The 55,939-nt window shown below is 73.8% G+C and carries 51 protein-coding genes and 1 pseudogene (1 of these 52 cut by a window edge); 29 read left to right on the forward strand and 23 right to left on the reverse strand.

Features of this window, described 5'->3' with window-relative positions:
• Positions 1-107: 107 nt before the first annotated feature.
• Positions 108-1,613: an SCO1417 family PLP biosynthesis transcription factor gene (locus ABD361_RS07310; protein ID WP_344433985.1), complete on the reverse strand. Its 1,506-nt coding sequence runs from the start codon at positions 1,611-1,613 to the stop codon at positions 108-110.
• A gap of 224 nt (positions 1,614-1,837) precedes the next feature.
• On the opposite strand from ABD361_RS07310, the gene yczE reads away from it, so the two are divergent.
• Together yczE and ABD361_RS07320 are read left to right on the forward strand one after the other, a co-directional pair.
• Positions 1,838-2,473: a membrane protein YczE gene (gene yczE / locus ABD361_RS07315; protein WP_344434276.1), complete on the forward strand. Its 636-nt coding sequence runs from the start codon at positions 1,838-1,840 to the stop codon at positions 2,471-2,473.
• Positions 2,474-2,730: 257 nt separating this feature from the next.
• The gene (locus ABD361_RS07320; RefSeq protein WP_004948858.1) at positions 2,731-3,105 is read left to right on the forward strand and encodes an RNA polymerase-binding protein RbpA; all 375 of its coding nucleotides are present in this window, start codon (positions 2,731-2,733) and stop codon (positions 3,103-3,105) included.
• A 113-nt stretch (positions 3,106-3,218) separates the two neighbouring features.
• On the opposite strand, the gene fxsA is transcribed toward ABD361_RS07320, so the two are convergent.
• From fxsA to ABD361_RS07345, 5 genes are all read right to left on the reverse strand, one after another.
• Positions 3,219-3,782 carry an FxsA family membrane protein gene (gene fxsA / locus ABD361_RS07325; protein ID WP_344433986.1) on the reverse strand — a complete coding sequence of 188 codons (564 nt, stop codon included), beginning with the start codon at positions 3,780-3,782 and terminating at the stop codon, positions 3,219-3,221.
• Between the two features lie 43 nt (positions 3,783-3,825).
• Positions 3,826-4,632: a polyprenol monophosphomannose synthase gene (locus ABD361_RS07330; RefSeq protein ID WP_344433987.1), complete on the reverse strand. Its 807-nt coding sequence runs from the start codon at positions 4,630-4,632 to the stop codon at positions 3,826-3,828.
• Positions 4,629-6,308: an apolipoprotein N-acyltransferase gene (gene lnt, locus ABD361_RS07335; protein ID WP_425583177.1), complete on the reverse strand. Its 1,680-nt coding sequence runs from the start codon at positions 6,306-6,308 to the stop codon at positions 4,629-4,631. Before lnt ends, ABD361_RS07330 begins: the two co-directional genes overlap by 4 nt.
• Before the next feature lie 478 nt (positions 6,309-6,786).
• Positions 6,787-8,415, reverse strand: a complete 1,629-nt coding sequence (locus tag ABD361_RS07340) for an amidohydrolase (protein ID WP_344433989.1) — start codon at positions 8,413-8,415, stop codon at positions 6,787-6,789.
• 248 nt (positions 8,416-8,663) lie between these two features.
• Positions 8,664-9,107 (reverse strand): Lrp/AsnC family transcriptional regulator, encoded by a 444-nt coding sequence (locus ABD361_RS07345; RefSeq protein ID WP_344433990.1) that lies wholly within the window; start codon positions 9,105-9,107, stop codon positions 8,664-8,666.
• Positions 9,108-9,302: 195 nt separating this feature from the next.
• Between ABD361_RS07345 and ABD361_RS07350 the strand changes: the two genes are divergently transcribed.
• Positions 9,303-9,680, forward strand: a complete 378-nt coding sequence (locus ABD361_RS07350; protein ID WP_344433991.1) for a hypothetical protein — start codon at positions 9,303-9,305, stop codon at positions 9,678-9,680.
• 59 nt (positions 9,681-9,739) lie between these two features.
• On the opposite strand, the gene ABD361_RS07355 is transcribed toward ABD361_RS07350, so the two are convergent.
• Positions 9,740-10,912 carry an acyl-CoA dehydrogenase family protein gene (locus ABD361_RS07355; protein ID WP_344433992.1) on the reverse strand — a complete coding sequence of 391 codons (1,173 nt, stop codon included), beginning with the start codon at positions 10,910-10,912 and terminating at the stop codon, positions 9,740-9,742.
• Positions 10,913-11,270: 358 nt separating this feature from the next.
• Between ABD361_RS07355 and ABD361_RS07360 the strand changes: the two genes are divergently transcribed.
• Positions 11,271-12,539, forward strand: a complete 1,269-nt coding sequence (locus tag ABD361_RS07360) for a glycoside hydrolase family 18 protein (RefSeq protein WP_344433993.1) — start codon at positions 11,271-11,273, stop codon at positions 12,537-12,539.
• A gap of 97 nt (positions 12,540-12,636) precedes the next feature.
• On the opposite strand, the gene ABD361_RS07365 is transcribed toward ABD361_RS07360, so the two are convergent.
• Positions 12,637-13,509: a polysaccharide deacetylase family protein gene (locus ABD361_RS07365; RefSeq protein WP_344433995.1), complete on the reverse strand. Its 873-nt coding sequence runs from the start codon at positions 13,507-13,509 to the stop codon at positions 12,637-12,639.
• Positions 13,510-13,776: 267 nt separating this feature from the next.
• On the opposite strand from ABD361_RS07365, the gene ABD361_RS07370 reads away from it, so the two are divergent.
• Positions 13,777-14,301 (forward strand): flavin reductase family protein, encoded by a 525-nt coding sequence (locus ABD361_RS07370; protein ID WP_344433996.1) that lies wholly within the window; start codon positions 13,777-13,779, stop codon positions 14,299-14,301.
• A gap of 388 nt (positions 14,302-14,689) precedes the next feature.
• Here the strand turns inward: ABD361_RS07370 and ABD361_RS07375 are convergent, their stop codons facing one another.
• Positions 14,690-15,907, reverse strand: coding sequence for an MFS transporter (locus ABD361_RS07375; RefSeq protein ID WP_344433997.1), 1,218 nt, complete (start codon positions 15,905-15,907; stop codon positions 14,690-14,692).
• Between the two features lie 180 nt (positions 15,908-16,087).
• On the opposite strand from ABD361_RS07375, the gene ABD361_RS07380 reads away from it, so the two are divergent.
• The 4 genes and pseudogenes from ABD361_RS07380 to ABD361_RS07395 all read left to right on the forward strand — a co-directional run bounded on the left by ABD361_RS07380 (position 16,088) and on the right by ABD361_RS07395 (position 20,350).
• Positions 16,088-17,707, forward strand: coding sequence for a PucR family transcriptional regulator (locus tag ABD361_RS07380; protein ID WP_344433998.1), 1,620 nt, complete (start codon positions 16,088-16,090; stop codon positions 17,705-17,707).
• Between the two features lie 298 nt (positions 17,708-18,005).
• A pseudogene (gene dhaL / locus ABD361_RS07385) lies at positions 18,006-18,635 on the forward strand (dihydroxyacetone kinase subunit DhaL); the annotation flags it as partial.
• Positions 18,609-19,097, forward strand: coding sequence for a dihydroxyacetone kinase phosphoryl donor subunit DhaM (gene dhaM, locus ABD361_RS07390; protein ID WP_344434278.1), 489 nt, complete (start codon positions 18,609-18,611; stop codon positions 19,095-19,097). The pseudogene dhaL and the gene dhaM, both read left to right, overlap by 27 nt.
• A gap of 125 nt (positions 19,098-19,222) precedes the next feature.
• Positions 19,223-20,350: a PP2C family protein-serine/threonine phosphatase gene (locus ABD361_RS07395; RefSeq protein WP_344433999.1), complete on the forward strand. Its 1,128-nt coding sequence runs from the start codon at positions 19,223-19,225 to the stop codon at positions 20,348-20,350.
• Here ABD361_RS07395 and ABD361_RS07400 read toward each other — a convergent pair.
• Positions 20,340-21,071, reverse strand: coding sequence for a PIG-L deacetylase family protein (locus ABD361_RS07400; protein ID WP_344434000.1), 732 nt, complete (start codon positions 21,069-21,071; stop codon positions 20,340-20,342). The genes ABD361_RS07395 and ABD361_RS07400 overlap by 11 nt on opposite strands.
• Positions 21,072-21,234: 163 nt before the next feature.
• Here ABD361_RS07400 and ABD361_RS07405 point away from each other — a divergent pair, with 163 nt between their 5' ends.
• The 4 genes from ABD361_RS07405 (at position 21,235) to ABD361_RS07420 (ending at position 24,674) form a co-directional block, all read left to right on the forward strand.
• Complete coding sequence (locus ABD361_RS07405) at positions 21,235-22,296, forward strand: ABC transporter substrate-binding protein (protein WP_344434001.1); 1,062 nt, start codon at positions 21,235-21,237, stop codon at positions 22,294-22,296.
• Positions 22,297-23,373 carry a FecCD family ABC transporter permease gene (locus tag ABD361_RS07410; RefSeq protein WP_344434003.1) on the forward strand — a complete coding sequence of 359 codons (1,077 nt, stop codon included), beginning with the start codon at positions 22,297-22,299 and terminating at the stop codon, positions 23,371-23,373. It begins immediately after the preceding gene.
• Complete coding sequence (locus ABD361_RS07415) at positions 23,370-24,176, forward strand: ABC transporter ATP-binding protein (protein WP_344434004.1); 807 nt, start codon at positions 23,370-23,372, stop codon at positions 24,174-24,176. Before ABD361_RS07410 ends, ABD361_RS07415 begins: the two co-directional genes overlap by 4 nt.
• 123 nt (positions 24,177-24,299) lie before the next feature.
• On the forward strand, positions 24,300-24,674 hold the full coding sequence (locus tag ABD361_RS07420) for a hypothetical protein (protein ID WP_344434005.1): 375 nt from the start codon (positions 24,300-24,302) through the stop codon (positions 24,672-24,674).
• A gap of 443 nt (positions 24,675-25,117) precedes the next feature.
• On the opposite strand, the gene ABD361_RS07425 is transcribed toward ABD361_RS07420, so the two are convergent.
• On the reverse strand, positions 25,118-26,053 hold the full coding sequence (locus tag ABD361_RS07425) for an L-tyrosine/L-tryptophan isonitrile synthase family protein (RefSeq protein WP_344434006.1): 936 nt from the start codon (positions 26,051-26,053) through the stop codon (positions 25,118-25,120).
• Positions 26,054-26,060: 7 nt separating this feature from the next.
• On the reverse strand, positions 26,061-27,314 hold the full coding sequence (locus ABD361_RS07430; protein WP_344434007.1) for a cytochrome P450 family protein: 1,254 nt from the start codon (positions 27,312-27,314) through the stop codon (positions 26,061-26,063).
• A gap of 230 nt (positions 27,315-27,544) precedes the next feature.
• On the opposite strand from ABD361_RS07430, the gene ABD361_RS07435 reads away from it, so the two are divergent.
• From ABD361_RS07435 to ABD361_RS07445, 3 genes are read left to right on the forward strand one after another with little or no spacing between them, the layout of a single operon-like run.
• Entirely contained in the window at positions 27,545-27,742 is a 198-nt protein-coding gene (locus tag ABD361_RS07435; RefSeq protein ID WP_344434008.1) for a hypothetical protein, read from the forward strand.
• Positions 27,742-30,267, forward strand: coding sequence for a heavy metal translocating P-type ATPase (locus ABD361_RS07440; RefSeq protein ID WP_344434009.1), 2,526 nt, complete (start codon positions 27,742-27,744; stop codon positions 30,265-30,267). Before ABD361_RS07435 ends, ABD361_RS07440 begins: the two co-directional genes overlap by 1 nt.
• Complete coding sequence (locus ABD361_RS07445) at positions 30,264-30,740, forward strand: copper chaperone PCu(A)C (protein ID WP_344434010.1); 477 nt, start codon at positions 30,264-30,266, stop codon at positions 30,738-30,740. The genes ABD361_RS07440 and ABD361_RS07445 overlap by 4 nt, the downstream gene beginning before the upstream one ends.
• A 79-nt stretch (positions 30,741-30,819) precedes the next feature.
• Here ABD361_RS07445 and ABD361_RS07450 read toward each other — a convergent pair whose 3' ends face one another.
• Positions 30,820-31,419 carry a sigma-70 family RNA polymerase sigma factor gene (locus tag ABD361_RS07450; RefSeq protein ID WP_344434011.1) on the reverse strand — a complete coding sequence of 200 codons (600 nt, stop codon included), beginning with the start codon at positions 31,417-31,419 and terminating at the stop codon, positions 30,820-30,822.
• Positions 31,420-31,468: 49 nt separating this feature from the next.
• On the opposite strand from ABD361_RS07450, the gene ABD361_RS07455 reads away from it, so the two are divergent.
• Positions 31,469-31,645, forward strand: a complete 177-nt coding sequence (locus tag ABD361_RS07455; RefSeq protein WP_344434012.1) for a zf-HC2 domain-containing protein — start codon at positions 31,469-31,471, stop codon at positions 31,643-31,645.
• 137 nt (positions 31,646-31,782) lie between these two features.
• Here ABD361_RS07455 and ABD361_RS07460 read toward each other — a convergent pair whose 3' ends face one another.
• Both ABD361_RS07460 and ABD361_RS07465 read right to left on the reverse strand, forming a co-directional pair.
• The gene (locus ABD361_RS07460) at positions 31,783-32,523 is read right to left on the reverse strand and encodes a hypothetical protein (RefSeq protein ID WP_344434013.1); all 741 of its coding nucleotides are present in this window, start codon (positions 32,521-32,523) and stop codon (positions 31,783-31,785) included.
• Between the two features lie 302 nt (positions 32,524-32,825).
• Positions 32,826-33,113, reverse strand: a complete 288-nt coding sequence (locus ABD361_RS07465) for a hypothetical protein (protein WP_344434014.1) — start codon at positions 33,111-33,113, stop codon at positions 32,826-32,828.
• Between the two features lie 195 nt (positions 33,114-33,308).
• Between ABD361_RS07465 and ABD361_RS07470 the strand changes: the two genes are divergently transcribed.
• A complete protein-coding gene (locus ABD361_RS07470; protein ID WP_344434016.1) occupies positions 33,309-34,478 on the forward strand; it encodes a GAF domain-containing protein in 1,170 nt (389 codons plus the stop codon).
• 89 nt (positions 34,479-34,567) lie between these two features.
• Positions 34,568-36,091, forward strand: a complete 1,524-nt coding sequence (gene exaC, locus ABD361_RS07475; protein ID WP_344434017.1) for an acetaldehyde dehydrogenase ExaC — start codon at positions 34,568-34,570, stop codon at positions 36,089-36,091.
• Positions 36,092-36,107: 16 nt separating this feature from the next.
• On the opposite strand, the gene ABD361_RS07480 is transcribed toward exaC, so the two are convergent.
• Positions 36,108-36,920 (reverse strand): helix-turn-helix transcriptional regulator, encoded by an 813-nt coding sequence (locus ABD361_RS07480; RefSeq protein WP_344434018.1) that lies wholly within the window; start codon positions 36,918-36,920, stop codon positions 36,108-36,110.
• 105 nt (positions 36,921-37,025) lie between these two features.
• Between ABD361_RS07480 and ABD361_RS07485 the strand changes: the two genes are divergently transcribed.
• The 3 genes from ABD361_RS07485 to ABD361_RS07495 all read left to right on the forward strand — a co-directional run bounded on the left by ABD361_RS07485 (position 37,026) and on the right by ABD361_RS07495 (position 39,796).
• Positions 37,026-37,763 carry an SDR family oxidoreductase gene (locus tag ABD361_RS07485; protein ID WP_344434019.1) on the forward strand — a complete coding sequence of 246 codons (738 nt, stop codon included), beginning with the start codon at positions 37,026-37,028 and terminating at the stop codon, positions 37,761-37,763.
• Positions 37,764-37,983: 220 nt separating this feature from the next.
• Complete coding sequence (locus tag ABD361_RS07490) at positions 37,984-38,910, forward strand: VOC family protein (RefSeq protein ID WP_344434020.1); 927 nt, start codon at positions 37,984-37,986, stop codon at positions 38,908-38,910.
• Positions 38,911-38,974: 64 nt separating this feature from the next.
• On the forward strand, positions 38,975-39,796 hold the full coding sequence (locus ABD361_RS07495) for an alpha/beta fold hydrolase (protein WP_344434021.1): 822 nt from the start codon (positions 38,975-38,977) through the stop codon (positions 39,794-39,796).
• 74 nt (positions 39,797-39,870) lie between these two features.
• Here the strand turns inward: ABD361_RS07495 and ABD361_RS07500 are convergent, their stop codons facing one another.
• The 3 genes from ABD361_RS07500 to ABD361_RS07510 form a co-directional block, all read right to left on the reverse strand.
• Entirely contained in the window at positions 39,871-40,470 is a 600-nt protein-coding gene (locus ABD361_RS07500; protein WP_425583182.1) for a hydrolase, read from the reverse strand.
• 272 nt (positions 40,471-40,742) lie between these two features.
• Entirely contained in the window at positions 40,743-42,644 is a 1,902-nt protein-coding gene (locus ABD361_RS07505; protein WP_344434024.1) for an amidohydrolase, read from the reverse strand.
• 69 nt (positions 42,645-42,713) lie between these two features.
• Entirely contained in the window at positions 42,714-43,487 is a 774-nt protein-coding gene (locus ABD361_RS07510; RefSeq protein WP_344434025.1) for a GPR1/FUN34/YaaH family transporter, read from the reverse strand.
• 282 nt (positions 43,488-43,769) lie between these two features.
• On the opposite strand from ABD361_RS07510, the gene ABD361_RS07515 reads away from it, so the two are divergent.
• On the forward strand, positions 43,770-44,765 hold the full coding sequence (locus ABD361_RS07515) for a helix-turn-helix domain-containing protein (RefSeq protein WP_344434026.1): 996 nt from the start codon (positions 43,770-43,772) through the stop codon (positions 44,763-44,765).
• On the opposite strand, the gene ABD361_RS07520 is transcribed toward ABD361_RS07515, so the two are convergent.
• Complete coding sequence (locus tag ABD361_RS07520) at positions 44,659-45,564, reverse strand: helix-turn-helix domain-containing protein (RefSeq protein WP_344434027.1); 906 nt, start codon at positions 45,562-45,564, stop codon at positions 44,659-44,661. The genes ABD361_RS07515 and ABD361_RS07520 overlap by 107 nt on opposite strands.
• Before the next feature lie 448 nt (positions 45,565-46,012).
• On the opposite strand from ABD361_RS07520, the gene ABD361_RS07525 reads away from it, so the two are divergent.
• The 4 genes from ABD361_RS07525 (at position 46,013) to ABD361_RS07540 (ending at position 50,389) form a co-directional block, all read left to right on the forward strand.
• Positions 46,013-48,754 carry an ATP-binding protein gene (locus ABD361_RS07525; RefSeq protein ID WP_344434028.1) on the forward strand — a complete coding sequence of 914 codons (2,742 nt, stop codon included), beginning with the start codon at positions 46,013-46,015 and terminating at the stop codon, positions 48,752-48,754.
• Positions 48,755-49,136: 382 nt separating this feature from the next.
• On the forward strand, positions 49,137-49,298 hold the full coding sequence (locus tag ABD361_RS07530; protein WP_344434029.1) for a hypothetical protein: 162 nt from the start codon (positions 49,137-49,139) through the stop codon (positions 49,296-49,298).
• A gap of 146 nt (positions 49,299-49,444) precedes the next feature.
• Positions 49,445-49,846 (forward strand): hypothetical protein, encoded by a 402-nt coding sequence (locus tag ABD361_RS07535; RefSeq protein WP_344434030.1) that lies wholly within the window; start codon positions 49,445-49,447, stop codon positions 49,844-49,846.
• A gap of 90 nt (positions 49,847-49,936) precedes the next feature.
• Positions 49,937-50,389, forward strand: coding sequence for a VOC family protein (locus tag ABD361_RS07540; RefSeq protein ID WP_344434031.1), 453 nt, complete (start codon positions 49,937-49,939; stop codon positions 50,387-50,389).
• 19 nt (positions 50,390-50,408) lie between these two features.
• On the opposite strand, the gene ABD361_RS07545 is transcribed toward ABD361_RS07540, so the two are convergent.
• Positions 50,409-51,611, reverse strand: a complete 1,203-nt coding sequence (locus ABD361_RS07545; protein ID WP_344434032.1) for a serine hydrolase domain-containing protein — start codon at positions 51,609-51,611, stop codon at positions 50,409-50,411.
• A 181-nt stretch (positions 51,612-51,792) separates the two neighbouring features.
• Between ABD361_RS07545 and ABD361_RS07550 the strand changes: the two genes are divergently transcribed.
• The gene (locus ABD361_RS07550) at positions 51,793-53,028 is read left to right on the forward strand and encodes an alpha-hydroxy acid oxidase (protein ID WP_344434033.1); all 1,236 of its coding nucleotides are present in this window, start codon (positions 51,793-51,795) and stop codon (positions 53,026-53,028) included.
• On the opposite strand, the gene ABD361_RS07555 is transcribed toward ABD361_RS07550, so the two are convergent.
• Positions 52,979-54,163 carry a TetR/AcrR family transcriptional regulator gene (locus ABD361_RS07555; protein WP_344434034.1) on the reverse strand — a complete coding sequence of 395 codons (1,185 nt, stop codon included), beginning with the start codon at positions 54,161-54,163 and terminating at the stop codon, positions 52,979-52,981. The genes ABD361_RS07550 and ABD361_RS07555 overlap by 50 nt on opposite strands.
• Before the next feature lie 162 nt (positions 54,164-54,325).
• Here ABD361_RS07555 and clpX point away from each other — a divergent pair, with 162 nt between their 5' ends.
• A complete protein-coding gene (gene clpX, locus ABD361_RS07560) occupies positions 54,326-55,597 on the forward strand; it encodes an ATP-dependent Clp protease ATP-binding subunit ClpX (RefSeq protein ID WP_344434035.1) in 1,272 nt (423 codons plus the stop codon).
• 98 nt (positions 55,598-55,695) lie between these two features.
• Here the strand turns inward: clpX and ABD361_RS07565 are convergent, their stop codons facing one another.
• A protein-coding gene (locus ABD361_RS07565; protein WP_344434036.1) for a non-ribosomal peptide synthetase crosses the window boundary here: on the reverse strand, positions 55,696-55,939 show its 3' portion. Its footprint extends 23,573 nt past the window's final position; 244 of the gene's 23,817 nt are visible here — the last part of the coding sequence; its start codon lies off the right edge, out of view; its stop codon occupies positions 55,696-55,698.

Genomic DNA, 55,939 nt, shown 5'->3' on the forward strand with positions numbered 1-55,939 from the left:
CCCCAACGGGCTGATTTCAGCCCGTCCGGCGTTTGAGGACCGGGGTCCGGGGCGGAGCCCCGGGAGACGGGGAGAGGGCGGGGCTGGGGAACGGCCCGCCGCAGGCGTCACGCCACGTACGTGCGCGGCATCTCCGCCGCCGCCACGGCGCCGCTCGCGACCAGGCGGGTGGCCTCCGCCAGGCGCGTGGCCGCCTGTTCGGCCACCGCGCCGGCGACCGTGAAGGGCAGGCGTACGTAGCCCTCGAACGCGCCGTCGACGCCGAAGCGGGGGCCCGAGGGGACGCGGACGCCCAGTCGCTCGGCCGCCTCGGCGATGCGCGAGCCGGACAGGCCGCCGGTGCGGGCCCACAGGGTCAGGCCGCCCCGGGGCACGGTGAACTCCCACTCGGGCAGGTGGTGGCGCACGGCGGCCACGAGCGCGTCGCGGTTCTCGCGTGTTTGTTCGCGCCGCTGGGCGATGGCCTGCTCCCAGCCGCCGGAGCTCAGCAGCCAGGTGACGGCGAGCTGGTCGAGGACGGGCGTGCCGAGGTCGGCGTAGGCGCGGGCGGCGACCAGGCCGCGGATGACGTCGGGGGCGGCGCGTACCCAGCCGATGCGCAGGCCGGCCCAGAAGGACTTGCTGGCCGAGCCGACGGTGATGACGGCGCTGCCGGCGGGGTCGAAGGCGCACACGGGCCGCGGGAGGTGCAGGTCGGGGTCGAGGACGAGCTCGGACATGGTCTCGTCGGCGACCAGGAGCGTGCCGGCGGCCCGGGCGGCCTCGACGAGCTCGCGGCGCTGTTCCTCGGGGGCGAGGGCGCCGGTGGGGTTGTGGAAGTCGGCGATGACGTAGGCCATGCGGGGGGCGGCGTCGCGCAGCACCTGGCGCCAGGCGGCGAGGTCCCAGCCGGTGAGCCCGTCGGCCATGGCGACGGGCACCAGGCGGGCCCCGGCCTCGCGCATGAGCTGCAGGACGTTGGCGTAGGAGGGGGATTCGACGGCGACGCGCTCGCCGCGTCCGGCCATCAGGCGGCAGATGGCGGCGACGGCGCCCATGGCACCGGTGGTGACCATGATCTGTTCGGGCATGGTCGGTATGCCGCGGGCGGTGTAGCGGTCGGCGATGGCGCTGCGCAGGGCGGGCAGGCCGGCGGGGTAGTCGCCGTGGGTGTGGGCGTAGGGCGGCAGCTCCTCCAGGGCGCCCTGGACGGCGCGGGTGAGCCAGGGTTCGGGGGCGGTCAGGGCGGCGCAGCCGAGGTCGATGACGGAGCCGGCGGCCTCGGGGGGCAGCGGGTCCAGGGCCCGGGTGGGCAGGGGGCTGCCGGCGGGGACGGCGGTCCAGCTGCCGGCGCCGCGGCGGGATTCGAGGAAGCCCTCGCCGCGCAGGGCCTCGTAGGCGGCGGCCACGGTGGTGCGGCTGACGGCGAGGGCGGCGGCGAGCTCGCGTTCGGCGGGGAGGCGGGCGGCGACGGGGACCCGGCCTTCGAGCACGAGGGTGCGCACCCCGTCGGCCAGGGAGCGGTAGGCGGGGGTGCGGCGGCCGGCGAGGGGCGTGACGGAGCCGCGTCCGTTCTGGGAGCCGAGGAGGCGCGCCAGCTGGGGCGCCCCCACCGAAGAGGTCCACGGGCTCATTGTTTCCGGTCCACCTTTCGGGGATTGGCCATGGATCTGTGCTCGACCCGGTCCACAGACTGTCATGCCTCAGGCCACTGATACCACCGCAGGGGGGATTTCTCATGTCCGCGTCCGATGCCGGGCCGTCCGGTGCCGAGCCGTCGTCCGCTTCCCGTCCCGGACCCGTGCCGCCGCCGGCCGGCTCCGGCCGCACGGGCCCGGGGCTGCTGCGCCGGCTGGTCATGCTGTATGCCGGCCTGGTGCTGTACGGGGTGAGCGAGGGGCTCCAGCTGCGGGCCGGGCTCGGTCTGGGGCCGTGGACCGTGCTCAACCAGGGTGTCGCGCGGCACATGGGCCTGTCGATCGGCGAGGCGGCCATCGGCGTGGGTGCGCTGGTGCTGCTGCTGTGGATCCCGCTGCGGCAGCGCCCGGGGCTGGGGACGGTGTCCAACGTGCTGGTGATCGGTCTGGTGGTCGATGCCACTTTGGCCCTGACGCCGGCGCCGGGTTCGCTGTGGGTGCGCGTACCGCTGCTGGTCCTGGCCGTGGTGCTGTGCGCGGTGGCGACGGGGCTGTACATTTCGCCGCGCTTCGGCCCGGGCCCGCGGGACGGGCTGATGACCGGGCTGCACCGGCGCACCGGCCGCTCGGTGCGGCTGGTGCGTACGGCGATCGAGCTGTCGGTGCTGGTGACCGGCTTCGCGCTGGGCGGTTCGATCGGCGTGGGCACGGTGGTCTTCGCCGTCGGGATCGGGCCGCTGGCCCAGTTCTTCCTGCGCCTGTTCGCACCGGCTCCGGCGGGGGCGGCCGGGACCGGCCAGAAGGCGGACGCGGCGAATCCGGTCATGTCGGACCGGTCGGTTCCGGACCCGGTTTAGGTGGTGACCGGGCAGGGCCGGTAGTGTACGCCTTCGACCCACCAGGCGGATCGTTACTGCGCGTTCACAGCGTCGCAGCACAGGGTGACAACCATTGCCAGATGTGACAAAACGGGCGCCGATGGGTACAACAAGGGGCGGCACGACGGGCGACGCATGTCCCTCAACGGGGAATCTTCACCGCCGACCGGACGTTGACCGGATGACGACGACAGCGACACCTGTCCTGTGGGCGACAAGCCCGGGAGGCACGATTCATGAGTGAGCGAGCTCTCCGCGGCACGCGACTTGTGGTTACCAGCTACGAGACCGACCGCGGCATCGATCTGGCCCCGCGCCAGGCGGTGGAGTACGCATGCCCGAATGGCCATCGATTTGAGATGCCGTTCTCGGTGGAGGCGGAAATTCCGCCGGAGTGGGAGTGCAAGGCGTGCGGCGCCGTGGCACTCCTGGTGGACGGCGACGGTCCTGAGGAGAAGAAGGGCAAGCCCGCGCGTACGCACTGGGACATGCTCATGGAGCGACGCACCCGCGAGGAGCTGGAGGAGGTGCTGGCCGAGCGGCTGGCCGTCCTGCGCTCCGGCGCCATGAACATCGCGGTGCATCCGCGGGACACGCGCAAGTCCGCGTAAAGCGGTCGGCGCGCGCCACCGGCGTACGACGAAGGGCCCGGGCCACTGCCTCACGCAGTGGCCCGGGCCCTTTCGCATACCCGTTCCCGTTCCTCGTGTCCCGTTCCCCGCCGCTACCGCGGCAGCTGCGGGCCCGCGGGGCCCTGCCCCGGGCCGGGGCGTTCGTCCTCGCGGATCACCTCGCCCTGGACGACCTTGCCGTCCGGCTGGTGCATGCGCACCTGCTGGAACGCCCCGCCGAGGGTGCCCGGACGGCTCAGCCACCGCTCCCCCGCGCGCCGCAGCAGCGCCCGCGTCGGGGGGAACAGGCACAGCAGGCCCGCCACGTCCGAGACGACGCCCGGCACGATCAGCAGCAGGCCGCCCAGCATCGTCAGGGCGTTGCCGCCGCTCTCACCGGGGGCCGGTGCGGCCCCGCCGGCACCGGGCGCCTGCAGGGAACCCGTCAGGCGCTGCCAGGCCCGCCGGCCCGCCCGCTTGATCACGTACGATCCGGCGACCACGCCGGCCACCAGCAGGGCGAGCACCGCGAGGCCGCCGGCCAGGTCGGCCACCAGGGTCAGCAGCCACACCTCCAGGACCACCCAGGCGGCCACGCCGAGCGGGACCAGCCTGCGGGCCCGGCTGCGGCGCGGCGGCCGGCTGTGCAACGTCTCCTGCTGTGCTCCGAACGTCATGCCTCAAGTGTGCCCGCAGTGCGCGCAAACGGCCGGGGCGTCCTTATCCGTCCTTGACGGACCGTCCGCGCTCCTTCGCCGGCGGCTGGGTGAGCGCCTTGCCCACCTTCGCCACGCGGGAGCCGATGCCCCAGGAGGTGACGCGCCACAGCGCCTCGGCGACGATGTCCCGGCTCATCTTGCTGTCGCCCAGCTCGCGCTCGACGAAGGTGATGGGCACCTCCACGACGTGGAAGCCGGCCTTGACGGCGCGCCAGGCGAGGTCGACCTGGAAGCAGTAGCCCTGCGAGGCGACCTCCTCCATGCCCAGCCCCTCCAGCGTCTCCCGGCGGAAGGCCCGGTAGCCGCCGGTGACGTCCCGGATGGGCACGTCCAGCATCAGGCGGGAGTAGGTGGAGCCGCCGCGGGAGAGGAACTCGCGCGACTTCGGCCAGTTCACCACCCGGCCGCCGGGCACCCAGCGCGAGCCGAGCACCAGGTCGGCGCCCTTGAGGGCGGTGAGCAGCCGGGGCAGCTCCTCGGGCTGGTGGGAGCCGTCGGCGTCCATCTCCACGAGCACGCCGTAGCCGTTCTCCAGGCCCCAGCGGAACCCGGCGAGGTAGGCGGCGCCGAGGCCCTCCTTGCCCTGCCGGTGCAGCACCTTGACGTGGTCGTCCTCGGCCGCCATCTCGTCGGCGAGCTTGCCGGTGCCGTCGGGGCTGTTGTCGTCGGCGACGAGGACGTGCGCCTCCGGTACGGCCGCGCGCACCCGGGCGACGATGGGCTTGATGTTCTCCGCCTCGTTGTAGGTCGGAATGATCACCAAGGTCGTGCCGAGCGGACCGAATCTCCGCTGACCGCCGTCGTTCACTGCTGGCCCTTCTTGTCCATGTTCTCTACGGGTCCCTCCGGCCGGATCCGACGGCCCATCAGGAGAGCGGCCGCCCAGGACAGAAGTCCCACGATAGCGAGCGCCCATTCGGGCGCCGCACCGACGCGGTCGGCGACCGTCGTGCCGTCCCGCAGGGGGATGCGCGCACTGATCACATCACGCGTGAACTCCTCGCTGCGCTGCAGCACCCTCCCGTCGGGCGCGACGACCGCGCTGATGCCGCTGGTGGCCGCCGTGACCACGGCCCGGCCGTGCTCGATCGCCCGCAGCCTGGACATCGCCAGCTGCTGCTCGGGCTGCCCGGTGCGGCCGTAGGTGGCGTTGTTGGTCTGCACGACCAGGGCGCGGGCGCCGGCGCGGACGGTGTCGTGGACGATCCCGTCGTAGGCGACCTCGAAGCAGATGACGTCGCCCAGCCGCGCCGGGCCCACCTGCAGCACGCCGGTGCGGTCGCCGGGGTAGAAGTCGCGGGGGACGCGCTGGAGCCGGGAGATCACCGTGCTCAGCTGCTCGCGGAAGGGCACGTACTCGCCGAACGGCACGGGGTGCTGCTTGGCGTACCAGGCGCCCGGCCCGGTCACCGGGTCCCAGACGATGCCCTTGTTGTCGATGAAGCCGGGCTTGCCGGGGTGGTCGACCAGCGCGCCGACCAGCACCGGCACGCCCACGGCCTGCACGGCCCGCTGGATGCGCTCGTAGGCCTGGGAGTACTGGAAGGGGTCGAGGTCGGAGGAGTTCTCCGGCCAGATGACCAGGTCGGGCTTGCGGACCTTGCCCGCCCGCACGTCCCGGGCCAGCTGCAGCGTGGCCTCCACGTGGTTGTCGAGCACCATCAGCGGGCGGCCGAGGAAGTCCATGCCGGGCTTTTCGACGTTGCCCTGGACGATCGCGACGTCCACGGTGTCGTCGGCCCGCGTGGGCACGGGCACGGCGTAGCCGGCGCCGATCAGGCAGCCGGTGAGCACCAGCGCCCCGGCGCCCGGCAGCGCGGCCCGCAGCCGTCCGCCGCCGGCGCCCAGCGCGCGGCGGGCGGCGAGCGCCGCGTACGCCAGCGTGCCGCCCGCCAGGGCCACGGCGAAGGTCACCAGCGGCGCGCCGCCGAGTGCGGCGAGCGGGGTGAAGGCGGAGCCGGTGTTGGCGAAGGCGAGCCGCCCCCAGGGGAAGCCGCCGAAGGGCAGCCGGTCGCGCGCCCACTCCTGGGCCACCCACAGGCAGGCGCCCCACAGCGGCCAGGCCGGCAGCCGGGAGGTGCGCGCGAGGCCGGCGCCCAGGACGGCCAGGAACGCCGCCTCCACGATCGACAGGCCCACGACCGCGTCGTAGCCCACCACGTGCAGCCAGCGCAGCAGGAAGAAGAAGAACGGCAGCCCGAGGGCGAAGCCCGTCCAGGCGCCCTGCCGGGCGGTGCGGCCGCGGGTGAGCAGGGCCAGGGCGGCCACGGCCACGAGCGAGAGCGGCCACAGGTCGTACGGCGGGAAGGCCGCGGCGAGACAGCCGCCGGCGAGGGCCGCCAGCGCCGTGCGCGGGGCCTCGCGGCGGGCGAGCCGGGCCAGGCGCACGGCCCGGCGCGGGCGCGCGTCGGCGGCCGGGGGCGCGTCGGTGACCGGCCGGGCGCTCGCGGCGGGTTCCTCAGTGGTTTCGGGACCGGGGGGCACGGTGCTTCTTCCTGGAGCGTGTCAGGGGTATCAGCTGACCGTACCTCGAACGGCGCAGGCGGTGGACCGCCGGGGAGAGGGCGGGCGGAATGGGGACCCGGCGTCCTTCGGGCCGGCCCCGGAACCGCCGGCTGCGGTTGCCGGGAGCCGTTGTCTACTGAACGTCCGGGCCCCACCCGGGTCGCACCTGCCGGTCCGGCGGAACCTCCCCCGCCCCCGTGCGCTGGACCTGGCTCCCAGTGGCGGCGCGCGTCCCGGCGCACCGCCCCGTGGCCCAGCGGCGTTCGACGACTGTGCGAAGGCACCGCGACCGGACGTCCTGTGGTGGACAGCGAGAACCTACCGGCCGCCGCCCGCATCGTGTCAACACCCTCGCCACCAGCGCGCCTTGGCCAAATCAGCAGGTCAGTGCGCGGGGGCGGGGCGCCGTACGACGGGGTGCGGGATCATCGTTCGGCGGTACGCGGATCGGGGGGCGTCACTCGTTAAGCCCCGCGTACACGGTGTGCCCGGCCACCACGGTGCGCAGGCAGACCGGCAGCGGGGTGCCGGGGGTGAGGTCCGGCAGGCCCGGTGTGCCGGAGCGGGGGTCGGTGGACCAGTTGGCGACGCGGTCGTCGGGGACCTGCACCACGAGGTCGCCGGTGCGCCAGATCGCGTAGTCGGCGGGGGCGCCGGGCACCAGCACGCCGGCGTCGTCCCGGCCGGTGGCCCGCCAGCCGCCGCGGGTGTGCGCGGTGAAGGCGGCGCGCACCGAGATGCGGTGCTCGGGCGTGCGGTGGAAGGCTGCGGCGCGGACGGTGCCCCAGGGGTCGAGCGGGGTGACGGGGCTGTCGGAGCCGAGCGCGAGCGGCACGCCGGCGCGCAGCAGGGCCGCGTACGGGTTGAGGGTGCGGGCGCGCTCGGCGCCCAGGCGCCGGGCGTACAGCGCGTCCTCGCCGCCCCAGGCGGCGTCGAAGGCGGGCTGCACGGAGGCGGTCAGGGCCAGTTCGGCGAAGGCCGCGATGTGCTCGGGGGTCATCATCTCGGCGTGTTCGACGCGGTGCCGGGCCGCGCGGATGCGGGCCAGGCCGAGCCGGTCGGCGGCGGCGCGCACGCCGTCGACGACGGCGGTCAGGGCGGCGTCGCCGATGGCGTGGAAGCCCGCCTGCAGGCCGGCCTCGGTGCAGGCGGTGACGTGGGCGGCGACGGCGGCGGCGTCCAGCTGGGCGGTGCCGGTGTGGCCGGGCCGGTCGGCGTAGGGCTCGTGCAGGCAGGCGGTGTGCGAGCCGAGGGAGCCGTCGGCGAACAGGTCGCCGGCGGCGCCGACCGCGCCGAGGGCGCGGATGCGGGCCGCGTCCTCGGCGGAGGTGACGGCCTCGGCCCAGTAGCCGGTGACGCGCGGGCCGGGCTCCTCGGCGGCCAGGCGCAGCAGCCCGGTCAGGTCGTCCTCGCCGGAGATGTCCGGGCCCGCGCACTCGTGCAGCGAGCCGATGCCGAGGGCGGCGGCGCGGGTGCGGGCGGCGCGCTGGGCCTCGGTGCGCTGCGCGGGGGTCAGGGCGCCGTACGCCGCGGCGCGCACGGCGTGGTGGGCGGCGCCGGTCAGGGGCGCGTCGGGGGCGTACCCGGGCAGCTCGCGCACGCCGGGGACGAGGTCGAGCAGGGCGGTGGTGGCGACGGCGGAGTGGACGTCGGCGCGGGTGAGGTACAGCGGCCGGCCGCCGGTGGCCTCGTCCAGCTCCCGGCGGGACGGGGGCCGCTGCTCGGGCCAGGCGCTGGCGTCCCAGCCGTGGCCGAGCAGCACCCGGTCCGCGGGCCGGGCGGCGGCGTGGGCGCGGATGCGCTCCAGGGCGGGTGCCAGCCCCGCCACGCCGGTCAGGTCCAGGCCGGTCAGGGCCAGCCCGGTGGCGGTGGTGTGCACGTGGGCGTCGGTGAAGGCGGGGGTGACGAGGGCGCCTTCGAGGTGGACGACCTCGTCGACGCCGTCGGCGAAGGAGTCCGCGGCGCCCTCGGAGCCGACCCAGGCGATGGAGTCGCCCTGGACCACCATCGCGGTGGCGAAGGGGTCGGCGGGGCTGTGGACGTCACCGCCGCGCAGGAGCACGGTCTTTTCGGAGCGCGAGGTCATGGCACCAGTGTGACGTGGCGGGTGAGGCGCTCCCCCACCCGCCCCCACGACGGTGCCCCGAAGGGGCGCGGGGCAGTGTCGATCTGCGGCTCCGCCGCGTGGGCGCGACAAGCCACGGCGCGCCTGCAGACGAAGGCCGTCCTTCCGACTGCGGGCCGTTGGTGACCGATCGCGCCCACGCGGCGGAGCCGCAGATCGACACTGCCCCGCGCCCCTTCGGGGCACCGCATGATCGGCCGGAAACGGCGCTAGCCCACGCGCGGAGGCCGGGCCTCGTACGGTGTGGACAGGACGATCGTCGTGCGCGTGGAGACCCCGGCCAGCGACCGGATGCGCGCCAGCAGGTGTTCGAGCTCCAGCGGGGTGGCGACGCGGACCTTGAGGATGTAGTTCTCGTCGCCGGCGACGCTGTGGCAGGCCTCGATCTCGGGCACTTCCGCGAGCCGGTCGGCGATGTCGTCGGGAGCGCTGGGGTCGAAGGGCTTCACCGAGATGAAGGCGGTCAGCGGCAGGCCGACGGCCTCGGGGTCGACGACGGCCGCGTAGCCGCGGATGACGCCCCGCTGTTCGAGCCGGCGCACCCGCTGGTGCACCGCCGAGGTGGACAGGCCGGTGGCCTTGCCCAGGTCGGTGTAGCTCATCCGCCCGTCCTTGACGAGCAGTTCCACGATCTCTTTGTCCAGCTCCTCCACGCGGATCAACCTACTGTGTCGTGGCGCGCCCGGCACAGTCGGCGGCACCGCAGGCGCACAGGGTATGTGACCAACGCCACAGGTATGCACCCGTGTCCTCCCGGACGCGGCGATTACGCCACTCGCCCGGCGGGAAGTGCTTCGTGTGGCCGGGGCCGGGGTGCCCCGCCGGTTCATCCGAGGGGGAAGACCACTATGCCCAGCAGCCTGGACCACGCCGGTCACGACGGCGAAGGCGACTTCGGCTCGTACGACGAGACCTACGAGATGTTCCGGGTCCTCTGCCCGGACTGCGCCCGGCCCATTGCGCTCCTCGCGGACGAGGAGGTGCTCCCGGAGCACGCCCGGTGCCCCTCCCCGTGGAACCCGTTCGGCCTGACCGTGTGCGCCGGCTCGGGCCGCTCGGTGGAGGAGGCCGCGCCGGCCGACGAGTCGCTGGACTCGCAGGAGCTGGACGCGGCGATGCTGCTGACGCTGCCGGAGGGGCTGGACTGGCGGACGCAGCCCTTCTCGCACATCGGCGGTCCGGGCTCGCGCCCGCTGCGCGTGCCCGAGCCGCACGGCCGCCGCTGACGGGCGGCCCCCGGGGCCAGGGCCGGCCGCTTCGGCGGTGGCCGGCCCGGGCCGCTTCGTCAGCGGGTCTCGGGGCCGGCCAGGTGGCGGGCGACGACCATCCGCTGGATCTGGTTGGTGCCCTCGACGATCTGCAGGACCTTCGCCTCGCGCATGTAGCGCTCGGCGGGGAAGTCGGCGGTGTAGCCGTAGCCGCCCATGAGCTGGACGGCGTCGGTGGTCACCCGCATCGCGGCGTCGGTGCAGAAGAGCTTGGCCATGGCGGCCTGCTTGGCGAAGGGCCGGCCCGCGTCCCGCAGCCGGGCCGCCGCGAGGTACAGGGAGCGGCCGGCCTCGATCTGGGTGGCCATGTCGGCGAGCATGAAGCGCAGGCCCTGGAAGTCGGCGACGGGCCGGCCGAACTGCCGCCGCTCGGCGGTGAAGGCGAGCGCTTCGTCGAGGGCGGCCTGGGCGACGCCGACGGCGCAGGCGGCGATCCCCAGGCGGCCGGAGTCCAGCGCGGACAGCGCGATGGCGAAGCCCTGTCCCTCCTCGCCGATGCGCCGGGCGTCGGGGACCTCGACGCCGTCGAAGTGCAGTTGGGCGGTGGGCGAGCCCTTCATTCCCATCTTCCGCTCGGGCGCGGCGGCGCTCAGGCCGGGTGCGTCGCCGGGCACGAGGAAGGCGGTGATGCCGTGGGATCCGGGGCCGCCGGTGCGGGCGAGGACGGTGTAGAAGTCGGCGACGCCGCCGTGGGTGATCCAGGCCTTGGTGCCTTCGAGGGTCCAGGTGTCGCCGTTGCGGGTGGCGCGCGTGCGCAGGGAGGCGGCGTCGGAGCCGGCGGCCGGTTCGGACAGGCAGTAGGCGCCCAGCAGCCCGCCGCCGAGCATGGCGGGCAGGTGTTCCCGCTGCTGTTCCGCGGTGCCGTAGCCGGCGAGGGCGTGGCAGGCGAGGGTGTGGACGCTCACCCCGAGGCCGACGGTGAGCCGGGCGGCCGCCAGCTCCTCGAGGACCTGCAGGTAGACCTCGTACGGCTGGTCGCCGCCGCCGAACTCCTCGGCGTAGGGCAGGGCGAGCAGGCCCGAGGCGGACAGCAGGCCGAAGACCTCGCGCGGGAAGCGGCCGGCTTCCTCCTCCTCGGCCGCACCGGGCCTGATCTCCCGCTGCACCAGCTCGCGGACGAGTGAGATCAGGTCGCGTGCCTCCTCGGTGGGCAGCTGACGCTCCACCGGCTGTGGGCCGTGATCGGTCATGAGGCGGCTCTCCTCCCTGTCGGGCGCGGCGGCGGCCGGCGCGCCGGGGTGTCGGCGCCGTCACCGTTGATGCCCCAGTCCATGGTCGCGCTCCGGGTCTCGGAGGGGCGTGACCTGCGGCTGTGGCGGGTTGGAGTATGCCCGATCGCGGGCGTGGCGTCACGGGTTGACTGATCATGAAAAACCGTTCATGGGGAACCGTTCATGACACGCCGTTCATGACACACCGTGCCGGCGGCGCGGGCCCCGGCGGATTTGGTACGAACCATTGACCGTATTGGTCTAGTCCTCCTACGGTTTCCCCACCGTTCAACGCGTCCATGCCAAGAGCACGTCCCTCCCCCACCGAGGAGACCTCATGCCCAGACCGTACGGACAACGCGCCCGCGCCTGGCTCGCGGCACTGGCCGCCGGCGCCACCCTGCTGGCGGGCGGCCTCACCACGGGCTCCGCCACCGCCGCGACCACCACCCCCGCCACCGGCGCGGCCGACGACACCTCCGACACCACGGACACCACCGCCGGCCGGCGCGTCGTCGGCTACTTCACCAACTGGGGTGTTTACCAGCGCAATTACCACGTCAAGAACATCGAGACCTCCGGCGCCGCCGCCCGGCTCACCCACATCAACTACGCCTTCGGCAACGTCAGCGGCGGCAGGTGCACGATCGGCGACCCCTACGCCGACTACGACAAGTACTACGACGCCGCCGGCAGCGTCGACGGCAAGGCCGACACCTGGGACGACGGCGCCCTGCGCGGCAACTTCAACCAGCTGCGCAAGCTCAAGAAGCTGCACCCGGGCCTGAAGGTGGTCTGGTCCTTCGGCGGCTGGACCTGGTCCGGCGGCTTCGGCGAGGCCGCGAAGGACCCCGCCGCCTTCGCCGAGTCGTGCTACGGGCTGGTGAAGGACCCGCGCTGGGCCGACGTCTTCGACGGCATCGACATCGACTGGGAGTACCCCAACGCCTGCGGCCTGACCTGCGACACCAGCGGCCGTGACGCCTTCCGCGAGGTGCTGGCGGCGCTGCGCGCGAAGTTCGGCCGGAGCAGCCTGGTCACCGCGGCCATCACCGCCGACGCCTCGGCCGGCGGCAAGATCGACGCGGTGGACTACGCGGGCGCCGCCCGGTACGTCGACTGGTACAACCCCATGACGTACGACTACTTCGGCGCCTGGGACGCCAAGGGCCCCACGGCCCCGCACTCACCGCTGACGTCCTACCCCGGCATCCCCAAGGCCGGCTTCGACACCGACTCCACCATCGGCAAGCTCACGTCGCTCGGCATACCCGCGGGCAAGCTGCTGCTGGGCATCGGCTTCTACGGCCGCGGCTGGAGCGGCGTGACCCAGGCGGCGCCGGGCGGCACCGCCACCGGCCCGGCCAAGGGCACCTCCGAGGCCGGCTTCGAGGACTACCGCATCCTCAAGACCCGCTGTCCGGCCACCGGTACGGTCGGCGGCACGGCGTACGCCAAGTGCGGCGACGAGTGGTGGAGCTACGACACCCCCGCGACGATCGCCGGGAAGGTCGCCTACAAGAACCGCCGGGGCCTGGGCGGCACGTTCTTCTGGGAGCTGGGGGGCGACACCCCCGACGGCGAGCTGATCAGGGCCATCGGCTGAGCCGCACCCGCAAGCCGAAGGCGCCTCCCGCCCGCCGGCCCCGCCAGGGGCCGCGCGGGCGGGAGGCGCCCTGCGTCCTGCGCTCGTACCCTGCGCCCTACCCGGCCGGGAAGAGGCCCGGTTCGATCTCCGGCTGCTCCAGCGGCCGGGTGGCCAGCGAGGTGTCGGCCTTGGCCCGCTCGGCGATCTCCCGGCAGGTCAGGAACTCCACGTCCCCGTGCGAGAGGCCGTAGGCGATCAGGGAGCGCAGCGCCTCGGCGCGGCCCGGACGGCCGCTGAGGAAGGGGTGGTTGGTGAGCATGAACAGCGAGTGGTAACGGCGCATCGCGTCCAGCTCGTACTTCCACATCGACAGCACCTTCTGCGGGTCCTCCATGACGGACCCGATCTGCGGCGCCGGCAGGAACGCGTACTGCTCCCAGTCGTCCAGCGACCAGTGCGGGGGCAGCTCCACCACACTGCCCCGGTCGGTGGGCACGTGGTAGGGACGGTCGTCGTTCATCATCGACGAGTCGTAGGCCAGGCCGTACTCCGCCACCAGCGACGCCGTCTGCCAGCTCGCCTCCCACAGGCCGGCGCGGTGGCCGTACACCGGCACGTCCTGCTTCCGGAAGACCTCCAGGGCCCGTTCGAAGTCGCGCCGCTCCTCGGCCGCCGTCATCGAGGTCGCCGGCACATGGCTGTAGGAGTGGTGCGCCACCTCGTGGCCCGCCTCCACCACTTGCGCCACCAGATTCGGGCGGCGTTCGGCGACCCAGCCCGGGAAGAAGAAGGTGGCCGGCACGCCGAGATCCCGGAGAATTCCCAGGATGCGCGGCACGCCGACGTCGGGGCCGAAAGCCTGGTGGGTCATGGCCATGGCGTGCCGTGCGTACTTCTCGCCCATGGAAAGAACACCGGTCTCCGCGTCCACGTCGAAAGTGAGCGCCACCGCTGCGGCCTTTCCGGGGCTCAGCCAGGATGCAGTCATGAAAGGGACTCTAAACAGGGGCGCAATCCTTCACAATGGAGATTCGCACATGATCACTGCCGGTTGCGTGGAGAAGTGCACAACACCCCCGCCCCACCCCCCTCAAGGCGGCCATGACCTGCGCGGTTACGGTCGCTTGAGGACGTCTCACCACGTGCGGGTAGCCGCGCTCCGCTACCCGAAGAGGTAGTGGAGGTGCCCGGCCGGCACCTCGTAGAGTCGGGGTCGTCCCCGAGAAAAGCCCTCACGGAAATGGCAGTGACAGTGATGGCATTATCCCCGACGTGCCCGGAGCGGGAATTCCGCGCGGCTGCCGGAAAATTCGCGTCCGGCGTCACGGTGGTGACGACGAGGAACGGCGGCGAGGTGTTCGCCAAGACCGTCTCGGCATTCGGATCGCTTTCCCTCGAACCCCGGATGGTGACGGTCTTCATCGGGCGAATGAGCCCGCTGGTGACGGCGGTCCTCGCGACCGAGGTCTTCGCCGTCAGCGTGCTGCGCGACGACCAGGAGCGCGTCTCCCGGCACTTCGCCATCCACGGCAACGGCAGGGCGATCGGCGCCTTCCCCTCCGTGGACACCGAGCGCTTCGTCACCGGCGCCCCCGTCGTCCGCGGCTGCCTCAGCTACTTCGACTGCCGCCTGGAGAGCGTGGTGGGCGGCGGTGACCACGCGATCCTGATCGGCCGGGTGGTCGCCGCCGGCAGCGAGAAGGGCCGCCCCCTGGTGTACTACGACGGCGGCTACCGCGAGATCGGCATCCTCGGCGCCACCACGGGCGTACCGGCATGACCCCGATGACCGCGGCCTTCGACGAGCGCGCCCGGAAGGACCCCGGCGCCTGCGCCCTCGTCCTGCGCGGTGACCACCTCACGTACGGCGAACTGGACGCGCTGGCACAGGACTTCCGCACCGAGCTGGACCGGCTGGGCGGCGAGCGCGGGGCACCGGTGTGCGTGCCCGCCCGCACGGTGATTCTTTCGACTTCGGCCTCCCGTCCCCGCAGGGGAGCATCGGCCACCGCTCCCAGCATGTCGTTTTCCCTCCTCCGCCCCCGATGGCCACGCACGTCCGGAGGGGACGTCGACGTTCCGATGCGCCGATGCCGGCACGTGACGATTCAGTATGCAATCAGTTCACGGGGCGGCGGCGGGTGGAGGTTCGAGTTCCGGCCGTTTGCCTACGGCATGTTTTGCGGCCGCACCGCCGTGTCGACGTCGTGCGCGGCGTGCGCGCGGGCGTCGGCGAGGGCGACGGCGGCCAGCGCCGCGAGCACGGCGGCGACCAGGACGAAGCCGGTGGCGTAGCCCGTGTATTGGGCGACGAGACCGACGCAGAAGCCGCCGAGTCCCAGGCCCGCGTCGAAGGCGAGGTTCCACTGGGCGCTGGCGACGCCGGCGTCCCCGGCACGCTGCAGGGCCAGGACGAGGGTGGCGTTCTGCAGGGTGCCGAAGCCGGCGCCGAAGACCACCATGAGGGCGAGCAGGACGCCGGTGTGCGCGGTCGCGGTGCCGCCGAGGACGCCCACGGCCGCGAGCACGGTCGCCGGCAGCAGCAGGACGTGGTGGCCGTGGCGGTCGCCCAGGCGGCCGGCCGCCCAGCGGCTGCCCGCGGCGGACAGTTGCAGGCACAAAAGGGCCAGCGGCGTCAGCCACACCGGGTCGCGGGGCGCGGCCGGCGGCAGGAAGGTCACGACGGTGCCGGAGGCCATGGTGCCGGCGGTCAGCAGGGCGAGCGGGCGCAGGATCGCCGGCCGGGCGATGCCCGCGACGACCCGGGCGCGCCCGGCGGACCGGGGCCGGGGCACGCCGACGAACAGCGCGGCCACCAGGCCGCACGCCGGGGCCAGGGTGCCGGCGGCGAACAGCGGCCCGTAGCCGTACTGGTGGGCCAGCAGTACCCCGAGGGGCGTGCCCACGGCTCCGCCGAGCCCGGCGGCCAGCCCGTACCAGCCGGTCGCCGCCCCGCGGCGGGCGGGCGGTGCCAGCTCGGCCACGGCCGCGCTGCCGACCACCACGAAGATGCCGAACCCGGCGCCGCGCAGCACGGCGCATCCCAGCGTCACGGCGAGGTCGTCGGTGGCCAGTGGCACGGCGGCCGGGGCGCCGAGCAGGAGCATGGCGGCCAGCAGGGCCGCCCGGTGGCCGACGGCGGCGATGAGGCGGGGCATGGCGGGCTGCACGGCCACGGTGGCGCCCATCAGCAGTCCGGTGACGGCACCCCCGGCGGCCCGGCCGCCGGCGTCCGCGGCGAACTCGGGCACGGTGGCCAGCAGGAGGTAGAAGCCCGTGAAACCGCTGAAGGTGCACAGCAGCACCGCCGTCATGGAGCGCGTGAGCAGGGATGACGAGGCGTCAGGGAAGAGGGTGGCGGACGGCTGGGCGGGCGAATGTTTCACGTCAAAGATCTCAACCGTTCCGGCAGCATCGGAACAGTGGACGGATCTCCATTCCTGCGACCGTCCGCTGTGCAATCGTCCACCACGCGTCCGGAGGCCGGTGGGAGCCGGTGTCCTGATTCCGGTGGCCCGCGCGGCCACTGGTGGACACCGTCCCGCCCGCGGTGTTGTGTCCGGCAGGTGATCTCCGACGACCAACCGTCCACGGCGGGGCAGGCCGACGGCGCCCCGCTGCGGCTGCGCGACCTGCTCGCCCTGCCCGGGCTCGGCCTGCGGGCCCTGCCCGGCACCGGGGACCTGGACCGGCCGGTCCGCTGGGCCCACGTCACCGAGCTGCCCGACCCCGGCACCTACGCGGGGCCCGGCGAACTGGTGCTGACCAACGGGCTGTGGCTGGAACAGCAGGAGTGCGCCGCCTACGTGGGCCGCCTGGTCGACGCGGGCGCCGCCGGCCTGGTCTTCGGCCTGCGCGAGAGCGTGCCCGCCGTACCGCCCGGGCTCGTCGCGGCCTGCCGGGCCGCCGGGCTGCCCCTGCTGCAGCTGCCGGTGGAGGTGCCGTTCACCGCCGTGACCCGGGCCCTGGCCGGCGCCCAGGCCGAGCAGCGCCAGCGGCAGCTGCTGGAGGCGCTGCGGCACAGCAGCGCCCTGACCCGCGCCGTCTTGGCCGGCGACGGCCTGCGCGGCGTCCTGGCGGTGCTGGCCGGGCCCGCCCGTACCCCGGTGGCCCTGGTCGACGGGCTCGGCACCGTCCTGGACCACGTCGGCCCGCCGCCGGCCGAACCCGACGTCCGTGCCGTCGCCGAGGGCATCGCCGCCGGCGAGGGCGCGCAGGCGGAGCACCCGCTGCGGCTGGTCTCCGGCGCCGACGCCACGGTGATCCCCGTGCGCGGCGTCGCCGGCTTCGACCTCGCCGTCCTCTACGGCCGCCCCGTCACCGAACTGGGCGCGGCCGAACGCCTGGTGCTGGAGCAGGGCGTGCGCTTCCTGACCGTCGAACTGGCGCACCGGCAGGCGCTGCGCGCCATCGAGATGCGCTTCGCCGGGGAGATCCTCGACATGGTGCAGAGCGGCCCGCACCGCGCCGGCGAACTCGCCGCACGCCTGCGCTCGTTCGGCCTCAACCCCGACAGCGCGCTCGCCGTGTTCTGCGTCATTGCCCCCGACACCCCCGGCCGCGGTGCGTGGCCGCTGCCCGACACGGCCGCGGTCACCGACCACTTCCTCGCCCGGGGCCTGGCCTCGGTGGCCACCGGCAGCGGCCAGGACGTGGTGGTGGTCGTCGGCCTGCCCGGCGCGGACGCCGACCCGGCCGCGCTGGCCGAGGACCTGGCGGCGGCCCTGGGCCCGCAGCCCCCGGCGCCCGGGCCGCGCATCGGCGTGGGCCGCCTCGCCTCCGGCCACCAGGAGCTGCGGCGCTCCCTGCTGCAGGCCCGCGAGGCCGCCCGGCTGGCCCGCTCCCGGCGGCGCGGCCCGCGGGTGGTGTCGTTCGCGGACGTGGGCTCCTACCGTCTCCTGCTGGCCCTGGTGGACCGCCGGACCCGCCGGGACTTCGCCGACGCGGTGCTGGGCCCGGCCGCGGAGTACGACCTGACGCACAGCAGCGAACTGCTGCGCAGCCTGGACGCGTTCCTGGCCTCGGGCATGAAGTGGGGGCAGGCGGCGGACTCCCTGCACATCCACGTCAACACCCTGCGCAACCGCCTGGCGAAGCTGGAGGCCCTCACGGGCCGTGACCTGGGCTGCGCGGAGGACCTGGCGGACGTCTTCCTCGCCCTGCGGGTGCGCGCCGAGGAAGGCTAGCGCCTGTGCGACGGATCGTGCAGCGCCCCGTAGAGGGCGCCCCGAAGGGGCGCGGGGCAGTGCCGATTTGCGGCTGCCGCCGCGTGGGCGCGATCAGCCACCGACGGCCCGCAGCCGACGCGCCAAGCACGGCTCTCCGCCTGCGGGCGCGTCGTGGCTTGTCGCGCAGTTCCCCGCGCCCCTACGGGGCGCCGTGGTACCGCGTAACGAAGATCAGCCGGACACGCCCTAGCGCCCGTTTCCGGGTCCGGCCCGCACTACGCTGGGCCGCCCGAGCCCGTACGAGGAGCCGCCGCCGATGACCGTCACGCTCGATGCCTCCTTCTTCCGCCGCTTCCTCGACCGCACCGCGCAGGTCGTCACCGCCGAGGCCGATCGCCTGACCGAGCTCGACGCCGCCATCGGCGACGCCGACCACGGCACCAACCTCAAGCGGGGCTTCACCTCGATGGCCGGCGCGCTGGCCGAGGCCGACGTGCGGACCCCCGGCGAGCTGCTCACGGCCGCGGGCGCCCACCTGACCAACACCGTCGGCGGCGCCTCGGGCCCGCTGTACGGGACGGTGCTGCGGCGCATGGGCAAGGTGCTCGGCGAGGACGCGGTCGCCCAGCCGCAGACGCTGGGCCGGGCGCTGGCCGCGGCCGTGGCGAGCGTGCGCCGGCTCGGCGACTCGGCGCCCGGCGACAAGACCATGGTCGACGCGCTGCAGCCGGCGGCCGACGCCTACGCCGCGGCCCTGCCCGGGGGCGGTACGGCCAGGGCACTGGAAGCCGCCGCGCGGGCGGCCCGGGAGGGCGCGCAGGCGACGGTCCCGCTGCGGGCGCGGCGCGGCCGCGCCAGCTACCTGGGCGAGCGCAGCGTCGGCCACCTCGACCCGGGCGCGGCGTCCTCGGCGCTGCTGATGACCGCGCTGTACGAGGCGACGGACCCCGCACTGTGCGCCGCCGCGCCGCAGCCCGGGACCCAGGACGCGGCCGAGCCCGCGCAGCCGCGGGCGGGGCGGGTGGGCGTGGTGCTGGTCTCGCACAGCCGGGCGGTCGCCGAGTCCACCGCGGCGCTGGCCCGGGCGCTCGCGGGCGGTGGCGTGCCGGCGCGCGTCGCCCCGGCCGGCGGGCTGCCGGACGGGGCGGTGGGCACCAGCGCCGAGCTGGTGCGCCGGGCGGCGGCCGACGCCGACGAGGGCGCCGGAGTGGTGGTGCTGTGCGACATGGGCAGCGCGGTGCTGACGGTGAAGACGCTGCTGGAGAACAAGGAGCTGCAGGGCGTGCACATTGCCGACGCCCCCTTCGTGGAGGGGGCGGTGGCGGCGGTGGTGACCGCCTCGGCCGGCGGCGACCTCGACGCGGTGCTGGCCGCGGCGGACGACGCCCGGGCGTACCGCAAGCTCTGAGGGGACGGCCGGCGGGGCGCCGGAAAGCGCCGACACGAGGCCCGGCACCGGGCATTCGGGGCGAAAGTCTGGAATTGTCTACGCGTTCGCCCCCCGTTCGTCCGTCCGTGAAAGGTCCCGCCCCGGTGTCGCGCACCGCCACGCTGTCGTCCGCCGTGCCCTTCGCCGCGGTCCTGGCCTACCTCACCGGCATCGTGGTCACCGACCTGGTGACACCGTCGTACCTGCGCCTGGACGTCTACGCCGCGCTCGCGCCGGTGACCGCCGCCGCGGTGTGCACCTACCGGCAGACCGTCTTCGTCGGGATCGCCGACTTCCTGCTGATGGCGGCCCACCACGGCGTGCTCGGCGACGACTCCTCGGCCGTCAACCGGGTGGGCGCGGTGCTGGGCAACCTGCTCATCGTCGGCGCGGCCGTCGTCGTCGCGCGGCTGCGCCGCGACGGCGAGGCGCTGCTGGAGCGGGTACGGGCCACCGGCGAGGCCGCGCAGCGCGCGCTGCTGCGCCCGCTGCCGCTGCGCACGAGCGGCGTCGTCGTCGACGGCTTCTACGTCTCCTCGCAGCACGAGGCGCTGGTGGGCGGCGACATCTACGAGGTCGTCGACACCCCTTACGGCACGCGGGTGCTCCTCGGGGACGTCCGCGGCAAGGGCCTGGGCACGCTGGGGGCGGGGGCCGCGGTGCTGTCGGCCTTCCGGGAGGCCGCCTACCACCGGCCGGACCTGGCCGGCGGGGTGGTGGCGACGGAGGAGGGCCTGTACCGCTACCACCGCTCGGCCGAGTACCAGGCCCGTACGCACGACGCGCACGCCGCCGAGGAGTTCGTCACGGCACTGGTGCTGGGCACCGAGGAGGAGGCGGGCGCGGTGGCGCTGGTCTTCGTCGACTGCGGGCACCCGGCGCCGTACCTGATCCGCGCGGACGGCACGGTGCGCGAGCTGGAACCGGCCGAGCAGGGCCTGCCGTTGGGCCTGGGCGAGCTGCTGCCGGGCCGCCGGCCCGGGCGGCGGATCCCGCTGCCGCCCGGCGGCCGGGTGCTGGCCTGCACCGACGGGGTGACCGAGGCCCGGGCGCCCGGCGGGCGGCGGGAGCTGTACCCGCTGGCCGAGCGGCTGGCCGGCTGGGCGGCGCTGCCCACCGCCGAGCTGCTGGCCCGGCTGCGCGCGGACCTGGCCCGGCACACCGGCGGCCGGCTGCAGGACGACGTGGCGGTCCTCGTGCTGGAGCGCGCGCCCGTGGCCGTTAGCGGGTGAACAACTCGAAGGCGACCCCGGGGCGCCCGCCGAACCGCTCGGCGACGGCAGCCATGCCGCCTTCGAGGAACCTGCGGCAGTACTGCTCGGGGGGCTCGTCGGTGAGCGCCTCGATGTACGTGCGATGACACAGCAGCGACTGGACGGCCCGCTCCAGGCCGGCGCCCGCGTCCATGGCGTGCGTGGGGGCCGGGGAGCCGGCGACGGCCACGTAGCGCACGCCGTTCCAGGGCGCGAGGCCGTCCTCGGCGAGGTCGGGGAAGATCCAGCGGTTGCCGGCGTCGCCGACGGCGTCGAGCACGGCCCGGCCCACGGCCCGGTGGTCGGGGGTGTTCCAGGAGCCGCCGGGCCAGGTGTCGTGGTGGTTGAGGGTGAGCACCAGCTCCGGGCGGTGCCGGCGGACGGCGGCGGCGACCTCGCGGCGCAGCGCCATGCCGTACTCGAGCACGCCGTCGGTGTGCCCGAGGAACTCCACCGCCGTGGCCCCGACGACCACGGCGCTCGCTCTCTGCTCCGCCTCGCGCAGCTCGGCCGCCTCCTGCGGCGGCAGGGAGTCGATGCCGGCCTCGCCGAAGGTGGCCAGCAGGTAGGCGCACTCGCGCCCCTCGTCGCTCCAGACGGCGACGGCCGCGGCGGCGCCGTACTCCAGGTCGTCGGGGTGGGCGGCGACGGCCAGGGCGCGCCGCCAGTCGGTGGGCATCGGCGCGAGCTGCTCGGCCATGACTGCCTTCTCCCTTGCTGCTCCCTTGCTGCGGATCTCCTGCCCGCATGGTCGTGCAGTTTCCCCGGACCGGCCGGGAACCGGGCCGGGGCGCGGTCCGACTACCTGATCCGGGTCGCCCGGTCGGCGGCCCGTGCTGATGCGATTGTCTGGAGAGTTACTGATGCGTCCTCGTGCGTGGTGCGGTGTGCTGGCCGCTGTGGCCCTGTCGGCGACGGCGTGCGGCGGTGGCGGCGGGAAGAAGGCGGACGACGCCGGTGCCGCCGCGGCCGCCCGGTCCGGCTTCCCGGTGGGCGTGACCGACTGCATGGGGACCAGGACGACGTTCGACGCCGCGCCGCGCAGGATCGTCACCAGCAACGCGGCCGGCCTGGAGCTGCTGATGTGGCTGGGCGCCGGCGACAAGGTCGTCGGCACCGGCTTCCCGCCCGGGGCCGGCACGCTGCCGCAGCAGTACGCGGCGCAGGCCGCGAAGGTGCCGGTGCTGGGCAGGACGGTGATCCCGAAGGAGAAGCTCCTCGGCTCCGGCGCCGACCTGTACCTCGACTCCTTCTCCTCCATGAAGAACATGGGCAAGATGGGCGACGCCCCGACGGCCGAGGAGTTCAAGGCCGCCGGCATCAAGCACGTCTTCCTGAAGTCGACGGCCTGCGCCGCGATGAACAAGGCCGCCCGCACCGACCTGTCCGGCGTCGAGGCCGACGTCCAGGAGCTGGGCAGGGTGACCGGCACCTCGGCGCGCGCCGGGGAGCTGGTGGCCGGCATGCGCAGGAAGACCGACGAGGTGCGGGGCGCACTGGCGGACCTGTCGGCCGACAAGCGGCCCACCTACTTCCTCTTCGACTACGACGCCGGCACCAAGCAGCCGATGGCGGTGTGCAACCGGCAGGTCGCCAACGCGGTGATCACCCTGGCGGGTGCCCGCAACGTCTTCGCCGACTGCGAGGGCGACTTCAAGCCCGTCGGCTGGGAGGACGTCGTCGCCAAGGACCCGGACTGGATCCAGCTGGCCGTGCGCAACCGCGGCAGCGAGGAGGCGAACGCCAAGGCGTTCGACGAGGCCGCCGAGTTCCTGCGCACCTTCCCGGCGACCGCGGACCTGAAGGCCGTCAAGGAGGGCCGCTTCCTGCGCATCGGCTCCGAGCGCACCACGATCGGCGGCGTCCGCAGCGCGGACACCGTCCGCGAGATCGCCCACATCCTCCACCCGGACCGGGTCAAGTAGATGGCGGCACCCGCCCGGGCGGCGGCGCGGCGGGCAGGCGGGGACGCCGGGGCGCGCACCGTGCGCGCCGGCCTGGTCTGCGCCGTGCTCGGCTGCGCCCTCGTCCTCGCCCTGACCGCGTCGGTGTGCCTGGGCTCGACCGACGTGCCGCTGCCGGACGTGTGGTCGGCCGTGGCGCGCGGCATCACCGGCCAGGACCCGGCGCCGGGCACCCAGGACCTGATCGTGTGGCGCCTGCGGGTGCCGCGCGCCCTGCTGGCCGCGGTCGTCGGCGCGGGCCTGGGCCTGGTCGGCACGGCCGTGCAGGCCCTGGTCCGCAACCCGCTGGCCGACCCCTACCTGCTGGGCATCTCCAGCGGCGCCTCCCTGGGCGCCGTCGCCGCCCTGGTGCTGGGCGCCGGGGCGGGCGGGGCCCTGGGGCTCGGCCTGGCCTCGGCGGCGTTCGCCGGGGCGCTCGCCTCCTTCGCGCTGGTGTGGGCCTTCGCCCGGCGCGGCGGCGGCTTCCGGCCGCTGCGGCTGGTGCTGGCGGGCGTGGGCATCGGGCAGTTCCTCTCCGGCTTCACCCACTACCTGGTGCTGCAGGCCGGCGACGAACAGCGCACCCACGGGGCGCTGTTCTGGCTGATGGGGTCCCTGGGCGGCGCCCAGTGGTCCACCCTGGCCCTGCCCGCGGCCGCCGTGCTGCTGGGCCTGGCCGTGCTGCTCGCCCGCGGCCGCGCGCTGAACGCCGTGCTGATGGGCGACGAGACCGCCGCCGGCCTGGGCGTCGACGTCGCCCGGCTGCGGCGCGAGCTGTTCGTCGTCACCAGCATGCTGACGGGCGTGCTGGTGGCGGTCTCCGGGGCCATCGGCTTCGTGGGGCTGATGGTGCCGCACGCCTGCCGCATGGTGGTCGGCGGCGACCACCGCCGGCTGCTGCCGGTCTCCGCCCTGTTCGGCGCCGTCCTGCTGACGGTCGTCGACCTGGTGGCCCGCACCGCGCTGCCCGACCAGGAGCTGCCGGTGGGCGTCGTGACGTCGCTGGTGGGCGCGCCCGCACTGCTGTACCTGCTGGACCGGCGACTGGAGCGCGCATGAGGATCGCCATCGAGGACCTCGCGGTGTCCCTGTCGGGGCGCACCGTGGTCCACGGCATCGACGTCATCGCCGAGGACGGCGAGATCGTGGGCCTGGTGGGCCCCAACGGCAGCGGCAAGTCCACCGTGCTGCGCACCGTCTACCGCCACCTCGCGCCCGACGCCGGGCGCGTCCTGGTGGGCGGTACGGACATCCGTACCCTGACGCCGGCGCAGTCGGCGCAGCGGGTCGCGGCCCTGCCGCAGGAGCGCGGCAGCGACTTCGAGCTGTCCGTGCGCGAGGTCGTCGCCATGGGCCGCACCCCCTACAAGCGGGCCTTCGCCGGCGAGGACGGCACGGATACGGAACTGGTCGCGGCCGCGCTGGAGCGGGTGGGCATGGCCGGCGCCGGGCGGCGCCGCTTCTCGGCGCTGTCCGGCGGCGAGCGCCAGCGCGTCCTGCTGGCCCGCGCCCTGGCCCAGGACCCGCGGGTGCTGGTGCTCGACGAGCCCACCAACCACCTCGACGTACGCCACCAGGTGGAGCTGCTGGCGCTGCTGCGCGAGCAGCGCCGCACCACGCTGATCGCCCTGCACGACCTGAACGCGGCCGCGTCGGTGTGCGACCGGCTGCACGTCCTGCACGACGGGGCCCTCGTGGCCTCCGGTGCCCCCCGCGAGGTGCTCACCGCCGACCTGCTGGCCGAGGTGTTCGGGGTGCGGGTGGCCGTGGTGGAGCACCCGCTGACGGGCGACCCGCTGATCGCCTTCGACCACCGCTCGCCCGCGGGCGGCCTGCCGGGCGCGGTGGCCGCCGCCCGCTGATCGGCCGTCAGGTCATCGCCGTCAGGTCATCGCTTCTTGCGCCCGCCGGCGGCGACCCTGGTCAGCGCCCGGTCGGCCGGACGGACGCCGGTGCGCCATGGCCCTCGGCATTATCCTGGCCGCATGGACGAGAAGCGAGCGCTTCGAGTCGTGGACGCGTTGCGGCAGCGGGGCACGGATGCCCACCTGGCCCGCGAGGGCGTCTACCAGATCGGCGTGCGCGTCGTCCTGCGCGACGGCCGCGAGGCGGTCTGGGACACCGACGACACGGCCGGTCTGGAAGCGCAGGTCATGCGGGACGGTGTCCTCGTCGGCTTCGTGCCGTGCATCGAGGGCTCCGAGGACTTCGACGTCGACCAGACCGTCGACGCGATCGTCCGGGCCGACTACGACCAGCCGATCGCCCGCGAGCGCCCCACGGCTCCACCACCCTCCGCCCCGCTGCCCCGGGAAGGCGGCCTCTTCCGCCGCTTCCTCGGCGGCTTCCGCGAACGCTGAGCCGAGGACGCCGAGCCCCGGCCGAAGCGGCGTCCGGCTGAGCAACGCGTATCAGTAACGCGTCCTCCTCGGCACCAGCTTCACCACCGTCACGACGGCGAGAAGTGCCATAAGAAAAGCCAGCGCCGTCCAGCCGGCATCCAGCCACGAGTTCGCGATTCCGAGACCGGCTGCTGTTCCCACCGGCATGGCCGAGAAGGCCTTACCTCGCGCCGGCGCGGCGAACTGTCACCAAACGCTCGACGAGCGACAGTGCACCAACGCAGCAGCAGGCCGCCTCTGTTGGCGGCGACCTCCCGGAGCACGGACACGCGGAAGAGGGTGGACGTGCCGGTGAGGACCCAGGCTCCCCGCCCCCTTTACGACGCGCAGAAGAAACAACAGCGGGCGAATAACGACGACTATCGTTTCTTGAGATGGAGCGCTTCTGATCTTTGCCGGATTCAGGCCGTCGCTTCGAAGTGGCTGGGGCGTCCGTCGCGCAGGACCAGGCGCCCCAGCCGCTCGGCGTCCGCGCGGCGCATCAGCCGCGCCCGGCCGCCGGCGTCCTTCAGGACGGCCGCGTGCCAGGGCGTCGCCCACACGTCGGCGCACTCCAGCAGCCGGATCCCGAACTTCTCGCCGCCCACCGGCTGCGGGTGGATCGACAGGCGTACGGCATCCGGGTGGCGGTCGGCGACCAGCGCGCCCCAGGCCTGGCTGCGGGCGATCACCTCGTACGCGCGGGCACGGCAGGCGCGCTGCAGGGCGGAGCGGCTGCCGGTGTGGTGGGCGGTGTCCTCGACGAGGAAGCGCGTGATGCCGCGGTAGAGCCGGGCGGTCTCCTCGTCGCTGCGCACCTTGGCGCGCAGCTCCTCCAGGGAGGGGGCGTAGGCGCCGGTCACCAGGCGCCGCTTGGCGTCGTGGCCGAGGTCGCCGTGCACGTCGCGCAGGTCGAAGGTGTCCAGGTGGCGCAGGCCCTCGCGGCGGATGAGGGCGCGCAGCTCGTCCCCGTAGGCGTCCACGTCCTCGTCCGTCACGCCGATGCTGTCGGCGAAGATGTGGCCGTCCGAGCAGATGACCATGCGGGCCCCGGGCGCGTACAGCTCGCCGATGCGGGCGCACAGGCCGTCGAGGAAGGCCAGGGAGAGGCGCTCGCCCTCGTCGGGCAGGCGCCCGAGGACCTTGGCGGGGTTGGGCGACTTGCAGGGGAAGCCGGGCAGGGTCAGCACGACGGGCTCGCCCGCGTCCGTGAACCTGCGTATCCGCTCCAACTGCCGCTCGTGCCGGGCCGGGTCCGGGGCGGCCGGCCCGGCGGTGCGGTGGTAGGGCAGCAGCAGCCCGAGGATGCGGGCCTCCAGGCAGGAGGCGGGGGCGGAAGTGGCAAGAGTGAGGGTCATGCTGCGGTCATCCACGGGGGCGGGGGCAGGCGGGCGGGGCGAAGGAGACGGGCAGGGCGCTGGTACCCCGGCCCAGGACGGCGGGGATCCACTGCAGCTCCTCGTCCGGCACGGCCAGGCGCAGCCCGGGCAGCCGGGCGATCAGCGTGCCGAGTGCGACCTGCAGTTCGATGCGGGCGAGGGCCGCGCCGGGGCAGAAGTGGATGCCGTGGCCGAAGGCCAGGTGCGGGCCCTGTGCCCGGTCGAGGTCGAGGGTGTCGGGGTCGGGGAAGCGCTCGGGGTCGCGGTTGGCCGCGCACAGCGAGACGATGACCGAGTCGCCGGCGGGCACGCGGGTGCCGTGCAGGTCGGCGTCCTCGGCGAGGAAGCGCCAGGTGGTGAGCTCGAAGGCGCTGTCGATGCGCAGCAGTTCCTCGACGGCGGCGGGCATCAGGTCCGGCTCGGCGCGCAGCCGGTCCAGGGCCTTCGGTGCGCGCAGCAGCGCCACCAGGGCGGTGGTGATCTGGTTGGTGACCGGCTCCTGGCCGGCGACGAGCAGCTGGAAGACCATCGAGTCCAGCTCCTCGCGGGTCAGTTCGCCCGCGTCGTGGGCGGTGACCAGGCGGGCGAGCAGCCCGTCGCCGGGGTGCCCGCGCCGGTCGGCGACGACCTCGGCGATGTAGGCCTGCAGCTCGCGCAGCAGCGCCTCGTACGCGGGCCGGCCCGGGTCCGCCGGGCCGACGGGCGCGACGACCTTGCCCCAGTCGCGGCGGAACCGCGCCGCCAGGTGCGGGGGCAGTCCGATGACCTCGGCGAGCACCTGGAAGGGGAAGCGGGCCGCGAAGCAGCGCACCAGGTCGACCGTGCCGGCCCCGTCCGCGGGCAGGGCGGCGTCGAGCAGCGCGTCGGCCATCTCCTGGAAGCGCGGCCGCAGCGCCTCCACGCGCCGCGGCGCGAAGGCGTCGGTGACCAGGCGGCGCATGACGGTGTGCTTCGGCGGGTCCTGGTGCAGCAGGTGCACCTGCAGCTGGGAGTGCTGCGGCTCAGGCATGATCGAGGCGCGGGCGCGCCAGCGGTCGTTGCCGAGCGCGTGGTTCTTGCCCAGCCGCGGGTCGGCCAGCGTGCGCTGCGCGGCGGCGTGCCCGGTGACCAGCCAGGCGGTCACCCCGCTGGGGAAGAGCACCCGGTGGACGGGGCCCTGCGCGCGCAGCCGCGCGTACAACGGGTAGGGGTCGCGCTTGTACGCGGGACCGAAGAGGGGGACGGGGTCGGGCAGCGGCACGGCGTGGGGCTCCTCGCGAGGTCGTGGACCCCAAGGAAGTCGTACGCCCGCGCGGGCGAGTTCCCGGCTTTTCGTACGACTCCCGGGGCGGTGCTCGCCGATGCCCCGGTATCCCGGGGTAGTCGGCCGCGCGGGGCCGCTGGTTCCCGGCTGCGAAAGGGACAATCCTCACGCGCCGGGAAGCGGGCGATGCGCCCGGACGGCCGGGCGGACCGTGCCACGATGCGGAGATGACCGCACGCCGAGTACCCCCGTACGCACCCCTCGTCGGCTTCGTGCTGCTGCTGGCCGCCCTCTTCGGCGTCGCCTGGGCGGCCGGTGCCGCTGCCGGCCCCGTGGCGCCCGGCATGCACCCCAGCGGGAACTCCGGCTCCGGCCCGGGCACGGGCGGCGGGGGCATGGGCGGCATGAACGGGATGAACCACTGATGAGCACCCCGACCTCGACCCGGGCACCGGCGGTCACCACGGAGCTGATCGTCGGCGGCATGACCTGCGCCGCCTGCGTGGCCCGCGTCGAGAAGAAGCTCGGCCGGCTGGAGGGCGTGAGCGCGAGCGTCAACCTGGCCACCGGACGGGCCCGGATCAGCCACCCCGCGCAGGTGACCGCGGACGAGCTGGTGGCGGTGGTGGAGGGCGCGGGCTACACGGCCGCGCTGCCGCAGCCGCCGGCGCAGGAGACGGCCCCCGCGGAGGGCGAGGGGCCCGGCCCGCTGGTCCGCCTGCTGATCACGGCCCTGCTCTCCGTACCGGTGCTGGTGCTGTCCATGGTCCCGACCCTGCAGTTCCGCAGCTGGCAGTGGCTGTGCTTCGTCCTCGCCTCCCCCGTCGCGGTCTGGGGCGCCTGGCCCTTCCACGACAGGGCACTGCGCGGGCTGCGGCACTCCACGGCCACCATGGACACCCTCGTCTCGCTGGGTGTGGTCGCCTCCTACCTGTGGTCGGCGTACGCCCTCTTCTTCGGCGGCGCGGGCGAACCGGGCATGCGGATGCCGTTCACGCTCGTGCCGTCGGCCACCGGCGGCACCGCGGACGTCTACCTGGAGGCCGTCGTCGGCGTGCCCCTGTTCGTCCTGACCGGCCGCCTGCTGGAGGCCCGCGCCCGGCACGGCACCGGCTCCGCCCTGCGGGCCCTGGCCTCGCTCGCCGCCAAGGACGTCGCCGTCCGCGCCGCCGACGGCACGCAGCGCCGGGTGCCCATCGACGAACTGCGGGTCGGCGACCACTTCGTCGTACGCCCCGGCGAGCGCGTGGCCACCGACGGCGTGGTCGTCGCCGGCAGCTCGGCCCTCGACCTGTCCCTGGTCACGGGCGAGAGCGCCCCCGTCGAGGCCGGACCCGGCTGCGCGGTCGTCGGCGGCGCCGTCAACTCCGGCGGCCTGCTGGAGGTACGGGCCGAGGCCGTCGGCGCCGACACCCAACTGGCCCGCATCGCCCGTCTGGTGGAGGAGGCCCAGACCGGCAAGGCCCGCGTGCAGCGCGTGGCCGACGCCATCGCGGGCGTCTTCGTCCCCGCCGTCCTGGCCGTCGCCGTCACCGTCCTCGGCTTCTGGCTCGGCGCCGGCGCCGCCCCGCAGGCGGCGGTCACCGCCGCGGTGGCCGTCCTCGTGGTCGCCTGCCCCTGCGCCCTGGGCCTGGCCACCCCCACCGCCCTGCTCGCCGCCACCGGCCGCGGCGCCGGCCTCGGCATCCTCGTCAGCGGCCCGCAGGCCCTGGAGGGCCTGCGCCGGGTGGACACGGTGGTCCTCGACAAGACGGGCACCCTGACGACGGGCGCCATGACGGTCACCGACGTCGTCGCCCTGCCCGGCTGCACCGCGGAGCAGGCCCTGACCCTGGCGGGCGCGGCGGAAGCCGGCTCCGAACACCCGGTGGGCCGCGCCATCCACGCCCACGCCACCGCGACCCTGCCGGACCCTCTCCCACAGGCCACGTCCTTCACGGCAACCCCGGGCCTGGGCGTCCACGCCACGGTGTTGGACCACGAGGTAACGGTGACCCGCCCGGGGGCAGCAGCGCTCCAGGCCCCGGCGGGCGCGGCCCCGGCGCCCGCCCAGCCGGGCGGCGGACCCGTCACCCGCCCGGGGGCCGGGGGGCGGAGCCCCCAGGCGGGGTCCGGGGCGGAGCTCCGTGACGGGGGGGCGGGGGGCCTGCCCCCCGGGAACGGTGGAAGGGCGGGACTGGGGCACCCCTCCGCCGCCACGGCGCCCGGCCACCCCGGCGAGGGTCCGGCGGAATCCGGCACCGCGGAAGCCGGCACCGCGGAAGCCGGCACCACGGAACCCGCCACCGCCAAAGCCCTCCGCACCGCCCTCGCCACCGCCGACGCCCGCGGCGACACCCCCGTCGTCGTCCACATCGACGGCACGCCCGCAGCCGTCATCGCCCTCGGCGACACCGTCCGCCCCGACACCTACCGCGCCGTGGACCACTTGAGGCGCCTCGGCCTGCGCCCGGTCCTCGCCACCGGCGACACCGAGGCGGCCGCCCGCTCGGTCGCGGAGCGCCTCGGTATCGACGAGGTGCATGCGCGGGCCACGCCCGAGGAGAAGGCCGCCCTCGTGCGCGCGCTGCGCGAGAGCGGTCACCGTGTCGCCGTCATCGGTGACGGCGTCAACGACGCGGCCGCTCTCGCCGGCGCGGACCTCGGCATCGCCATGGGCAGTGGCACGGACGCCGCGATCGGTGCGGCGGACGTCACGCTGGTCCGTGAGGACATGGGGGCGCTGGGCGACGCGGTGCGGCTGGCCCGGCGCACGTCGGTGACGGTGCGGTCCAACCTCGCCTGGGCGTTCGCGTACAACCTCGTGACCGTGCCGCTCGCCGCCGTCGGTCTGCTCAGTCCGATGCTCGCGGCGGCGGCGATGTCCGTCAGTTCGCTGCTGGTCGTGGGCAACAGCCTGCGGTTGCGCAGCTGGCAGCCCCGTCCCCCCGCCGCAAGGAAGTCCCGGTGAAGAATTCCCTGATCAGCGCCGCCCGCGCCGCGCTCGTGCCGGCCGCGGCCGGCGCCCTGGCCCTGGCCGGCCTGACCGCGTGGGCGGCCTCGGGCGCGGCCGGTCGCCCGGCTTCGGTGACGGTGGAGGAGGCCCGCGTCCTCGTGCCGTTCGGCTCGGACGACACCGCCGCGCTGCTGCGGCTGCGCAACTCCGGCGACGTGGACGACGAGCTGATCGGCGTCGACGTGCCGACGGCCGGCGGCGCGATGCTCAGCCGGACGGTGGTCCGCAACGGCGCCGGCACGATGCGCATGGTCCACTCGGTGCCCGTGCCGGCGCGCCGGACGCTGGTGATGTCGCCGCACACGGTGGACGTGATGGTCTACCGGCCGCCCGCCCTGCGCGTCGGCGACCGGCTGCCGTACGTGCTGCGGTTCCGCGAGAGCGGCACGGTCCGCGGGGAGGCGGTCGTCGTACGGCCGGGGAACTGAGCGCGGCCGTACGACGAGGGGCCCACGGTGCGGGTGTCGCACCGTGGGCCCCTTGCGCAATTCGGTGGGGGTCGGCCCGTCAGCCCGCCAGCGCGGGCACCCGCTCCCGTGCCGCCGCCTCCGCGGCGGCCTCGTGCTCGGCCGCGGCGAGCTGGACGATCAGCGCCTCCCGTGCCCGGGCCACGCGCGAGCGGACGGTGCCCACCGGGCAGCCGGCGACCACGGCGGCCTCGGCGTACGGCAGCCCGAGCATCTGCGTGAGGACGAAGGCCTCGCGCCGTTCGCAGGGCAGGCGGTCGAGCAGCTGCGAGAGGACGACGCCCTCGTCGAAGCCGGGCAGCGCGGCCGGCTGGGCGCGCTCGGCGGCGGACTGCCAGTCGTCGGTGTCCGACAGCCGCGGCCGTGCCGCCTGGAAGCGCAGCCGGTCCACGACCGTGCGCCGGGCGATGGACAGCAGCCAGGTGCGGGCCGAGGAGCGGCCTTCGAAGCGCGGCAGGGAGCGCAGCGCGCGCAGGTACGTCTCCTGGACGAGGTCGTCCGCGCCCTGCGGGTCGTTGCTGAGCCGCGCCACGTACCGGCGCACGTCGTTCTGGGTGGCCCTGATGAAGCGGTCGACCGCTTCGGCGTCGCCGCCGCGTGCGGCCAGTGCCCAGGCGGTCACCGTCTCGTCGTCACGCATGGCGCCCCCCGGTGCGGGGGCGCGGCGCGGTGCCGGGGACGATGGCGGGGTGCACTGCAGTGAGGTACGTACCGCCGTCTCCGCCCGCCTCGACGGCGAGGAGCCGCCCCCGGGGGTGCCGGGGCCGGTGGTCGGGGCGCATCTGGAGGGGTGTGCGCCGTGCCGGGAATGGCAGGAGCGGGCCCGCAGGCTGAAGGTCCTCGCGGCGGGGCTGGACCTCGGCTGAGCAGGCCGGCGGTGTGAGGGCAGGGGTCATCGCCCTGGGTCCTTCCTGGAATCCGGGCGCCCGGCGGCCGGGGGTGGGTGCTCCACTCCCCTCCGGCGGGCGGGCCCGGTGAGGTGATTCGGCCCGGTGGGTCGCCGTCAGACGACGGCGATGCGGGCAGGAGGACCGCGCGTGGGGAGGACGTGGGCGTACAGCAGCTGGCGCAGTCGCTGTACGGCGTGGGCCAGCCCGGCCCGGACGCGGGGCGGCCCGGGCCGTACCGGTATGACGTGGAGGATCAGCAGCAGGGGCGCGCGCAGCCGGGCCCGGACGGTGCGGGCGAGCCGGAACGCGGCCTGCTCGCCGCCGGCGAGCCAGATGCCGCAGACGAGGGCGACGAGGACGTGCGCGGACCACATGCCGAGCGCGCCGTGCCCGGCGTGGGACATGCCGGGCATTCCCATGCCGCTCATGCCACTCATGCCGCTCATGTCGCTGCCCGTGCCTGCCATATCGGCCATGTCATGGCCCGGGCCGGGGGCGGGCAGTCCGTGTGCCCCGCAGATCGTCCCGGCGGCGGGCATCAGGGCGTGGTCGAACGGGCCGCTCGGCATGGCCTGTGCACCCTGCTGCACGCTCTGGGCGAGTGTGAAGAAGGAGTGCAGAGCCGTCTGTGCGCCCACTGTGGCGAGCGTGATCAGCAGCGGCCCGCGTTCCCGGCCCGCCAGGAACCAGGCGCAGCTGCCGGTTCCGGTCAGGGCGACGGCGATGGCCCACCAGGGGACGGTGGTGCCGGACATCAGGGCGTGGCCGAGGGCGGCGAGCAGCACGCAGACCGCTGCGAACACCCCGGCTCGCAGCGTGCGCGGGACCTGGCCGGCCTGCTGCCCTGTTTTCATGACGTGGACATCGTTGCACCCGCCCCGCGCGCGTCGACGGCGGGGGGCGCGCTGACGCCCGTACGACCCCCCGCTCGGCGCACGGCTCCGCCCCGTACCGTCCGCCCGGCGGTACGGGGCGGCGGGCCGCCGGCTCGGGGGGAAGACCGGAGGCCCGGTCCCGTCGCTCCAGTGGGACTCGCATCGCCGAGTCAAGCGCGGCGGAGGCGGCGGCGGGAGCGTGTGCAGGGGGTGAATGCGGGTGCGGGGGCGCACACCCCGTGTGGAATGGCCCCTTCCGAAAGTCCGGGGCCGGGCCGCGGCTACGACGAGGAGCGCGAGCCGGCCCTCGTACCCTTCGAGCTCTGCGAGCCCTTCGCGCTCTTCGCACCGTGGTGGGGCAGCCACGCGGCGCTGCTGCGGTCGCCGAAGCGGCTGCCGATGGCGCCCTTGATCACCGAGAGTGCGGCGGGCAGTGCCGCGATGGCCGCGGCCTTGATCGCGGAGATGCTGGTGAGGTCGAACCCGTCGGCAATGAGGATGCCGAGGAAGGTGGTCACGTACGCGGCGAGGGTCCGCTCGGCTATGTCGGAGATGACCTTGCTGTTCATGCAGGTGCTTCCGTTCGAAAGTCGCGGTCGGGCGGTCGGGCGGTCGGGCGGTCGGAATGCGGGGCGGCGGAGCGCGCAGCGTGACGTGTGCACTCCAAGCTTCCGCTGCTCGGGGTCTTACCCGTACCGGACCCGTTCGGCACCCGCGGCGAGGGCGGTATCGTCGCTGCGGCGGGCCGAACCGGGAGGGTCCACATGGCCAATCCCCAGCGTGACCGTTCTGCGGACGACCCCTGGACCGCGGGCGCCGCGGGCGCCGCGCCCGCGCCGCCCGTCGGCCCCGCCGAACCCGTCGACCCGGCCGAGCGGTGCCGGGCGGTCGGCGGCGCGCACTCGGCGTTCGTCGCGGACGGCGTGCTGGACCCCGGCCTGCGCCCGGTCGTCGCCGCATCCTGGCGGCGGTCCGCGGCGGTGCTGCCGCGCCCGGAGTTCATGGCACCGGTGGAGCTGGGCGACGACGATCTGGAGCAGTACCGCGCGGCGCACCCGCTCGCGCGGGCGATGCCGCTGTTCCGGGAGCTGCTCGGTTCCATCGCCGACGACGGGGCGCACCTGCTGGCGGTGTGCGACGCGGCGGGCCGGCTGCTGTGGGTGGAGGGGCACGCGGGGGTCCGCAGCCGGGCCGAGCACATGAACTTCGTCCCCGGCGCCCGCTGGGACGAGCGGCACGCCGGCACCAACGCGCCCGGCACCGCGCTCGCCCTCGGCCACCCGGTGCAGATCTTCGCCACCGAGCACTACAACCGTCTGGTCCAGCCGTGGACCTGCGCGGCCGCGCCCGTCCACGACCCGCGTACCGGGCAGCTGCTCGGCGCGGTGGACCTCACCGGCGGCCACCACCTGGCCGGACCGCACGCCCTCGCCCTCGTCCGGGCGACGGCCCGCGCCGCCGAAGCCCAGCTGGCGGCCGCCGCTCCCTTCTTTTCGGGCACTGCGTTGTCCGTCCTGGGCCGCGACGAGGCGCTGCTGGTCACGGACGGCCGGCGGGTACGGCTCGGGCGCCGGCACAGCGAGATCCTCGCCCTGCTGGCCGCCCACCCCGACGGCCTGACGGGCGATCAGCTCACGGCGGCGCTGTACGGGGACCGGCCCGCAGCGCCGGTGACCCTGCGCGCGGAGATCCGCCGGCTGCGCCGCCTCCTCCCCGGTCTGCTGCACTCGCGCCCGTACCGCCTGGCCGTCCCGCTGCACACCGACATCGCCCAGGTCGAACGGGAACTGGACCACGGTGACGTCCGGGCGGCCCTGCGCGCATACCCGGGCCCGGTGCTGCCCACGTCGGAGGCGCCGGGGGTGGCCCGGCTGCGCCGGCTGCTGGAGGACCGGCTGCGCCGGGCCGCACCCGCGACGGACGCTGGCCGGTAAACGCCCGCGAGCAACCTTCGCGCAACGTACGAACGGCTACCGTGCGGCCGCCCGCTCACGCCTCGTCCGCCTTCAGGGCTGGAGGACCCATGACCCGCTACGCCACTCCCGGCTCGCCCGACGCGCTCGTCTCGTACCGGCCGCGCTACGACCACTGGATCGGCGGCACCTACGTACCGCCCAAGCAGGGCCGCTACTTCGAGAACCCCTCCCCCGTCGACGGCCGCACCTTCACCGAGGTCGCCCGCGGCACCGCGGAGGACGTCGAACGCGCCCTGGACGCCGCCCACGCGGCCGCCCCCGCCTGGGCCCGCACCTCCCCGGCCGAACGCGCCGCCGTCCTGAACCGCATCGCCGACCGCATGGAACGCAACCTCGAAGCCCTCGCCGTCGCCGAGTCCTGGGAGAACGGCAAACCCGTCCGCGAGACCCTCGCCGCCGACATCCCCCTGGCCATCGACCACTTCCGCTACTTCGCGGGCGCCGTACGGGCCCAGGAGGGCAGCCTCTCGGAACTCGACGAGGACACCGTCGCCTACCACTTCCACGAACCCCTGGGCGTCGTCGCCCAGATCATCCCGTGGAACTTCCCCCTCCTGATGGTCGCCTGGAAGCTCGCCCCCGCCCTGGCCGCCGGCAACGCCGTCGTCCTCAAACCCGCCGAGCAGACCCCGGCCTCCGTCCACGTCTGGCTCGACCTGGTCGCCGACCTCATCCCGCCCGGCGTCCTCAACATCGTCAACGGCTTCGGCGCCGAGGCCGGCAAACCCCTGGCCGCCAGCCCCCGGGTCGCCAAGGTCGCCTTCACCGGCGAGACGACGACGGGCCGCCTGATCATGCAGTACGCCTCGGAGCACCTCAAACCGGTCACCCTCGAACTCGGCGGCAAGAGCCCCAACATCTTCTTCGACGACGTCTCCGCCGCCGACGACGACTTCCTCGACAAGGCCCTCGAAGGCTTCACCATGTTCGCCCTCAACCAGGGCGAGGTCTGCACCTGCCCCTCCCGCGCCCTCATCCAGCGCGGCCACTACGCCGACTTCCTCGCCGCCGCCCTCACCCGCACCGAGGCCATCGTCCCCGGCCACCCGCTGGACACCGACACCATGATCGGCACCCAGGCCTCCAACGACCAGCTGGAGAAGATCCTCTCCTACTTCGACATAGCCCGTCAGGAAGGCGCCCGCACCCTCACCGGCGGCACCCGCGCCGCCCTCGGCGGCGAACTCGCCGGCGGCTTCTACGTCGAACCCACCGTCTTCGAGGGCCACAACCGCATGCGCGTCTTCCAGGAGGAGATCTTCGGCCCGGTCGTCGGCGTGACCCCCTTCACCGACCTCGACGAGGCCGTCACCCTGGCCAACGACACCCTCTACGGCCTCGGCGCCGGCGTCTGGACCCGCGACCACACCACCGCCTACCGCACCGCCCGAGCCCTCCAGGCCGGCCGCGTCTGGACGAACACCTACCACCAATACCCCGCCCACTCCGCTTTCGGAGGCTACAAACAATCGGGCTTCGGCCGCGAAGGCCACAAAATGGCCCTGTCCCACTACCAGCAGACGAAGAACGTGCTGGTGAGCTACTCGGCGAAGAAGCTCGGCTTCTTCTAGTCCGGGAAAGCCTTGCTCATCCTGAAACCCGCTCCATCCCCTCCGGGTTTTCGGCGTAGATCACCAGTGTTTGTTCCGGCTGTTCGGCCAAGTGGAAGGCGGTGTACGTAAAATCGGTCACTCCGCGTCCCGGGTGCCGTAGCCGTTTCCGTCCGCCGTGCCGGGTCTGCACGTCGTACTGCGGCCACCAGGCACGTACTTCAGGACTGCCCGTGCTCAGCTCGTCGATCAACCGGATCCATCGGAAGTCGCCCGGGTGGCGTCCAGCGAGTGTCCTCAGCCTGGCGAGCAGGCCGCGTGCCTCGATCTCCCAATCGACCAGAACGGCCCGTGCGGCAGGTTCGAGGAACACCCAGCGGGCGAAGTTCGCCGGCCGGTCCCCCGCCGCGGTCAGGTGCGGGAACAGCTCGCCGGCCGCCCGGTTGCAGCTGAGCACGTCGTAGTTGCCGTCGATGATGTATGCCGGATGGGGCTGGAGCAGGAGGGGGACGGCTGCCACCTCGGCGGCGAGCGGCTCCGGTTCTTCGATTTCGACCGCAGCCGCGTGACCGGCGAGTTGAAAGAGATGACCACGCTCGTACCGGTCGAGTCGCAGCACCGAGGCGAGGGCGTCGAGCACCTGGTCCGAGGTGCGGATGTCCCGGCCTTGCTCGAGGTACGTGTACCAGGTGGCGCTGATCCCGGCGAGCAGCGCGAGTTCTTCCCGGCGCAGGCCGGGGGTCCGTCGCCGGCCGGTGTGCGGCAGTCCGACCTGGTCGGGGGTGATCCGCTCTCTGCGGCTGCGAAGGAAGGCTCCCAGCTCACGGCGCTGATGCGGCTGCGTCTGCATGGTGGATGGCACCCCTGGTTCCAGAATAAATCCCCGTCTGGATACCAGATTAAAGACCTCGCACACTGAGGCCCGACAAAAACCGGATGGAAGAGGCGGGCAATCATGTCGGGAATCGGCGGCAAGGTCGTGGCAATCACGGGGGCCGGCAGCGGTATCGGCGAGGCGACCGCGCTGCTGCTTGCCGAGCGAGGCGCGCGGCTCGTCCTGGGTGCCCGCCGGTCCGAGCGCCTCGCGGAGCTGGTGGCGCGGATCGAGAAGTCGGGTGGCACGGCCGTGCAGACCCGCACGGACGTCACGCGACGGGACGACCTGCACGCCCTGGTCGCCCTGGCCGACGAGCGATTCGGCCGGCTCGACGTGCTGGTCAGCAACGCGGGCGTCGGCACGATTTCGCCTCTGGACGACCTGCGGGTCGACGAGTGGGACCGGATGGTCGACGTCAACATCAAGGGTGTGCTGCACGGAATCGGCGCAGCACTGCCGGTCTTCCGGGCCCAGGGCTCGGGCCACTTCGTCACCATCGCCTCCACGGCCGCATTTCGCATCGTGCCGGCCATGGCGGTCTACGCCGGTACGAAGTACGCGGTCCGCGCCATCTGCGAAGGTTTGCGCCAGGAGGCCGGTGATTCTCTGCGGGTGACCACCGTCTCGCCAGGCGCAATAGGGACCGCCTTTGCCGAGGCATCAACGAATCCGCAGGTCCGAGCACAGGTCATGGAAATGCGGGACCGGATCGCGATCCCGCCGGAGGCAATCGCCCAAGCCATCGCGTTCGCCATCGAGCAGCCTGCAACCGTCGACGTGAACGAGATCGTCGTGCGGCCCACCGCCCAGAACTGACCCCGTTCGAGGCGCATGACGGCTGCGACGGCACGGCCGGGGACGGGGACGACCGCCGCATGCGGCGGCAGAGCAGCACGCCGTTCGCACACGAGACAGGACGGTGCACGCACGGGCAAGCCGTGCCTCCGGCCGCCGCGTACGGTCCGATTCGGCGGAACCGGTGACGTCAGGTCCCGGCTTCCCCCTCGACGACCGACCTCCTGGAGGAGGATCCCCCATGCGTTTACGTTTCTCCGTGCGAATGCGGATCGCGGCCGTCGCCGCCGTGCTGCTCGCGCTCACATCGGCCTCGCCCGGCCTGGCCGCGCGGACGCCACCCGCCGGCGGGGCCGAGGCGGCAGCGGGCACCCAGTACGACACCACCCACGTCTACGTGGCACCCGGATCGCTGGACGCCTTCGTCAGCAGCTGGGAGGCGACGTTCGGCGGAACGCACACCCGGAAGGTGGACGTCACCGTCACGCCCACTCCCAGCCGGACCGCCTCGCAGCTGGTCCTCTCCCCCGTCGGTACGCTGTCCGTCTTCGACTACCACACGCCCGTGCCCTACCCGTTCGGCGCGGAGCGCACCGGCTGGCTCGTGCAGGACCTCGACCAGGGCGTGCGACGGGCCGAGGCCGCCGGTGCGGACGTCGTCGTCGCCCCCTTCGACGACCCCATCGGACGGGACGCCATCATCCGTTTCCCCGGCGGCGTCGACACCCAGCTGTACTGGCACACCACCCCTCCCTCCTACCCGCCGCTGGCGACGGTCCCGGAGAACCGGCTCTACGTACCGGCCGGCTCCCTCCGCGCCTTCCTGCGCAGCTATCTGCGCTTCACGGGCGGCAGGGTGGTCTCCGACGACGCCCACGCGCCGGGCGGTGAACTGGGCATGCCCGGCACCACGTACCACAGGATCAGGATCACCGGTTCCTTCGGTGCCACCGTCGTGATGGCAACTGACGGACACCTTCCCCATCCCTTCGGCCGGGAGCTGACGGGCTACCAGGTCGGCGACCTGGCCTCGACGCTGAGCCGGGCGAGGTCGGCGGGGGCGGAGGTCCTGTGGGGGCCGACGGCGACCTCCGACCGCGAGAGCGCGATGGTGCGGTTCCCCGGAGGCTACGTCGCCGAGGTCCACGCCCCGCGCCCGCACCGGTGACCGTCGCCTGCGCTCCCGTCCACGGCAATCCCGTCCACGGCATCCCGTCCATGGAAAGGCCACCATGCCCTTCGTCACTCTCACCGACGGCTCGCAGAAGTACTACAAGGACTGGGGCACCGGCCGGCCGGTCGTCCTCTGCCACGGCTGGCCGCTGAACGCCGACGCCTGGGACGGCCAGGCCCTCGCCCTCGCCTCGGCCGGCTACCGGGTCGTCGCCCACGACCGGCGCGGCCACGGCCGCTCCACCCAGACGTGGGACGGCAACCACATGGACCAGTACGCCGACGACCTGGCCGAGTTGCTGGACCGGCTGGAGATCAGCGACGCCGTCCTGGTCGGCCACTCCACCGGTGGCGGCGAGGTCGCCCGCTATCTCGGCCGCCACGGCAGCTCCCGGGTCCGCAAGGCCGTCCTGGTCGGCGCCGTCCCGCCGCTCATGCTGAAGACGGGCGGCAACCCCCAGGGCTCACCGATCGAGGTCTTCGACGGCATCCGGGCCGGTGTGGCGGGGGACCGTTCGCAGTTCTACTACGAGCTGAGCGAGTCCTTCTACGGCTTCAACCGCCCCGGCGCCACCGTCTCCGAGGGCAAGCGGCGCGAGTTCTGGCTCCAGGGCATGCAGGCCGGCCTCAAGGGCGCCTTCGACTGCGTCGAGGCCTTCTCCGAGACCGACTTCACCGAGGACCTGAAGAAGATCGACATCCCGGTACTGGTCGCCCACGGCGACGACGACCAGATCGTCCCGATCGCCGCCTCCGCGAAGAAGAGCGTCGAACTGCTCTCCCGGGGCATCCTCAAGGTCTACCCCGGCGCACCGCACGGCCTGGTCGGGGCCTACGAGGCCGAGTTCACCAAGGACCTGATCGACTTCATCGGTGCCTGAGCCGGTGGCCGGACGGTCCGGGGCCCCGCGCCTTCCGCGCGGGGCCCCGGACCGCTCGTGCGGCATGTGCGCGATCAGCCCGCGGCGTGCGGGTCGATCATGGCCTGGGCATAGGTCACGCCCAGGCCGTAGGCGCCGGCGTGCTCCTTGACCACCTCGGTGGTGGCCGCGTAGGTCTCCGTACGGGCCCAGTCGCGCTGGAGCTCCAGCAGCACCTGCAACCAGGTGACCGGTACGGCGCCGGCGGCCGTCATCCTCTGCATCGCGTGCTCGTGGGCGGCCGGGGTGACGCCCGCCGACGCGTCGGCGACGACGTACACCTCGTAGCCCTGGGCGAGGGCGCAGAGGGCGGGCATGACCAGGCAGACCTCGGTCCACAGCCCGGACAGGATGATCTTGGTGCGGCCGGTCGCCTTGACGGCGTCGACCAGCGCCTGGTCCTCCCAGGCGTTCATGGAGGTCCGGTCCACTATCTCGTGCTTCGGGAACACCTCGCGCAGCTGGGGCAGGAGGGGGCCGGAGAACGACTCGGCGGCGACGGTGGACAGGACGACGGGGACGTCGAACACCCGAGCCGCCTTGGCGAGCCCGACGGTCGCATTGACGACCGAGGCGCGGTCGGTGCTGCCGGCGCCGAAGAACATCTGCGGCTGATGGTCCACGAAGAGCATCATCGCGTTGCCGGGGGTGAGCAGGTCCGCGCTGGGCACGGCCTTGACGGTGTCGAAGTTGACCACGGGGTTCCCTTTCTCGGGTGGTGGCGGAGGGGCGACCTCCGGTGTCCGTGACGCTACGGGCCCGGCGATAGGCGGGACTTGACCCTGGGTGACCGGTGATGTTCCGACGCCGCACGGTCGTCCGGGACGGGACAGGACAGGACAGGACGGGGGTACGCGAAGGCCCCCGCTGCCGTAGCCGGCGGCGGGGGCCCCGGTGAAGTCGTTCGTCAGAGCACGAAGCAAGGGTCGAAGACGGCCGAAGGCGGGGTCTCGGGGGCGAAGCCGCGGGCGACGCGCCACTGACGGTGCTGTTCGGACGCGGCGACGGCCTCCGCGAGCAGGTCGGCCTGGCGGGCACCGGTGCTGCTGGGCAGGGGGGTGGCCTGGTAACCGCCGAAGTGGGCCACGGGGCTCCACGCGGGCGCGATCGGCGGGAGGGCCTCGTCCAGGCCCTCGTACTCGGCGGCGGCATAGACGATGCGTCCGCCGACGACGGTGAGCACCGATTCGATGTGCGGGATGTCCTCCTCCGGCACCGACAGGTAGTCGTGGCTCAGGACGGTCAGGTCGCCGAGGTACCCCTCCTTGAGGATGCCCTTGACGTTCTCCTCGCCCGTCAGGCGGGCGCCCGCGTGGGTGTACAGGGCGAGCGCCCGCTCACGGGTCAGCAGCCGGTCCGGCGGGTAGAGCGTCAGGTCGCCCACGGTGCGGCCGGTCACCAGCCAGTGCAGGGCGACCCACGGGTTGTAGGAGGAGACGCGGGTGGCGTCGGTGCCGGCCGCGACGTGGATGCCGCGGGCCAGCATCTCCTTGATCGGCGGCGTACGGGCCGCGGCCTCGGCCCCGTACCGTTCGGCGAACACGCTGCCCTGGAAGGACATGCGGTTCTGCACGCTGATGCCGCCGCCCAGGGCGGCGATACGGTCCAGGCTGTGCGGCGTGGCCGTCTCCGCGTGGTCGAAGAACCAGCGGTTGCCGGCCGGGAAGAGCCCGTCGGCCGCCAGCTTCTCGAAGACGGCCAGGTCACGGCGGATCGTCTCGTCGTACGTGGCGTGGATCCGAAACCCCCAGCCGTTCTCCGTCAGCAGCCGGACCGCCTGCTCGAACTCCCCCTCGTAGCCGGCCGCGAGCTCGGGCCGGGGTTCCGCGAAGTTCTCGAAGTCGGCGGCCGCCCAGGTCAGGTTCTCCCCGGCGCCGTTGAGGCGCAGCCATTCGTCGCCCTCGTCCGGCCGGACGGTCTCGATCCACCGCTCGAGGTCGGCCAGTTCCTGCCCGGCGGTCTGCGGGAAGAGGTGGTAGGCGATGCGCAGGGAGAGCTCGCCCGTGCGGGCCAGGTCGATGACCGTGGCGTAGTTGTCGGGGAAGTTCTGGAAGCCGCCGGCCGCGTCGACGGCGGAGGTGAGACCGAAGCGGTTCAGCTCCCGCAGGAAGTGGCGGGTGGAGACGCGCCGGCCGGCCTCGTCGAGGGCGGGGGCGGCGGCCAGCGTGGAGTAGAGGATCAGTGCGCTGGGGGCGGCGAGCAGGACGCCGTTGGGGTCGCCGTTGCGGTCGCGGACGATCTGGCCGCCCCGGGGGTCGGGGGTGTCGCGCGTCATGCCCGCGGCGCGGACGGCGGCACGGTTGAGGATCGCGGACTGGTACAGGTGCAGGACGAAGACGGGGGTGTCCGGGGCGGCGGCGGTGAGCTCGGCCGGTGTCGGGAGGCGGCGCTCGGTGAACTGGTCGGCCGTCCAGCCGCCCACGACCCGTATCCACTGCCCCTTGGGAGTGCGGCCCGCCTGTTCCCGGAGCATGGCCAGCGCCTGCCGGAGCGTGGGAACACCGTCCCAGCGCAGTTCGAGGACGTAGTTGAGGCCGCCGCGGATGACGTGCAGATGGGAGTCGTTCAGACCGGGAACGGCCCGCCGGCCCAGCGCGTCCACGACCCTCGTCCGGGTGCCGACGTGCTGCGCGATGTCCCGGTCGTCACCGAGCGCCGTGATCCGGCCGTCGCGCACGGCGACGGCACTCGCCGCGGGGCGGCCGGGATCTCCGGTGAAGATCTTCGCGTTGCGCACGACGAGGTCGGCGCTGTCCGGGGCGTTGTGATCGGGTACGGGGGTGATACCGCTGACCGGCATCGTCGTCATGTTCTGGCCTTTCGGGGGGACGGGAGGGGTCGGGAAGGGCTCGGGAAGGAGTCGGGGAGGGCGGAAGGGTCAGAGCGTGCGTCGTACGCCCGCCTGCCGTTCGAGGTCCCTCAGCTGCGTCCGCAGGTCGCCCTGAACCGCTGCGTGCGCGTGCCCGCTGCGCCCGACGGGCAGGACCTCTTCGCCCCGCATGTCCTCCAGCAGCAGCGCGAAGGCCGTGTACATCGCCATGGCGGCCAGGAGCAGGCCCAGTGCCCCCGAGGCCCTGCCCAGCCAGGGCGCGCCGCTGAAGTTGTGGGCGGCGGCGACGGCGAAGCGGGGCACGGCGATGCACAGCACCAGCCACAGAGCGCGTTTGCGCGCGGCCACGGCGGCCGTCATCAGCGCGAAGACGGTGAACATCACGTTGAGCACCCCCAGTACCCGGGTGCCGCCGGGCGGGTCCAGCGCGAGGACCAGTGCGTTGGCGAGCCACATGCCGGAGAAGCAGGCCATGAGGGAGGCGGCCAGCACGTCGCCGGCACCGAAGGCCAGGACGGCCACGAGCAGTTGGAGGACGAAGGCGGGCAGCACGGTGAGGGCGACGGCGCGCTGCGCCCCGGCCTCGAAGAGGCCGAGCTGCAGACAGCCGACGACGGCGGAGGCCATCGCCACGGCGTAGAAGCCCAGCGGCATCGGGGAGGCGATGGGCCGCAGATTGATCCTCGTCATACGCCGCAGGTCGGGCTCGAAGTACCGGCCCGGCCGGCAGGCTGCCTGCAGGTCCGCGTCCGGGCCGGGGGCCGGTCCCGGGCCCGTCGTACCGCTGCTCTCCGGGCCGGCGCCGCTGCCGCTGGTGGTCATGTGGGGGTGTCTCCTCGGGCCGCGTGGAGTCCGTCCCGTCGCGCGCGAGGCCCGGGGCAGGCGGAGCCGTGCCCGCCGCGGCCGGCTCACGGGCACCCGCTGGACGCTAGGCCGGGTCCGGGGCGCCGGGCTGCCGTCGCGTGCACACGTTCTTGTCCACGGGCGCACGACCCGGGCGCACGACTGCCGTGGCTCAGCGGTCAGTCAAGTGACCTAACAGGCGGCTGTGCGGCACCCGCACGCTGGTCGGGTACCCCGACCGGGAAGAGAGCGAGGAGCCCCATGCGGACGTATTCCGGAGACGGCCGGCCGGCCGACCGGCACCGGGGGTTCGAGCGGGCCCTGGGCGCCGCGGTGCACGTCAAGGCACGGCGCGAGCACGGTTTTGACGGCGCGTTCGACGTCCATCACCTGGGCTATCTGCGCGTGCTGTCGCTGGAGACGGGGCCCGTGCGTCTGAGCCGGACGCCCGGGCTCGTCGCCCGCTCGCCCGCCGACGGGATCGCCGTCGCCCTCCAGCAGGCCGGGACCGCGGCCCTGACGCAGGACGGGCGCGGCACGGCGCTGCTGCCGGGAGAGCTGTCGGTGATCGATCTGCGGCGGCCGTTCTGCCTGGAACAGAAGCAGCGTGGCCGCCTGTGCGTCTTCCGGCTTCCCGCGCGGGTCGTGGACGTGCCCCCGGCGCGGTTGCGGACGGTGGCCGGGCGCGCCTTCGCGCCGCGGGAGGGGGTGACGGCGCTGCTGGTTCCCTTCCTGGAACGTCTCGCGGTCCGGGCGGCGCACATCGCACCGTCCGTGGGCGATGCGCTCTCCGGCAACGTCGCCGACCTCCTGGCGGCACTGGTGGACGAGCATGCGGAGGACGACGACGACCGGCCGGGCACGGCGCGTGATCACCTGCTGCCCGCCGTACGCCGCTTCATCGACAACCATCTCGGCGACCCCGGCCTCACCCCGGAGTCGATCGCCCGGGCTCACCGCATATCCGTGCGCTATCTCCACCGGCTCTTCGAGGGCGAGGAGGTGACCGTCGCGCGGCTGATCCAGCGGCGCCGGCTGGAGGAGTGCGGCAGGGAACTGGCCCGGGCCGCGCCCGGGCCGGGTTCTCCGACCGTCTCGGCGGTGGCCCTGCGCTGGGGGTTCCCCAGCCAGGCCCACTTCAGCCGCGTCTTCAAAGCGGTGTACGGGAGGTCCCCGCGGGAGTGGCGCGCGAGGGAGCCGAGGGAGCCGGGGCCGCTCTCCGCAGCCGTGCCGCTGCGGCGTTCTCCGTCTCCATGACGGGCGCCGTGGTGTGCGCGTCACGCCAGGCGGTGGGTGTCGTGCCGTAGGCCGCGCGGAAGATCCTGCTGAAGTGCGCGGGGTTGGCGACCCCCCAGCGCTTCGCCACCGCCCCCACGGCGGGCCGGGACCGGCCGGGACGGGTGCGGGCGAGTTCCCTGCGGCATTCGTCGAGCCGCCGCCGCTGGATCCAGCGGACGACCGTGGTGCCTTCGGCCGCGAACACCTTGTGCAGGAAGCGGGTCGAGATGTGGTGGTGGGCGGCGATGCTCTCGGGGGTGAGGTCGCGGTCCCACAAGTGCTCGTTCGCGTACGCCCGCAGACGAGACGCCAGGACGTGCCGCTCCCGTCCGCCCGGGGGTGCGGCGGGGGCATCGGCCGGCCCCGCCTCCCGTACGAGGGTTCTGAGCAGTTCGACGACGACGGCGGCAAGGTGCTCCGCCGGACGCGGCGAGAGGGCCGGCCCCGTGGTGGCGAGGTGCGTCAGCAAGGGGCCCACCAGGGCCGCCACGTCGCCGCGGGTGTGCGGGTGGAGGCGGCACAGGCGCTCGGTGTCCGCCCGGGACAGGCCCAGCACCCGACGCGGCACGTCGACGAGGTGCAGTGCGAAGTCCTCCGCCTCGTGGAAGGCGAGCGGCACGGCGGTGTCGAGGACGACGAGGTCGTGCGGGCCGCAGGCGAGGACCTCGCCGCGCTGGACGAAGGTCGCGGTTCCGTGTCCGTGGACGGCGACGACGAGGGAACCGGCGGTGTCCTCGGGCAGGGCGTCGGCGCTTCCCCGCACCGGCGGGGCGACCAAGGCCGCACCACCGCCGGGGCGGGTCCCGTGACCGTACGGATCCGCAGAGCACCGACGGTGTGTGCGCCGGCACGGCGGACCGGCTCGGCTCCCTGGCCCGTGGGGGTCCCGGTTCGCCGGCGGGCGGGGGCCGCAGCGAGCGGGCGGTGGCGTGGTGCGCCGCCGCCTCGTACGGGCACGGTGGCGGTCGTGGCCGCGGAGCTCATGGCTCTCCCTTGTGTCGTCGGGCCCTGCTGCCGTCCGGCCCTGCTGTCGTCGGGCTTCGAGCCTGCGGCCGTGGCGCCCTCGGGAGGTAGGTCATGTGACTGGCCAATCTCCCTTCGTAATCGGTCATGTGTCTGCCGGCCGGGCCATTTGATGATCTTGGAAGGGGCGCAGGCGGATATTCTGAGCCGCACGCCGGACCACGGTGTGCCCCGGCACGTCGAAATGGGGACAGGGAGCAACCGTGGCGTCCGTAGCCGATGGCGGAATCCTCGTGGGGCGGCAGCGGGAGTTGTCGCTGCTGAGCCGTGCGCTGGACGATGCGCGCCACGGGGCGGGAGGCTCGGCGACGCTGCTGCGCGGCGAGGCGGGCATCGGCAAGACGGCCCTGCTGGAGTGGACGGAGGCACGGGCGCGGGAGGCCGGGTTCGCCGTTCTGCGAGCGGTCGGCGCGGAGGCCGAGACGGAACTCGCGTTCGGCGCGCTGCATCAGGTGCTCTGTCCGCTGCTGCGGCGTTCCGAGGTGCTGCCGCGAGGCCGGAGGGAGGCGCTGGAAAGCGCGCTGGGGCTGCGGGAGGGACTGCCCCCGAACGGCTTCGCCGTGGGTGCGTCCGCCCTGGCGCTGCTCGCCGACGCGGCGAGCCGGCAGCCCCTGCTGCTCCTGATCGACGACCTGCACTGGGTCGACTCGTCGAGCGCGACCGTGTTCGCGTTCCTCCACCGGCGGATCTCGGAACTGCCGCTCGTCATCGTCAGCGCGTGCCGCCCCGACGGCGCCGCCGCGGAGGGATGGCCGACGCAGCCGGTGGAGGTCGGTGCCCTGGACCCCGCGGACGCGAGCGCCCTGCTGGAACAGCGGCACCCGGAGCTGGCGGCCACCACCGCCGACCGCGTGCTGCACGAGGCCGCGGGCAATCCGCTGGCGCTCGTGGAGCTGCCCCGGCAGCTGCACGACGACCACGTCAGGGGCATCGTCCCCCTCCCGGAGCGCCTGCCGCTCGGACAGCGGCTGGAGCGGCTGTTCGCCGGCCGGTTGCGGTCCCTGTCCGCCCCGGCCGCCCGCACCCTGCTGCTGACCGCCCTCGGCGGCTGGTCGCCGGCCGCCGACACCGGAGCCTGGCTGCACGAGGTCGCCGGGGGCGCCGCGGAGACGGTGCTCGACGAGATCGAGGCGAGCGGGCTGGCGCGGCTGGACACCTCCGGGAGACTGGCGTTCCGGCATCCGCTGGTACGCAGCGCGGTGATCTCCACCGCCGCCGGGCCGGCGCGGCGCGAGGCCCACCGGATCCTCGCGTCGGGCCTGGGGGCGGACGACCCCCGCAGGCTGGTCCACGAGTCGTCCGCGGCCTTCGTGCCGGACGAGGACCTCGCCGCCCGGCTCCAGGAAGCGGGCCGGCGCATCGCGCGGCGCGGCGGTGACGCCGAGGGGGCGCTGTTGCTGGACCGGGCGGCGGCCCTGAGCACCGACCCCGCCTCCCGTGCCCGCCGGCTGACCTGGGCCGCCGTCATGGCCGCCCGGAGCGGCCGGGTGCGCTACACCGCGAAGCTGGTGGAGGAACTGCGACGGGTGTCCGTGCCGTCCGACATCGCTCCGCTGTTCTCCTACGCCGTGGTGTATGTCGACCAGAGCCACCGGGTCGACTTCGCCTCGTCGGTCGCCCTGCTGCCCGGGGTGCTGGAGGCTCTCGCCGCACCGGGTGCGGAGACCTTCGGCGGGCTGGCCGAACAGGTCTTCTTCAAACTGCTGCTGGCCGCCACCTACACCGACGACCCCCGGGCCTGGCACGCGCTGGAGCATCACCTGGAGAAGCACCCGGAGAACGTGTCCCCGCTGGCCCGGCTGTGCCACCGTGCCTGGTCCGATCCGGCCCGCACCGCCCACGGCGTGGCTGCGGAACTGCGCGCCCTGGCCGAGGGGATGAGCGAGGAGCAGGAGGCCGGGGGCGCCTGGCTGCTGCTGTGGACCGCTTCGGCGGCCGACCTCGCCGACGGGGACATGTGGCGGCGCTTCACCGGACAGCATTCCTACGCCACCCAGGGATCGATCGCGAAGGCGCGCTGCTACCAGGACTTCCTGCGGGGCCGCTGGGACGCGGCGGACGACTGCCTGCAGGAGGCGGAGGCCGCCGAGGAACTCGGCTACCACTGCAACGCGCTGCTGTTCCGGCTCTACTACGCCCACTTCGCCGCCGGACGCGGCGACGAGGAGGCACTGCGGGAGAGCGAACGGCAGATCAAACCGGTGGCGCTGCGCGCCGGCATGCGGTTCGTCACCGACCACCTCACCCACCTGCGCGCACTCGCCGCCTTGGCGCACGGCCGCTACGAGGACGCGTACTGCGACCTGTCGTCGCTCACGCCCCCGGGCGTCCTGCCGCGCGGCCTGCCCTGGTTCCACCTGCCGTTCTTCGACCTCGTGGACGCCGCCGTGCACACCGGACGGCGGCAGGAGGCCCGGGCGCACCTGGCCGCGGGGCGTGCGGTGCGGATGGCGGAGATCTCCGCCCACCACGCCTTCCTGCTCGCCGCGGCCACCGCCCTTGCCGCGCCCGACGAGGAGGCGGACGCCCGCTACCGGGACGCCTACGCCGTACCCGGCGCCGAGCAGTGGGTCTTCGAACTCGCCCGGCTCCGGCTGGCCCACGGCGCGTGGCTGCGCCGCCACCACCGCTCCGAGGCCCACGACGTCCTGCGCGAGGCGCACCGGGCGTTCCGCGGGCTGGGGGCGCGACCGTGGGAGGAGTCCTGTGCACAGGAACTGCGCGCGGCCGGCCACCGGGTGGGGACGGCCGCGGACGGCCACGCGCTGCTGACCGGGCAGGAGCTGCGCATCGCCGAACTCGCCGCCACGGGCCTGACGAACAAGGAGATAGCCAAGCAGCTGGGCCTGTCGCCGCGCACCGTGGCGGCGCACCTGTACAAGATCTTCCCCAAGCTCGGCATCACCTCGCGCGCAGCGCTGGCCCGGGCCTTGCGGCGCGACTGAGCGCACCGGGGCGCCCCGGAGCGGTCGAGGGCGTGCATCCGGCAAGACTGCTCAGCGGAGTACCACTGCGGAAACCAACCCCACTTATGCGCTATCGCTGAGAACTGGCCACGGGTTCCGAGTCGACAAACACGTGCGTCCAGGAAGTCGACACCCCTGGCATTAAGGAGCACGAGTTGCCCGTTGTCAGGCGCTTAAGGTGATGATGAGCGGGGCCAATTCTCCGGAATGGGTCATCCGTCTACTCGCGCTCATTCACCTCGACGCCTCGATGGTTGGGGCCGATCAGCCTACGGGCGACGCGCGGCGCCCCGCCCCGCTTCGAACTGAGATGTGTATCGGCGCCCTCGGAGTGGTCGTCGTGGCCACTTTGCAGGAGCGAGTGCCCGAGCAGCTGCTGGGCCAGGCGACGAGCCTCGTCGTGCTGTCCACGGTGGCACTGACCCCGTTCTCCTATGCGCTTGCCGCGCCCTGCGTCGACCGTGCCGACCGCCGGGCCCAGCAAAGGGGCTTTTTGAAACAACGCCCGTTTTCCCCATATTAGGGACGGATGTTGCCGCAGGACAACCCGGCCGCGGCCTGCGTACCACCGACAGAAGAGCCGCATGCCGCCGCTTCCTGAATTGGCGTCAACTGCTCGTGGTGTCCTAGAATTTAGGCACCCAACAGCACAGAGGAGAGGCGCCGTCCATGGGCACCAAATTCATCGAGGTGGACGAGACCCACAAGGGTCAGCCGGGCGTGGAGGAAGGGGTGAAGACGATCGAGGTCGGCGGTCAGACGATCACAACGCCGATTTTCGTCCAGCGCATCGACTTCGACGACCTCGCCCCCGAGGTGACCGAAGATCTGACCACGGTCAAGTTCGCCGTGACGGTGACGGAGGAAATGGAGGACTTTACCGGGGAGATGCACGAGGACGGTTCCCCGGTGACGGAAATCAAGGAAATCCAGGTGCCCAAATGGCTCGAAGTCGACCTGGGCGTTGAATCCCTGAAGCAGTACGAGGAGGCAATGGCCCCCTTCCTCGCCGCTGCCCGCGAGACCGAGGCCCCGACGGTCCCCGCCCCCCGCAAGCGCCGCAAGAAGTGAACTCGGGCCCCTCTCCTGCCGCCAGGAGAGGGGCTTCATCGTCGGCGGCACCGTCCAGGAATGTCAGTGGGTGCCGCTATAACCGTCTTCATGACACTGCACTGGAAACTCGTCATCGACAGTACCCACGCACCGGCCCTCGCCGACTTCTGGGCCCAGGCACTGGGGTACGTGGTGGAGGACCCGAGTGAGCTCGTTGAGCAGCTCCTGGCCGCCGGGCGGATCGGGGAGGAGTCCGTGGTCGAGCACCACGGGCGCAAGACCTTCCGCGGGTTCGCCGGGATCCGGCACCCTGACGATCCGTACGACGAGGCGAGCGGGGTGGGGCGAGGGCGGCGGCTGCTGTTCCAGGAGGTCGGTGAGGCCAAGGCCGGCAAGAACCGGCTGCACATCGACGTCCACAGCGAGCCCGGCGGGCTCGACGCGCTCGTCGAGCGTCTGGAGGGGCTGGGCGCGACGCGTGTGCGGGAGGTGAACAAGGGCCCTGCCGGCCACTGGTGGGTCATGCAGGACCCCGAAGGCAACGAGTTCTGCGCCGCGTAGTGGCCGGCCGGCGTGGTCCTTACTTCCCGAAGGCCGCCGCTGCCAGGCGCAGGCCGACCGCCGGGGCGCTCTGGGTGTTGGCGGAGGACGTGCCCAAGGCGTAGACGGCTCGGCGGTTGAGGTCGCGGGTGGCGAAGACGCCGCTGCGGTAGCCGGGTTCGCTGCCGGTCTTGCCCCAAACGGTCGAGCCGTCGGGGAGGGTGAAGGACATCAGGCCGACGCTGAAGCAGGCGGTGCCCTTGGTGGGGCCGGTGTTGCAGTTGAGGTTGTTGGCGTACGGCAGGGGCTTGCCGTCGAGGCCCTTGGGCACCGTGAAGAGTTCGGCGGCCTGGGCCGGGCGCAGGAGGCTGCCGTCGAACAGGCCGGTGATGAAGCGGTCGAGGTCGCCGGTGGTGGAGGTCATGCTGGCGGGCAGGCCGCCCTGCACGTTGACGTCGACGAGCTCGCCGTTGCTCCGGGGCATGTAGCCGGGGAGGTAGGGGCGGGGTACGGGGGTGGCGCGGCCGGGCACCGCGGCCTTGGTCTCGCGCATCTTCAGGGGCTTGAGGATGCGCTTGCCCACCTCGTACTGGTACGGGTGCCCGGTGATCTGCTCGATCAGCTTGCCGGCGATGCGGTAGCCGAAGGAGTTGTACTCCTGCCGGGTGCCGGGGCGAAAGCGCGGGCCGGGGGCGGGGCGGCCCTCGGGGCGGAGGGTCTGCTGGATGATCTGGTCCCAGGTGAGGTAGTCGAGGCGCTCGTCGATGTCCTGGTCCGGTGTGGAGGCGGGGGCGCCCTCGAAGTCCTGGGGAAGGCCGCTGGTGTGGTTGAGCAGTTGCCGTACGGTGATGGGCTCCTTGAAGCGGTCCTCCGGCAGCAGGCCGGGCAGGTAGTGCTGCACGCTCTCGTCGAGGTCGACCCGGCCCTCGGCGGACAGCTGGAGGAGGATCACCGCCTCCATGGGCTTGCTGATGCTGCCGATCCGGAAGTGGGCGCCGGTGCTGATGTGCTTGCCGGTGACCAGGTCCCCGGAGGTGCCCCGCCAGGTCTGCGCGCCCTTGTGCACCTCGGCGACGGCGGCCGCGGCGCCGTCGGTGGGGCGCAGGCCGATGGCCTCGTTCAGCGCGGCGCGGTCCAGACCTCCGGACGCGCCCGTCGCCGCCTGCGCGGGGGCCATGGTGAGCACGACGGCAGCGGTGGCGGCCGTGGCGGCGGCCAGGGACAGGGCCGATGAGCGACGCATGCGGGACTCCGTTTTTCCTCGTTCTTCGCTTGCGACGTCCACTCTTCCGGCGGTGATCCTCCCGCACGCCCGGGATCACCCTGACCCGCCCCCGACGCAGCCCTGATCCCGCGGTCGAGGAAATCCCTGACGCGGCCGGTGGCCATTGCGCCCAACAGGCCCCACCCGTCAGTGTGTTCGCATGACCCACGACCGTCTCCGCCGCAGGATGCCGAGGCCGGCGGACGTGGCCGCGCTGCTGCGCCCGCGCCCCCTGGAACTCGACGGCACCCGGCGCCGGCTCGCCGCCGCGGCGACCGTGGCGGATCTGCGCCGAGCCGCCCGCCGCCGCGTACCGAGGGCCGTCTTCGACTACGTCGACGGGGGCGCCGGCGACGAGTTGTCGCTCGCCCGCAACCGTGCCGCTTTCGCGCGCATCGAATTCCGGCCGCGCGTGCTGCGCGACGTCTCCGCCGTGGACACCTCCGCCGCGGTGCTCGGCAGCCCCTCCGCCCTGCCGCTGGTGCTCGCGCCGACCGGGTTCACGCGGATGATGCACCACGAGGGTGAGGTGGCCGTGGCCCGGGCGGCGGGCCGCGCCGGCATCCCGTACGCGCTGTCGACCCTCGGTACGACGTCGGCGGCGGAGCTGGCCGCGGCGGCTCCCGGCACCCGCCGGTGGTTCCAGCTGTACTTGTGGCGCGACCGGGACCGCAGCGAGGAACTCGTCCGGCGCGCCGCGGACGCGGGGTACGAGGCGCTCGTCCTGACGGTCGACGCGCCGGTGGCGGGGGCGCGGCTGCGCGACGTGCGCAACGGGATGACGCTGCCGCCCGCCCTCACCGCCCGTACGTTCGTCGACGGCGCGCTGCGCCCGGGCTGGTGGCTGAACCTGCTCACCACCGCCCCGCTGGAGTTCGCGTCCTTGCGGCAGTGGGGCGGTACCGTCGCGGAGCTCGCCGACCAGATGTTCGATCCGGCGGCCTCGCTCGCCGATCTCGCGCAAGTGCGCGCCCTGTGGCCGGGCAAGCTGGTGGTCAAGGGCGTGCAGAGCGCGGAGGACGCCCTGTCGGTCGTCGAGGCCGGCGCGGACGCGGTCGTGGTGAGCAACCACGGCGGCCGCCAGCTCGACCGGGCCCCGGTGCCGCTGGAGGAACTGCCCGCGGTGGCCGAGGCGATCGGCAGCCGGGCCGAGGTGTACGTCGACGGGGGCGTGCGCTCGGGGGCGGACGCCGTGGCCGCGGTGTGCCTGGGCGCGACCGCCGTACTGGTGGGACGGGCGTACCTGTACGGGCTGATGGCGGGCGGCGGGGCCGGCGTGCGGCGGGCCCTGGACATCCTGGGCGCCGAGGTGCGGCAGACGATGCAGCTCCTCGGCGCGACGTCCGTCAAGGACCTGACACCGGAACGCGTACGCCTGCGGCCCTCGGGCCGGTGACCTCGGAAGCGTCTGCTGTCAGCCGGGCGGACGCCACCGCGTGGCAGGCCCCGAATCCGTCGGCGCGGGTGACGACGCGCCCGGCTTCGATGCGGATCGCCGTCTCGGTGTCGTCGTCCACGGCCGGCACCCCCGCGGCCGCGGCGAGGGCGCCGGTGGAGTCGCACACGACGCGCAGGGCCGGCCAGGCCGCCCGGGGGAAGGCGCTGCGCAGGCAGCCGCACAACTCGGCGACGACGAGCCGGGCGAGGGGCATGAGTTCGCCGGGGTCGCCGGTGACGACGACCACCGTGACGGGAGTGCCGGGCGGTGCGGCGCGGACGGCCTCCTCGGCCGCGGAGAGCCGGTGCAGACCGAGGACGGCGACGATGCCGTCCTCGTGCAGGGGCGCGGGCGCGGCCCGTACGGCGTCGACGGCCGCGGGCGGCTCCCAGGGCCGGTCCTCGGCACGGGCGGGCGGGTGCACGGGCGGGGGCGCCCACCAGTCGTTGAGTTCGAGCCCGCACAGCCGCTCGGCCGCGCTGACCATGTCGAAGGGCTGCACGAATCCGGGCGCGGCGGCGGCGAGTTGCCGGGCTCCGTGCAGGGAGGTCAGCACGGTCTCGGCGAGCCGGACGAGCCGGCCGGGGGGCGCGCCCTCAGGCGACCGGGGCGGCCGCAGGTGTTCGAGGGCGAGCGCGAGGAGGAGCGCATCGAGCTTCATCAGCTCGACGAACGACTGTGCGAGCCGGGTGTCGGTGAGGATTTCGGGCAGCGCGTCGACGTCGATGCGGGCCTCGCCGTACTGCGGGGGGACGCCCCCGGGCGCACAGCCGGCGTCGGCGAAGCCGGTGCCGGGCAGCCGGGCGACCCAGGTGCGCGCGAGGGCGCCGAGCGCCTCGCGGGCCGTGCTGCCGACCGCCTCGGTGACCGGCGGGGCGGGCGCGCGTTCGGCGCGCTCGGCCAGAACGGTGAAGTACAGGGCTCGTTTGCCGGGGAAGTTGGAGTAGACGGCGCCGCGGGTGAGCTCGGCGCGCTCGGCGACGGCGTCGATCCTGGCGGCCCGGAAGCCCTTCTCGGCGAACTCCTCACGGGCGGCGGCCAGCACCCTGGCACGCGTGCGCTCCTGCGTCTGCGCCCTGTTGAGCCGAGCCATTGTCCTCCTCGTACCGGGCCCCCACAGGGCGGCCGTCAAATTACCCTAGCATCGGGATGACGGGAACATCTGGATGGCAGGGGCAGCTGTTAAAGTCACGCAAGAGCGCGCGGGGTTCCCAGGCGGGGCCGCGGCGCACCGGAGGGGACGGGTCGACGGGTCATGGCACGCATCGGTGACGAGGGGTTCCTGCTGAAGTGCTCCTTCTGCGGGAAGACGCAGAAACAGGTCAGGAAGCTCATCGCCGGCCCGCCCGGCGTGCACATCTGCGACGAGTGCGTGGGGTTGTGCAACGAGCTGATCGAGGAGGAGCTGGCGGTCGTCACCGAGGCGCCGCTGGAGGAGCTGCCCAAGCCGGCGGAGATCCACCGTTTCCTCGACCAGTACGTGGTGGGGCAGGAGGCCGCGAAGCGCTCGTTGGCGGTGGCCGTCTACAACCACTACAAGCGCGTGTGGGGCATGGAGGACGACGACAAGGACGTCGAGGTCGCCAAGTCGAACATCCTGATGCTCGGGCCCACCGGCTGCGGCAAGACCTACCTCGTGCAGACCCTGGCGCGGCTGCTGAACGTCCCGTTCGCCATCGCCGACGCCACCGCCCTGACCGAGGCCGGCTACGTGGGCGAGGACGTCGAGAACATCCTGCTCAAGCTGCTGCAGGCCGCCGACTACGACGTGACCCGGGCCGAGACCGGCATCGTCTACATCGACGAGATCGACAAGATCGCCCGCAAGAGCGAGAACCCCTCCATCACCCGGGACGTCTCCGGCGAGGGCGTCCAGCAGGCGCTGCTGAAGATCCTGGAGGGCACGACGGCCTCGGTGCCGCCGCAGGGCGGGCGCAAGCACCCGCACCAGGAGTTCATCCAGATCGACACCTCCAACGTGCTGTTCATCGTGGCCGGCGCCTTCGCGGGCCTGGAGAACATCATCAACGACCGGGTGGGCCGGCGCGGGCTGGGCTTCGGCGCCCAGATCGAGCCGGTCACGGCGCGCGCGGACGGGGACGTCTTCGCCAGCGTCATGCCGGCCGACCTCGTCAAGTACGGGCTGATCCCGGAGTTCATCGGCCGGCTGCCGGTCATCGCCCGCGTCTCCAGCCTCGACAAGGCGGCCCTGCTCAAGACCCTGACCGAGCCGCGCAACGCCCTGGTCAAGCAGTACAAGAAGCTGTTCGAAATGGACCAGGTGGAGCTCGAGTTCAGCCGGGGCGCGTTGGAGGCGATCGTCGACCGGGCCATTCTGCGCGGAACGGGCGCCCGTGGTCTGCGCGGCATCATGGAGAACGTCCTGCGTCCGGTCATGTTCGACATACCGAGCCGCAGCGACGTCGTCAAGGTCGTCATCAACGAACGCACGGTCACCGAGAACCGCAGCCCGATGATCGTGACGCGGCCGCCCTTCTCCGAGGTGTCCGGCGGCCACTCCGCCTGACGGCAGCTGCTGCCCGACGGTCCGGGGGCCTGCGCCGCCGGCCGACGTACGGTACGTCGGCCGGCGGCGCAGGCCTTTCGCCGTTGTCCTTCTCGCCGTCACCGCGTCCCGCGCAGCTCCGTATCGATCACCGAGGCGATCCGGGCGAGTATCTCCGGCTTGAGGATGCCGGCGTGGGTGGTGGCCACCCGGTGGCAGACGACCTCACCGTCGACGTACGGGTGCCAGCTGCTGGCGTCCAGCACGGTGTCGGTCTCCTCCGTCGCCGCGAACAGCACCATGCGCGTGGCGACCCGTTCATGCCGGTAGCGCGCCGTGACGGCGATGTTGTTCTCCAGCACC

It is taken from the genome of Streptomyces luteosporeus (assembly GCF_039532865.1).
Lineage (GTDB): Bacteria > Actinomycetota > Actinomycetes > Streptomycetales > Streptomycetaceae > Streptomyces > Streptomyces luteosporeus.

Coding starts and splice junctions, on each gene's coding strand:
- ABD361_RS07535 (WP_344434030.1), top strand. CDS start 49,445: ATGGGCACCAAATTCATCGAGGTGGACGAGACCCACAAGGGTCAGCCG.
- ABD361_RS07370 (WP_344433996.1), top strand. CDS start 13,777: ATGGCATTATCCCCGACGTGCCCGGAGCGGGAATTCCGCGCGGCTGCC.
- ABD361_RS07550 (WP_344434033.1), top strand. CDS start 51,793: ATGACCCACGACCGTCTCCGCCGCAGGATGCCGAGGCCGGCGGACGTG.
- ABD361_RS07545 (WP_344434032.1), bottom strand. CDS start 51,611: ATGCGTCGCTCATCGGCCCTGTCCCTGGCCGCCGCCACGGCCGCCACC.
- ABD361_RS07555 (WP_344434034.1), bottom strand. CDS start 54,163: ATGGCTCGGCTCAACAGGGCGCAGACGCAGGAGCGCACGCGTGCCAGG.
- ABD361_RS07450 (WP_344434011.1), bottom strand. CDS start 31,419: ATGCGTGACGACGAGACGGTGACCGCCTGGGCACTGGCCGCACGCGGC.
- ABD361_RS07435 (WP_344434008.1), top strand. CDS start 27,545: ATGACCGCACGCCGAGTACCCCCGTACGCACCCCTCGTCGGCTTCGTG.
- ABD361_RS07490 (WP_344434020.1), top strand. CDS start 37,984: ATGCGTTTACGTTTCTCCGTGCGAATGCGGATCGCGGCCGTCGCCGCC.
- yczE (WP_344434276.1), top strand. CDS start 1,838: ATGCTGTATGCCGGCCTGGTGCTGTACGGGGTGAGCGAGGGGCTCCAG.
- ABD361_RS07415 (WP_344434004.1), top strand. CDS start 23,370: ATGAGGATCGCCATCGAGGACCTCGCGGTGTCCCTGTCGGGGCGCACC.
- ABD361_RS07340 (WP_344433989.1), bottom strand. CDS start 8,415: ATGACCTCGCGCTCCGAAAAGACCGTGCTCCTGCGCGGCGGTGACGTC.
- ABD361_RS07310 (WP_344433985.1), bottom strand. CDS start 1,613: ATGAGCCCGTGGACCTCTTCGGTGGGGGCGCCCCAGCTGGCGCGCCTC.
- ABD361_RS07405 (WP_344434001.1), top strand. CDS start 21,235: ATGCGTCCTCGTGCGTGGTGCGGTGTGCTGGCCGCTGTGGCCCTGTCG.
- ABD361_RS07355 (WP_344433992.1), bottom strand. CDS start 10,912: ATGACCGATCACGGCCCACAGCCGGTGGAGCGTCAGCTGCCCACCGAG.
- exaC (WP_344434017.1), top strand. CDS start 34,568: ATGACCCGCTACGCCACTCCCGGCTCGCCCGACGCGCTCGTCTCGTAC.
- ABD361_RS07365 (WP_344433995.1), bottom strand. CDS start 13,509: ATGACTGCATCCTGGCTGAGCCCCGGAAAGGCCGCAGCGGTGGCGCTC.
- ABD361_RS07465 (WP_344434014.1), bottom strand. CDS start 33,113: ATGAACAGCAAGGTCATCTCCGACATAGCCGAGCGGACCCTCGCCGCG.
- ABD361_RS07420 (WP_344434005.1), top strand. CDS start 24,300: ATGGACGAGAAGCGAGCGCTTCGAGTCGTGGACGCGTTGCGGCAGCGG.
- ABD361_RS07400 (WP_344434000.1), bottom strand. CDS start 21,071: ATGGCCGAGCAGCTCGCGCCGATGCCCACCGACTGGCGGCGCGCCCTG.
- ABD361_RS07515 (WP_344434026.1), top strand. CDS start 43,770: ATGCGGACGTATTCCGGAGACGGCCGGCCGGCCGACCGGCACCGGGGG.
- ABD361_RS07500 (WP_425583182.1), bottom strand. CDS start 40,470: ATGATGCTCTTCGTGGACCATCAGCCGCAGATGTTCTTCGGCGCCGGC.
- ABD361_RS07480 (WP_344434018.1), bottom strand. CDS start 36,920: ATGCAGACGCAGCCGCATCAGCGCCGTGAGCTGGGAGCCTTCCTTCGC.
- fxsA (WP_344433986.1), bottom strand. CDS start 3,782: ATGACGTTCGGAGCACAGCAGGAGACGTTGCACAGCCGGCCGCCGCGC.
- ABD361_RS07470 (WP_344434016.1), top strand. CDS start 33,309: ATGGCCAATCCCCAGCGTGACCGTTCTGCGGACGACCCCTGGACCGCG.
- dhaM (WP_344434278.1), top strand. CDS start 18,609: ATGACCGCGCTGTACGAGGCGACGGACCCCGCACTGTGCGCCGCCGCG.
- ABD361_RS07510 (WP_344434025.1), bottom strand. CDS start 43,487: ATGACCACCAGCGGCAGCGGCGCCGGCCCGGAGAGCAGCGGTACGACG.
- clpX (WP_344434035.1), top strand. CDS start 54,326: ATGGCACGCATCGGTGACGAGGGGTTCCTGCTGAAGTGCTCCTTCTGC.
- ABD361_RS07410 (WP_344434003.1), top strand. CDS start 22,297: ATGGCGGCACCCGCCCGGGCGGCGGCGCGGCGGGCAGGCGGGGACGCC.
- ABD361_RS07350 (WP_344433991.1), top strand. CDS start 9,303: ATGCCCAGCAGCCTGGACCACGCCGGTCACGACGGCGAAGGCGACTTC.
- ABD361_RS07540 (WP_344434031.1), top strand. CDS start 49,937: ATGACACTGCACTGGAAACTCGTCATCGACAGTACCCACGCACCGGCC.
- ABD361_RS07495 (WP_344434021.1), top strand. CDS start 38,975: ATGCCCTTCGTCACTCTCACCGACGGCTCGCAGAAGTACTACAAGGAC.
- ABD361_RS07460 (WP_344434013.1), bottom strand. CDS start 32,523: ATGAAAACAGGGCAGCAGGCCGGCCAGGTCCCGCGCACGCTGCGAGCC.
- ABD361_RS07485 (WP_344434019.1), top strand. CDS start 37,026: ATGTCGGGAATCGGCGGCAAGGTCGTGGCAATCACGGGGGCCGGCAGC.
- ABD361_RS07360 (WP_344433993.1), top strand. CDS start 11,271: ATGCCCAGACCGTACGGACAACGCGCCCGCGCCTGGCTCGCGGCACTG.
- ABD361_RS07320 (WP_004948858.1), top strand. CDS start 2,731: ATGAGTGAGCGAGCTCTCCGCGGCACGCGACTTGTGGTTACCAGCTAC.
- ABD361_RS07440 (WP_344434009.1), top strand. CDS start 27,742: ATGAGCACCCCGACCTCGACCCGGGCACCGGCGGTCACCACGGAGCTG.
- ABD361_RS07425 (WP_344434006.1), bottom strand. CDS start 26,053: ATGACCCTCACTCTTGCCACTTCCGCCCCCGCCTCCTGCCTGGAGGCC.
- ABD361_RS07505 (WP_344434024.1), bottom strand. CDS start 42,644: ATGACGACGATGCCGGTCAGCGGTATCACCCCCGTACCCGATCACAAC.